This is a genomic window from Mesorhizobium sp. WSM3626, from assembly GCF_000513935.1.
Taxonomy (GTDB): domain Bacteria; phylum Pseudomonadota; class Alphaproteobacteria; order Rhizobiales; family Rhizobiaceae; genus Mesorhizobium; species Mesorhizobium salmacidum.
Genome location: NZ_AZUY01000018.1, coordinates 57,300 through 114,970 on the forward strand (window position 1 = coordinate 57,300; position 57,671 = coordinate 114,970).

The window sequence follows — 57,671 nt, forward strand, 5'->3', positions numbered from 1 at the left end:
CTCCGGCAGGCGTTCGTTCTCGCCGGGCAGCATCCCCGCGAGGCCACCGACGAGGCCAAGCCTGACGATCTCGCGCACCGTGAAGGGAAAGGACAAGGTCGTTGCCTGAGGCAGCACCGCTCGCACCGTCGCGGCCTCGACCGGTTTCATCGTCGACAGCTCGCGATCGTTGATGACGATCCGTCCGGTATGGGCGAGATCCCCCGACATCGCCTTGAGAAAGGTCGTCTTGCCCGAGCCGTTGGGACCGACGATGGCCGAGATTTCACCCGGTCTGACTTCGAAATCGACATCAGCGACAATACGCTTCTTGCCGATCGCCACAGAAACATCGCGCGCTTCGATCATGAAACACTCCAACAGGGTCCCAACTCACAGGTCGATCACGCCGCGCTTGCGCAACAGGATCCACAGGAAGAGCGGCGCGCCAGCGACGGCGGTGACGATACCGATCGGCAATTCGGCCGGCGCCACGATGGTGCGGGCGACGGCATCGGCGAGCAGCAACAGCGAGGCGCCGAGCAGCGCCGAGGCCGGCAGCAGGTAACGATTGTCCGGGCCGATCAGCAGGCGCAGCAGATGCGGCACCACGATGCCGACGAAACCGATGCCGCCGCTGACGGCGACGGACGCCCCGACCGCCGCCGAGACACCAATGATGGCTGTGTATTTCAGCCGCTGCACCGGTATGCCGAGATGGCCGGCGGTGGCCTCGCCGAGCGCCAGCGCATTGAGGCCGCGGGCCAGGAACGGCATCGCCGCCAGCGCCAAGATGATGATGGGCCCCACGGAAGCGATCTTGGCCCATGTCGCACCACCGAGCGATCCCAGTGACCAGAAGGTCAGGTCGCGCAACTGGCGATCGTCGGCCATGAATATGAGAATTCCGGTCAGCGCCATGGCAAGTGCCGCCAGGGCTATGCCGGCGAGCAGCATGGTGGCGACCGAGGTTTGCCCGCGTCGCGTGGCGACCTCATAAAGCACCAGTGTGGTGGCGAGGCCGCCGAAAAATGCCGCAAACGGCAGCGCGAGCGTTCCGAGCAATGCGGTCGCCGGTGCCAGCACGGTCCCGCCGAGCACGATGACGGCCACCGCGCCAAGGCTGGAGCCGGCTGAAACCCCGATCAGGCCGGGATCGGCGAGCGGATTGCGGAACAGCCCTTGCATGACGGCGCCGCAAACCGCGAGCGCCGCGCCCACCAACATGCCGAGGATGACGCGCGGCAGGCGGATTTCGTAGACGATCAGGCTGTCACGCGCGCTGAGGGCCGCATCGCCAGGGACGGTGCCAAAGAGCCAATCCCTGATGACGTTCACGGCGGATGCGTCCGACGCCCCGGATGTGAGCGAAAGCAAGACGGCGATCGCCAGGCTCAGGCACAGCAAGAGGATGACGGCACGGGCGCGACCGGAACGATCGCCTTCGGATGCACCCATCGCCTTCACTGGACCGGCGATCGACTGGTCGGCCATGATGCTCAGTCCGTGACCTGTGCGCCATAAAGCGACACGGCGAGGTCGTGGATGGCGTCGGCCGTGCGTGGCCCGAAGCCGAGCAGATAGGCGCCATCGATGCGGATCAGCTTGCGCGCGGTGCCGGCCGGCGTCGAGGCTATGGATGGATTGCCGAACACTTCGTCGTCCGACACCGGCGGCCCGGCATTGCTCATCATCAGGATCACGTCCGGCCTGGCGGTGACGATCGCTTCGTCGGACATCTGCTTGTAACCGGAAAAGCCTTCCACCGCATTGACCCCGCCCGCCAGCTTGACCATGCCGTTGGCCGCGGTGTCGCTGCCGGCCGCCATGATCTTGCCGCCCTGCATCGAGAGCACGAACAGGACGCGCTTGCGCTCCTTGATCGATTCTGTCTGCTTTTTAGCGGCCGTGAGTTTGGCATCGAGCGCCTTGGCCAGCACCTCCGCCTTGGTCTCGACCCCGAGCGCCTTGCCGACAATGCGGACCTTCTGGAGGATGCCTTCGCGGTTGTACTGCTCGGGCACTTCGATGAAGGGAATGCTCGTCTTCTTCAGCACGTCGACGGCTTCCTTGGGGCCGCTGCCGTGCAATGCCAGTATGGCTGTCGGATTGACCGACAAGACGCCTTCCGGCGACAGCTGGCGCATGTAGCCGACATCGGGCAATTCGAGTGCCGCTTTCGGATAGAGGCTGCTGGAATCGCGCGCTGCAAGACGCTTTTCCTCGCCAAGCGCATAGACGATTTCGGTGATGGAACCGCCAATGGCGGCGATCTTCGAAGGGTCGGCGAAGACCGAAACGCCTTCGGTGGCGCCGGCTGGTTGCATTGCGGCGAAAGCCAGGGAAAGGCCGATCGCGGAACCGATGATCGGTCCGCGCAGGGCGGACAGTCTCGAAACAGAACGCATTTCACTTTCCTCAGGCTGCCGTCGGGCTTGGAATGCGCGGCAGGTGCTCGGCCAGGAAACGCCAGTCGTCGCGTTCGCCCTCGCCTTCATGGCGCTTGCCGAAGAACTGGATGATCATGTCACCATTGGCGGCATAGACCTCGAGCGAGGTGACATGGCCGTCCTTGGTCGGCTTGCGCACCGCCCAGACCTCATGGATGTGGTCGGTTCGCAGGTGCAGATGAAAGGTCTCGTCCAGCACATTGATCCACGGTCCCATCGTCTTGACCGACTTGACCGGGCCGGAATGGATCTGGATGCAGCCGCGGTTGCCCACGAAGCACATGATCGGCATCTCGCCTTCGGCGGCGTGATGGAACATGGCCCGGACCGCGTCATTGTCGAGCAGCCAGGCATAGTCCTGGCCGACCATGCGCACCGCCTGGCGGCGGCTGAGCTTCAACGTCTTCAGCATGCCGAAGAACTGGTGCACGTCCGTCAGCCGGCTCCAGCGGTCACGCAGATCGTCCAGGCTTGCGGTCCCGGCCTCGCTTTCCTCGTCGAGAACGGGCCGTGAAATGTCGATTGTCGGCTCCTGGTTCGACGATTCCAGTGAGGCGACCAGCTTCTGGTAGGCATAGAGGCTGGAGGCCGGGCGCAGATGCACCTTGTGCACCGCCTCGCCGGCCGCATCGAAGAACTGCAGGCTGCGGCGGATGTCGTCGCCGTCCCGCTTCTCCACGGCGAAGCCATGCGCCCAGACTTTCGGAAAGATGCGCAGGTCGATGTTCTCGCCAAGCACCATGGCATTGTGGTTGCCGGTGACGACCTTGTCATAGACCCCGATCTTCTCGTGCACCGCACTTTCGTTGCGGGTCAGCGCCATGACCTCGCCAACGGCCTCGAGACCGGTCAGAAGGTCGTTGACGCGCGGTTCGATGCGAACGGCGCCGTCGCCGCAATGCGCGGCGACCATCTCGGCTTCCGAAATGCCGAGCTGGCCGGCCAGGTCACGCTCGCGCGCTTTTGGATTCTCGGTCCGTGCCCGCCGGATTTCATGCGGAGCGGGTTTTACGCGCTGGTCCATGTCTTTACCCCTGATGCCTTGCCTTACTTGTTGAGAATGAGCTTGCCCTGGCGGGTGATCTTCAGCCGGTAGAGCGCCCCATGATGTTCGATGCCGATCTCGTGCTCGCCCTGGAACAGCGTGTTGCTGGACAGCGTGCGCACCGCCAGCGGAATCCGATCGAAACGGGCGGAGGCATCGTCCGAACGGCGGACGCGATAGCGAAAATCGTTGGGATTGTGCGTGTTCATCTGGGTCGATCCCTTCCTGTGCCGGGCATCTGGCTAGGCGTTGCGAAATTGCCGATTCATTTCTTGACTCGAATAATCATGTTTACTAGTCAGTGCAATACAGGACTAAATGAGTCAACATTTAAGATGCCGGATACGATCAAAAATGCCAGCAAGCCCCGGGCCAGCCAGCATGGAACCTGGAATTTGGAGTTGGGGCATGGGGTTGATGAATTGGGAATGGCGCGGCCGGTCGAAGGCGAACCGTGCAATGGCTTTGCTTGCAAGCGTGGCAGCGATCGCCCTATCCGCGCCATCGGCGCACGCGCAACAGGCGACGCAGCCGGCGAGCGAGCAGACCGGTCAATCGAAAAAGACTGACCAGGAAAAAGCAGCTCCCTCGGGCGCGACGCTGCTCGACAAGATCCTGGTGCTCAGCCGCACCGGCGAAACGGCGATCGAATCGCTGGCCTCGGCCAGCCATGTCGGCCAGGAACAGCTCGACCGCCGTATGGCGACGACGCCAAACGAAATGCTGCTCGGCGTACCAGGTGTCGCCGCCCAGGCAGACGCCAGGCGCGTCAGCACCAGCATCAACATCCGAGGCCTGCAGGATTTCGGCCGCGTCGCTGTGATCGTCGATGGCGCGCGCCAGAATTTCCAGCGTTCCGACCACGGCACCCAGTCGACCTTCTACATCGATCCCGAACTGGTCAAATCCGTCGACGTGATCCGCGGTCCGGTCGCCAACACCTATGGTTCGGGCGCCATTGGCGGCGTCGTCTTCTTCGATACCAAGGATGCGCTGGATTTCCTCAAGCCTGACGAGACCTGGGCAGGCTCCGTTACTGGACGCTACGAAAGCAACGGCAAGGGCTGGACATCAAGCGCATCCGGCGCCTATCGGATCAATCAGAACTGGGACGTGCTGGGCAACATCGTCTACCGCGACTACGACAATTACAAGGACGGCGACGGCGACACCGTCAACGGCACTGGTTTCGACGTGCTGAGCGGCCTGCTCAAGACCACCATCCGGCCGACCGAGAACAGTGAACTGAAGCTTGGCTGGGTCGGCTCTAGCGATGGCTGGAACGAGACCAGCGGCGGCCTGTCTGTGAATGATGTCGACCTGAAGTCGAACACCTTCACGGCCCGCTACAACATCACGGACGAAGACAAGAGCTGGCTCGATCTCCACATCAACACCTCCTACAACAAGACCAATCTCGACCTGACCAGTCTTGTGCCGCAGAACCGCTTCGATCCGGTGACCGGTTTTCCCGTGGTGCTGCCGGCAGGATCGCAGTCGACATTCGATGTCGGCACGACCGGCATCGACATCTGGAACACGTCACGGTTCGAGACGAGCGGCATCGCGCATGAACTGACCTATGGCGGTGACTGGGTCGGCGACAACGTCAAGACGGGCGGCGCTGCCGGCGGCGACAGTTTCTACACCCCTTCTGGCAAGCGGAATGTGTCGGGCGCCTACGTCCAAGACAAGCTCAGCTGGGACTGGCTCGAAGTCATCGCCGGCCTACGCTACGACAGCTATAGCCTGAAGGATGACACGCACGATATTTCCGGCGACAGGCTATCGCCGCGCGTCACGGTCGGTGTCTCGCCGTTCGAGAGCGCCGGGCTTGCCGGCCTGCAATTCTACGGCACCTATGCGGAAGGCTATCGCTCGCCGTCGATCACGGAAACGCTGATCAGCGGCAACCATCCGGCTGGCGTCAGCTTCCCGTTCCTGCCCAATCCAAATCTGCGGCCTGAAACCGGCAAGACGACCGAGTTCGGCGTCAACTACAAGCAGAACGACATCTTCGAGGCTGGCGACGCACTCCGTATCAAGGCGGCCTATTTCAACAACGATGTCGACGACTATATCGACGGCGTAACGCTGTCGCCGTTCGCTCCAGGCAGCGGCTGCCCCTTCGGCCCCGGCATCCCGATCTGCTTCCAGTATCAGAATTTCGCCACGGCCAAGATCGACGGCTTCGAGCTGGAAGGTGTCTACGATGCGGCATGGGGCTATGCCGGCCTCTCGGCTTCGATCACGGATGGCCACACGGTTTCCTACAAGGGTGTGGAAGCCGACCTCGCCACCATTCCTTCCTCTCAGGTCACCGCTCAGCTCGGCTTGCGCTTCCTCGAGGACAAGCTGACCGTCGGCGGCGAGGTGCAGTATAACGGCAAGCCGAAGGGCAATGCGGTGGCCACGGACTACACACTGGTCAACGCCTTCGCCAGCTATCAGGCGACCGACAATCTGAAAGTCGATTTCCGTGCCGACAATCTGTTCGACGTCAAATACGCCAACCCGCTGAATGGCGGCACGACGGTCGCTGTCTATGAACCGGGCATCACGCTGAAGCTGGCCGCAACCATGCGATTTGGAGGTTGAGCATGACGAGCTTGACGACATCCCTTCGTCTGCTGACCTCGACGCGGCGATGTCGCTTGCGACGGTTCCGGCGCGGGCTGAACAGTCCGAGCCGGTCCTGACCCTCGAACTCAATGCCGCGCAGCCTTCTGACAAAGGCTGCCGGCTGACCTTCCTGGTCAACAACAATCTCGGCGCCGACCTCACCAAGGCGGCGTTCGAGATCGCCCTGTTCAACGAGGCCGGGGTGGTCGACCGGCTGACGGTGCTCGACTTCAAGGATTTGCCAACGGGCAAGACAAAGGTGACGCGCTTTGACCTGGCCGGTACCGACTGCACCAAGGTCAGCCGTGTGCTGATCAACAGCGCGACGGAGTGCGTCGGCACGGGCCTCGAGCCGGCCGCCTGCATGCGCAAGCTGAAGACGGACACCAGGACCGGCGTTGCTTTCGGCGTCTGATGTGGGACCAGAACCCACCTTGGCGCGACATATCCAGGCCCGGCCCCTGGCCGGCCTTCTGCTGTTTGAGCCAGTCTATCTTGATTTGACAATGGCGCCTGGGCCGCTGCATTTTCCGCCGCGCGACATGCAGGAAACCAGTTCCCTCCCCACTGCCGGCGACGAGTTGGCCATCGTGCCGGCCGAGCCGCTTGCCCAGACGCGGCCGCCTGCCGGCGAGGGCAAATGGCCGGCTGCGATCGTCGTCTCCTGTCTGCTCCATGCAGGCGTGGCGGCGGCCTTTTTTATATCGCCAACGGGAACGTTCGATCTCCAGGGCGGGGTGCAGTCGGAAGGCAGCGATCACTCAGGAGACAAGGTGGTCGGTAGCGCCCTGGACAAGGACCCGGCGGCGATGAATGTCACGCTGGTGCCGAATCCGCAGCTGGCCAAGCAGCAACCGGCAAAGGCAGCGGGGTCAATGCCCGCGCAGGAAGGGGCGAAGCCACCTCCCGAGCCTCTGCCGGAACCTGTCAAGCTGCCGGCGGTCACGCCGGACATACTGGTGGCGGGGACGCCACGTTCCGATGACCAGAGCGTGGCCCCTCCCAGAACTGAAATGCCGGCGCAACCGACCATGCAGGCCGAGGACACCGAAACGCCTGCCTCGGTTCCAGAGCAGCCGCAGGTTCCCGTCCCGAGGCCGAGCCCGGAAGGTGCTCCAGCAACCGCCGGCGAACCGTACGAGAAGCGCGGCTCGGCTGACGGCCATGAAATCAAGGCGGCCATTGCCAGCAAAGGGAGAAAGCAAAGCGAGGCCGGCAACGCGGCGGCTTCCCGCTATAGCGGCGAAGTGGCCAGCAAGTTGGCTCGCGCCAATCGCCGTGTATCGAAATCCGCGCAAACGACAGCCCGCAACAACGCGATGGTGGCATTTGTCGTGCTTGCCAATGGCAACATTGCCGACTTGCAACTTGCCAAGAGCTCCGGCTCGCCGGAGCTTGATCAATTCGCTTTGGAGCTGGTGCGAAAACAGGCGCCCTTCCCGCCAATCCCGCCCGGGACCGGGATGTCGAGCTGGCGCTTCAAGGCGCCAATCGGTCCGTTCTGAGCCGTGGCCATCCACTCAAGCCGTCAATCATCAACGTTCGAGACCCGCTGAAAGGAACCCCATGTATATCGCCATGAACCGCTTCAAGGTGCAGACCGGCTCCGAGGCCGACTTCGAAGCCGTGTGGAAGAACCGCGATTCCAGCCTTGCCGAGATGAAGGGCTTCCGCGAGTTCCATCTGCTGCGCGGCCCGGTCAACGAGGCCGAAGGCTACACGCTTTTTGCCTCGCATACGGTCTGGGCCAGCCATGACGATTTCGTCGCCTGGACCAAGTCGGAGAATTTTCGCGCCGCCCACCGCAATGTCGGCACGACAAAGGTCCACTATCTCGGCCACCCGCAATTCGAGGGCTTTTCCGTTGTCGAAGGCGCGTAAGTACCGACCAGTCTATGCAGCGGCCAACAGGCTGGCATTGCCGCCCGCTGCCGTCGTGTCAACGCAGACCGCCCGCTCATGCGCATAGGCCGCCGGATTGAGCACCTCGCTGACCAGCGGCACGATCGGCCCGCTGCGCTCGGCGATGACCTTGCGCACGATGCGCGCCGCCTCGGGCGTGCCTGAAAAAGCAACGACATCGACGCGCAGCGAGCGCGCCTCGACAGGATCGGGGCGGCCATCGATGGCCGCCAGCGGCAAGCCTTTCCCGGTCAATGCGGAGAGGGTAGCCGGGGCACCTGGCGCCACCGCCAGCACCGCATTGCCGGCGGCGAGCGCCTGGATGGCCTGGGCTAGCAGCGTGTCGGCGTCCGGCCCCAGACACAGCACCCGGCCGCGCGGCGACAGCGACAGCGTGTTGGCCTCGCCGGTCGGGCCAGGCAAATCGACCTGGCCGAAATCGATGCTGGCGGCGGCACCGATCGCCGCCGCGCCCTTGCCACGCAGATGCTTCCTCAGGATGGCGATCCGGTCCGGCCGCGTCGACCAGCCGCCAAGTGCCGGATCGGGCAGATTGTCGGCAAGCTCGGTCGCCGTAACCTTGTGGCCTTCGCCAACTTCCGTGCCTGCTTCCGGCCCCTTGCGGAAGCGCCTGACATAGTACGGGCCGCCTGCCTTCGGCCCGGTGCCGGAGAGGCCCTCGCCGCCAAATGGCTGCGAACCGACGACGGCGCCGATCTGGTTGCGGTTGACATAGATGTTGCCGGCATGGATGCCGTCGACGAAATGCTGCACACGCCCCTCGATACGGGTATGCAGACCGAAAGTCAGGCCATAACCCTTGCGGTTGATGGCGGCGATGACGCTGCCGATCTGGTCGGCGTCGAAACTGGCGACGTGCAGCACCGGCCCGAACACCTCGCGCTCCATCTCCTCGATGCCCCTGACCCGGAAGACATGCGGCGCGACGAAGCGGCCGTCCTTGGGGGCTTCCAACTTGGCGATCAGCCGCCCTTGCAGCCTCATCGCCGTGCAATAATCGCGGATCGAGGCCTGCGCCTCGTCGTCGATGACCGGTCCTACGTCGGTCGAGATCAGCCAGGGATCGCCGACATTGAGCGCCTCCATGGCGCCCTTCAGCATCTCCAGCATCTTCTTCTCGACGTCTTTCTGCACATAGAGCACGCGCAGCGCCGAGCAGCGCTGGCCGGCGCTCTGGAAGGCCGACGCCAGGATATCGCGCACCGCCTGTTCGGGCAGCGCGGTAGAATCGACGATCATGGCATTGAGACCACCGGTCTCGGCGATCAGCATGGCGTCCGGCGCCGCAGTCTCGGCCAGTTGTTTTTCGATCAGCTTGGCAACCTCGGTCGACCCGGTGAAGCAGACGCCGGCAATACGCGGATCGGCAGTCAGCGGGCCGCCGACCGATGGGCCGTCGCCGGGCAGGAGCTGGATGACGTCCTCCGGCACACCGGCCTCGCGCAGCATCTCGACGGCGCGGAAGGCGATCAGCGGCGTCTGCTCGGCCGGTTTGGCGATCACCGAATTGCCGGTGACGAGTGCTGCCGCGACTTGGCCGGTGAAAATGGCGAGCGGGAAATTCCATGGCGAAATGCAGACAATGGCGCCGCGCGCTTGCGTGCCCGCCTCGGCATTCGCCGCCTCGGTGGCGTAATAGCGCAGGAAGTCCACGGCCTCGCGGACCTCGGCGACGCCGTCGGCCAACGATTTGCCGGCTTCGCGCGTAGCGAGCGCAAAGAACTCGACGGCATTGGCCTCGTAAAGGTCAGCCGCGCGGTTGAGGATGCCGGCACGCTCGGCGACCGGCCGTTTTGCCCAGGCCGGCTGCGCCTCCACCGCGATGCGCACGGCGGTCGCGACTTGCTTGGCGGCGGCCTCGTGAACCGTGCCGACGACCTCGGAAGGTTTTGCCGGATTGACAATCGGGCGCTGCTTGCCGTAGCCGGCGGCGCGCGTGATCGGCTTGGCGTGCCAGCGATCGGGACCCCCGAATGCCGCTTTGGCCTGGTCGATAGCAGCCAGCGTCACCGCATCGGTAATGTCGAACCCTTTCGAGTTGCGACGGCCCGCGCCAAATATCTGGGAAGGCCGGGCAATCGCCGGATTGGCGGCGGGACCCTGGCGTTCGACCGTTTCCAATGGATCACGCGCGATGTCCTCCGGCTCGACGTCCTCATCGGTCAGTTGATGCACGAAGGAGGAATTGGCGCCGTTCTCCAGCAGTCGACGGACCAGATAGGCAAGCAGGTCCGAATGCGCGCCGACCGGCGCGTAAATGCGGCAACGCGTGCCCTCCGACCGGCGCACGGTTTCGTGCAAAGCCTTGCCCATACCGTGCAGGCGCTGGAATTCGAAGGTGTCGCGGTTGTCCGCCATCGACAGAATGGCGGCGACGGTGTGGGCATTGTGGGTGGCGAATTGCGGATAGATTCGGTCGGTCATGCCAAGCAGTTTTTTCGCGCACGCGATGTAGGAAACGTCGGTGTTGGCCTTGCGCGTGAACACGGGATAGCCTGACAGTCCGAGCGTCTGCGCCCGCTTGATCTCGGTGTCCCAATAGGCACCCTTGACCAGCCGAACCATGATGTTGCGGTTGTACTTCTTGGCCAGTGCGTAGAGCCAGTCGATGGTGAAAGCCGCGCGCGGGCCATAGGCCTGCACGACGACGCCAAAACCGTTCCAGTCGGCGAGTTCCGGCTCTGCCAGCACCCGCTCGACCACATCGAGCGAAATGTCGAGACGATCCGCCTCCTCGGCATCGATGTTGAGGCCCATCCGCGAATGCCGTGCGGCCAGAGCCAGCGACAACAGCCGCTCGGCCATCACAGGCAGCATCTTTTCCTTCTGCGCCACCTCGTAGCGAGGATGCAGCGCGGAGAGCTTGACCGAAATGCCGTGGTTGTACCGGATATCTGGCCCGTTCGAGCCGGCATCGAGCGAGGAAATGGCGTCGGCATAGGCCTTGTGGTAGCGCAAGGCGTCGGCCTCGGTGCGAGCCGCTTCGCCCAGCATGTCGAAGGAATAGAGATAACCCCTCTGGGTCATCGGCCGGCCGCGCTTGACGGCTTCCGCGATCGTGCGGCCAAGCACGAATTGTTCGCCCATCTCGCGCATGGCGGCAGCCACCGCCTTGCGGATGACGGGTTCGCCCAGCCTTCGCACCATCGAGCGCAGCGTGCCTTCGATGCCGCCCTCGCCTTCGTCGAGCACGCGCCCGGTCAGCATCAATGCCCAGGTCGAGGCATTGACGAAAATGGAACTCGAACCACCGGAATGCGCCGACCAGTCGTGCGGCGCGATCTTGTCGGCGATGAGATCGTCCATCGTCTCGGTGTCGGGCACGCGCAACAGCGCCTCGGCCAGGCACATCAGCGCCACGCCTTCCTTGGTGGAGAGACCGTAGGCGGAGAGGAAGACCTCCATCAGCCGGGGATCGGCGGAGCCCCGTACCGCCCGCACCAGGTCGGCCGCGCGGGCCGAGATCGCCTTGCGGTGTCCGGCAGAAAGCCCGGTCGCCTCGGCCAATCGCTTAACCGCTGCGTCTTCGTCGGGCAAATAATTGGCACGGATCTGCTGGCGGATGGCGTCGAGCGGCATGGCGGTCCTATGAGCTAGCATAAGGGAGCGGCCGGCGGTCACCGGACCGAATGGCGCAAGCTAGCACAAGTGCCAGATTTCAGGCGATCTGAAAAAATCGACAGGGCAGATCAATCGACTTATCATGCTGCTGAAAATTGCTGATTCAGGCTGCGGTTTCGATGACAGAAGACCAATTGGACCGCATCGACAGGAACATCCTGTCGGCATTGGCCGGCAACGGCCGGCTTTCCATGTCGGAACTGGCCGCCAAGGTCGGCTTGTCGAAGACACCGGTGCAGGCGCGGGTGAAGCGGCTGGAGAAGGACGGCTATATCAGGGGATACCAGGCGATCATCGACCGCGAACGCATGGGCGAAGGCCATGTCGCCTTCGTCCAGGTGAAATTGTCGGACACCCGATCCGCCGCGCTCGATGCCTTCAACCGGTCCGTACAGGCCGTGCCGGAGATCGAGCAGTGCCACATGATGGCGTCGAGCTTCGACTATCTCCTGAAGGTCCGCACCCGCGACATCGCCGCCTACCGCCGCGTGCTCGGCGAGCGCATCTCGGCCCTGCCCCACGTCGCCCAGACCTCGACCTTCGTGGCGATGGAAACGGTGAAGGATAGGTAACCTATTCCGACAACGTCTTCAGGAACGCCACCAGTGCGGCGCGCTCGCGGTCGGACAGCTCAAGCGGGTGAATTTCAGAGGTGCCCTCAACACTTCCTGCCGCTTTGGCGTAGTGCGCCACAACCTCGTCCAGCGATGAAAACTGCCCGGCATGCATGTAAGGCGGACGCGTCGCCGCACCGCGTAGCGACGGCGTCTTGTAGGCGCGCACAAGTTCCGCCGCATCCTTGACCATGAAGCGCAGTTCGCCGCAGGCACTGGCGTCGCCATCGCGATAGGCGCCGAAGCAGTTGAACGGGTCGGCCTCGACCTGGGCCACCGCATCGACGCGCCCACGATCCGCCGGCAGGCCGGCGACGGGCGGCACGCCCGTGTTGTGAAAACCGTTGTCGCTGAAGCGCGGGCCGTTGTGGCAGGTCACGCAATTGGCCTTGCCGATGAACAGTTTCAGCCCAAGGATTTCTTCTTGCGAAAAGGTGGCATCGCCTTTCGGTTCGGCGCCTGTGGCAAGGTCCAGTGCAAAGCGGTCGAAGCGCGTCGGCGACGGCTCGATCGAGCGTTCGAAAGCGGCGATCGCCTTGCCTATATTGGCGTAGACGCGGTTCACCGCATCACGCTGCGCGCCGCTCATCGCGTTCCAGGCTGTCCTTTCGGCATCGCTTCCGAGCGGGCTGGCATTCGGCGGAATGCCGGACAAATCAGGCAATGGCCCGAAGATCCGCTCATAGCGTTCGCCGAAGCGTATCCTCATGTAATGCGCATAGGCGGTGCGGTTTCCAGCCTGTTCCAACGGGTTTTCGAGGGGGGTCAGCGCCTGCGCCCACAAGCTGTCGCGACGTCCGTCCCAGAAGAACCAGGGGTCGCGCGCCACACCGGCCAGTGGCATGGTGCGCCGGTTGGTGCGCCCGACGCCGACCGCCTGCGGCAGGTCGTCCTGGAACTGGCGGTCTATCTTGTGGCAGGTCGAGCAGGACACAGTGCCATCGCGACTCATCCCGACGTCGAAGAACAGCGTCGAGCCAAGTGCGGCAGCGGCTGGCACATCCGCAAAGCGATTGGTGGTGTCCGGCTTCAGCGCCGGCAGTGTGTTCAATGCCAGCGAAGCAATCATTTTCTTCTCGGCATCGGAAAAATCCGGCTTCCCGCAACCGGCAAGGATGGCCGCCACCGTCAGCGCAAAAAAGCAGAAAAAGCGCCTCATCGACCGCTCACAGCACCACGTTGAACAGCACAGTGTCGGAGCCCGCGCCGGACGATATGGCGAAACGCAGTTGCCACCAGCCGCTCATGGTGAATTTCACCCCTTCGATCCGGTAGCGTCCCTCGCCCAGATAATCGGTCGCCTGCGGGCTGGTCGGCAGACCGTGATTGTGTTGCGGCATGCCGCCGGAGATGGTGATCGCGGCTCGCTCCACCGAAGCCCCTGTCTTTGTCTTCAGCGTCAGCAGCCAGGATTCCAGCTCGCCCTGTCGCACCACGCCGTGTTCCGGCACGAAACTCGCTACGTACAATCCGTTGTCGGTTTTCTTGGTCCGCGAGACATCCGGGCCGACGGGCTGTGCCGAATGCGGCGCCGTCAGATAGACGGCCGCGAGAACGCCGACCAGCAAAGCAGCCAGACCAAGACCTGCCAGGAAATAACGCCATAACGATGCCAAACCGGTTCCTCTTCTGCGGATAACGTTCTGCCGGGCGGATCGCATCCCGCCAGCCTGTGGGAAAACGCTGTGGCGGAAAAAAGCCTGCTTGCCAAGCATGGCGCTGCATCCGGCAAAAAGCTACAGCACCGAAATCACTGGAGGATTGCAGATGGTAGGAAACGGCGTCGCCTCGATCGGCGAATGCATGCTCGAACTGTCGGGACAGACCGGCCCGAACTGGCGGATGGGCTTTGCCGGCGACACGTTCAACACGCTGTGGGCGCTGCATGCGCTCAGCCCTGACCGGCCGGCAACCTATGTCTCGGCCTTCGGCGACGACCCCTTCTCACAGGGCCAGATCGCCTTCTTCGCCGAAAACGGCATCGGCATCGGCTCCAGCCCGGTCGTACCGGGCGCGCGCCCCGGCCTCTATGCGATCACGCTGACCGGCGCCGAGCGCTCCTTCACTTACTGGCGCGGCGACGCCGCCGCCAGGCAGCTCGCGTCGGATCCAGCGGCATTGTCGAAAAACCTGGAAAATCAGGCGCTTGTGTATTTTTCCGGAATCACTTTGGCAATTCTCGACGAGGCCCCGCGCAAGGCACTGCTGGCGGCTGTGGCTAAGGCACGCTCGGCGGGCTCGCTGATCGCCTTTGATCCGAATTATCGGCCACGGCTCTGGCGCCGCCGCGAGGACGCGCAGGCAGCGATCGTCGAAGCGCTTGCCGTCACCGACATCGCATTGCCGACTTTCCCGGACGAACAGACGCTGTTCGGCGACGACACACCGCAGGCGACCGCTGATCGCCTCGGTCAATTGGTCAAGGAGGTCGTGGTCAAGAACGGCGAAGCGCCGGCGTTGATTGCCGAGGGTGGAGCGCTGCGGGAGGTCGCCGCAATCCATGTCGCGGTGCCCGTGGACACGACAGGTGCCGGGGATTCCTTCAATGGCGGCTATCTCGCCGCTCGTCTTGCCGGCCACAGCCCACAGGAAGCCGCCCGGCGAGCCCATCGCGTTGCCGCTGCCGTGGTGCAGGTCCGTGGCGCACTGGCGCCGTTCGAGACGCTGCGGACGGCGTTCGGCAAGTCCTGAAAAGCTATCCCTGCCGGAAGCGGTATTCCGTCACGTGGTGGTAGATCGCGCCCGGCCATAGCGTCGCCTGCGGAAAATAGGGCCGGTTCGGCGCGTCGGGCCATATCTGCGGCTCCAGGCAGAAGCCGCTGAAGGCCTTATAGTTCCGTCCTTCCAGACCGATGCGTGGCGTCACATATTGCCCGGTGTAGAGCTGGACACCGGGTTCCGTGGTCCAGACTTCCATCTCGACGCCGGAATTCGCCCCTTGCACCCACGCTGCCTGTTTGAGCGGCCCGCGCGCCGCGGCCAGGCAGAAATTCTGGTCGTAGGGCAGCTGTTCGCCCTCGGTCTCCATGCGCAGCGGCCGCGCCTGACGAAAATCGAAGGGCGTGCCGTCGACCGGCTTGACCACGCCGGTCGGGATCATGTCGCCGTCGACAGGCAGATAGGCGCCGGCGTTCAGCATCATTCTGTGGTCGAGAATGTCGCCCGTGCCGCCATCATCTAGGTTGAAGTAGGAATGCTGGGTGAGATTGCACGGCGTCGGCTCTTCGCAGGTCGCCGTCAGTTCGACGCTGAGCGTGCCGGGAATTTTCAGCCGGTAGGTGCAGGTAACGTCGAGCGCCCCGGGAAAGCCCATCGCGCCATCGGGATCGTGCAATGTCAGCGTGACGAAGTCCCTGCCATGCAGTGAAACCGCCCATGGACGGTGCGAGTAGCCTTGCGAGCCGCCATGCAGCGTATGCTTGTCCAGGAAGTTGCGCTCGGTCTGGTAGCGGTTGCCGCCAATTGTGAAGCGGCCGTCGCCGATGCGGTTGGCGTAGCGCCCAACCACGGCCCCGAAGAAGCCAGTGTCGGTCTCGTAGGCCTCCAGATTGTTGTAGCCGAGGACCAGCGGCGCGTCGTGCCCGATCAGGCGCAGGTCCTGGACGATGGCGCCAAGCCCGATGACGTTGGCGGTGAGGCCGCCGCCCCTGATTGTAAAGCGGCGGATCGGTTCGCCTGCCTGCGTCGTGCCGAAAACCTCGCCGTCCTTCATCATCATGCCCGCAAATGCCAGTGGATCCAAAGGACTTCGGCTGGTTGTTCAGCCTGGGCAGGTTTACCAGCCTGCCCCAGCACCAGCCTATCAGAGGCCGAGGCCGCCGATGCACACATATTTGGTATCAAGATAATCCTCGATGCCCTGATGTCCGCCTTCCTTGCCAAGTCCGGATTCCTTGACGCCGCCGAACGGCGCTTCCGGAGTGGTGATCAGCCCTTCATTGACGCCGACCATACCGTATTTCAGGCCTTCCATGACCCGGAAGGCGCGGCCGAGATCGCCGGTGTAGAAATAGCAGGCAAGGCCGAACTCGGTGTCGTTGGCGAGCGCGACGGCCTCTTCCTCGGTTTCGAACTTGAACACGGGTGCGACCGGGCCAAAGATCTCTTCCTTCATGAAGCGCATTTTCGGCGTCGCGTTGGCGATGACCGTCGGCTGGAAGAACGAGCCGCCCAGCGCATGGCGATGACCGCCGGCGACGACCTTGCCGCCCTTTGAGCTGGCATCGGCGATCAGCTCCTCGACCTTCTCGACCGCCTTCTCGTCGATCAGCGGCCCCTGCTGGACGCCCTCTTCGAGGCCGGAACCGACCTTCAGTCCGTTGCTGGCCGCGGCGAGCTTCTCGACGAACCTGTCGTAAACACCGGCCTGGACGAGGAAGCGATTGGTGCAGACGCAAGTCTGGCCGGAATTGCGATATTTGGCGGTGATCGCGCCGGCCACGGCACGCTCGACATCGGCGTCGTCGAAGACGATGAACGGCGCGTTGCCGCCGAGCTCCATCGACACCTTCTTGACGGTGACCGACGATTTCTGGATCAGGATCTTGCCGACCTCGGTCGAGCCGGTGAAGGTGATCTTCTTGACCAGCGGATTGGCGCAGATTTCGTCGCCGATCTCGCCGGCGGCGCCGGTCAGGATGTTGACGACGCCCTTGGGAAAGCCGACTTCCTCGGCCAGCGCTCCCCAGGCGAGACCCGAATACGGCGTCTGCGAGGCCGGCTTGACCACGGCGGTGCAGCCTGCGGCAAGTGCGGGACCGAGTTTGCGGGCCAGCATCGAGGACGGGAAATTCCACGGTGTGATGGCGGCAATGACGCCGACCGGTTCCTTGGTCACCAGGATGCGACGGTCCGCCCATGGCGAGGGCACGACGTCGCCATAAGTACGGCGGCCTTCTTCGGCGAACCACAGGATGTAGGCGGCGGCCGAACCGATCTCGCCCTTGGACTCGAACAGCGACTTGCCCTGCTCGATGGTGAGCAGTTCAGCCAGTACGTCCTGATTGTCCATCATCGCATCATGCAGCTTGCGCAGCAGCTTGGAGCGTTCGAGCGCGGTCGTCTTGCGCCAGGTCTTGAAAGCTTCGTCGGCCGCCTCGATGGCGCGGCGTGTCTCTGCCTTGCCCGACTTCGGCACCGTGCCGATCTTGAGGCCGGTGGCTGGATTGTTCACATCGACCGTCTGGCCGCTGTCGGCCTGCACCCATTCACCGTTGATGAGATTGGCCTGGCGCATGAAATGGCTGGTTTTCTGAAGCATGGTCTAGCCTCCGTTCGGCGCTCACGGGCCGCTATCTGGATGTCTTCGGTAAAGCGCAGGCAGGGCCGCACGCTGGAGCCATTGCTCTTAACCTAGGGAAAGCCTCGCAAGCAATCGCAAGATGGCATATAGGGGTTGGACCAGCGCAAGACGAGAGCGGGTTGGCATGCGCCGTCGTCAATCTCACCCGAAGACATGCAGGACCACCGTCAGCCAGAAGGCGGTGGTGAGGACCGCGCAAGCCGTGGCGATGGTCATCTGGTTCGATGCCAGCGCCTGGCCGGTGTTGAACTGCACGGCGATGAGATAGGAATTGATGCCGGACGGCAGCGCCGCCACCACGACCGCCACCTTGGCAGTCAACGGCGGCAGGCCGAGCAGCCAGACGAAGGCAAGAACCAGCGCCGGCATCAGGAACAGCTTGAGCACCGAAAGCGCCAAGGCCGGGCGGACATTGCCTGATATGCCGAAGCGGCGCAGGCTGAGCCCCATGGCAAACAGCGCCACCGGCCCGGCCGTATTCGCCAGCGCATCGACCAGCCGCATGATGAGACCGGGCAGCGGGACGCCGCTGAGCCGCCATGCCAGACCCAGGAGAATGCCGATGATCAGCGGGTTGATGAACAGCCGCCTCAGGAAGCTGCGGATGACGCGCAACGGATGCACATGGTCGCCGCTGCCCCGGCCGAACATCTCGAACAGCACGATCGAAGCCATCATCATGATCGGCAGATGCACCGAGACCAGCAGCGACAGCACTTCGAAGCCGCTCGGACCAAATATGCCAAGGATGAAGGGGGCACCGAGCAGCACCACATTGGAATAGGCCGATGACACCCCGCCGACGACCCCGGCTCGCGCATCGCGACCAAAGATTCGCGTGGTGACGACATGCCCCGCCGCCCAGGTGATCGCCACGGCGGTGAAATAGGCACCCCATAGCGGCCATGGCGCCACGCCATGGAAATCGGCCTTGACCATGGTCTGGAACAGAAGCAGCGGCATTGCCACCGAGACCGCGAAGTCGGATATCCCCTCGCCGCTCGCCGGTCTCAGATAGCCTGTGTACCCGGCGAGATAGCCGAGCGCGACAAGGCTGAAGACGAACACGACGGTTTCCGTGAGCGGAGACATTATTCAGGGATAGGCGAGCCACGGTCGCGGCGCAATCGCGCCCGAATTTGATCATCGTCGGCTGCCAGGGTTATAGAGGGCTTGGATCATCAGGGCGGAACGACAAATGACCTTTGTCGAAACCTCGAAACTGCGTCTTTTCCGGCGTGCGTGGCTGACGTTGTTTGTCGCCATGCTTGTCTCCGTTGCCGCGTCGATGCTTCGGCCTGCCGAGGCAAAAGACCTCAAGGGCGTGGCGCTGATCGTCGGCCAGTCCAGATACGAACACATCGCTGCCCTGCCCAACCCGGCCAATGATGCCCGCGACATGGCCAAGATGTTGACCGATCTCGGTTTCGACGCCCGCAACGTCACCGACCGCGATGCGAGCAAGCTGAGGCGCGACCTCGAACGCTTCGTCGAGGATGCCGAGGGCGCCGACGTCGCCCTCATCTACTACTCGGGTCACGGCATCGAGGCTGGTGGCGAGAATTATCTGGTTCCGATCGACGCCGATGTCTCGTCGCTCAAGGATGCCGATCAGGCATTGGTGCCGATTTCCGCCGTCATGGACGAATTGAAGAAGACCGTGCCGGTGACGATCATCCTGCTCGATGCCTGCCGCACCAATCCGTTTCCATCAGGCGCCGTGGTGCGGCGTGCGCCGACCGCCTCGGCCGAGCCGATCGGCGCCGGGGGACTGGAACCGGTGCGCGGCGCCAAGGCCCTCGGCAACGCGCCGGCGGCCGATGCGAGCCTCGGCACGGTGATCGGCTTCGCCGCGGAACCCGGCCGTCCGGCGCTCGATGGCGCCGCTGGCGAAAACAGCCCCTATGCGGCCGCCCTGCTGCGCCACCTCGCGGCGATGAAAGGCACCGAGTTCGGCTCGGTCATGCGCATGGTCACGGAAGAGGTCTATCTCGACACCAAGGCGAAGCAGCGCCCCTGGGTCAACGAAAGCCTGCGCCGCCTGCTCTATTTCGGCGTGGCTCCGCCGGAGCCGACCGGCGATGACGGGCTGATCACCGGTGAGCGGCGACAGTTGCTGCTGACCATTTCCGATCTGCCGGACCCCAAGCGGGCACAGGTGGAACTGGCATCGCTGCAGGAGGGCGTGCCGCTCGACGCACTCTTTGGCGTGCTGCGGGCACTCGGCACCGAGAAGATCCCCGAAGATCCGACCGACCTGCGGAAAGTGCTCGACGGGCAGGCCGAGCGCCTGAAGAAGATGATGTCCGAGCGCGCCGCGTTGCGCACCGACGACCCGGAAATCAAACGTCTGGTCGCCTCCGCCGACAAGGCCATCGGCCAGGGCGCGATCGCCACGGCGCGAAAATTCCTCGATGATGCCGTGGGGCGGGTCGAGGAGACCAACGACACGGTCGACCAGGCTGAGGAATTGATCAAGCAGAAGCGCATCGCCGATGCCGCGATCTACGCCAAGCGGGCCGACGCCTCGGCGCTGGTCTTCGACTACAAATCGGCCGCCAACGACTACGCCAAGGCGTTCTCGCTGGCCGAGAAATGGGATGACAAACTGCGCTGGAACTACAAGAACCAGGAGGCGGAGGCACTTAATTCCTATGGCTACGCCACCGGCGACCTGGATGCTCTGCAGCACGCGATCGAAGCTTATCGCGCCATCCTGAACTTCATTCCCAATGGCGAACAGAACCGCGACTGGGCCATCACCCGCAACAACATGGCCGTGGTGCTGCAGAACATCGGCGAGCGCGAGACCGAGACCGCGCATCTCGAAGAGGCCGCGCAGATCTTTCGCGATTCGCTTGCCGTGTTCGAACGTGTGAAAGACGATCTCAACTGGGCCGCCGCCCAGAACAATCTCGGCAACGTGCTGTTGAAGATAGGCGAACGCGAGAGCGACCCGAAGCGCTTGAACGAGGCGGTGGCGGCGATGCGTGCCACGCTGGAAAAGCGCCCGCGCGACAAGGTTCCCCTCGACTGGGCTTCCTCGCAAAACAATCTTGGCCTCGCGCTCTATGCGCTCTCCGAACGTGAACCCGGCGGCGAGCATCTGGCCCAGGCGGAAGCGGCCTACCGGCTGGCGCTCGAGGAATACACACGCCAGAAGACGCCGGTCGAATGGGCGATGGTCGAGAACAATCTCGGCAACACACTTGTGACCCTCGGCATCCAGCTCAACGACAAGGCCAGGATCAACGAGGCCGTCGACGCCTTTCGCGCCGCGCTCGAAGTGCGAACCCGCGACACATTCCCCGTCTCCTGGGCCACCAGCCGGCTCAACCTCGGCAATGCGCTGAGTGGCGTCGCCCGTTTCGACACGGGCACCGGCACGCTTGAAGAGGCGGCGGCAGCCTATGACGATGCGTTGACGGTGTTCACCAAGAAGCGCTTCCCGATGGATTGGGCTTCGGCGCAGAACAATCTCGGCTCGATCTACCAGACGCTTGGCCAGCGTACCCGCGACGCATCCAGGCTGGAGCAGTCGGCCGCCGCATTCCAGGCGGCCCGCCAGGTCTATGCCAGGCGGAAATTTCCGCTCGATTGGGCGATGAGCTACTACAATCTCGGCAACACGCTGCAGCTTCTTGGCGGCGTGACGGACAAGCCCGAGCACTATAGCGAGGCGATTGCCGCCTACCGCGATGCCTTGCGCGAGTACAAACGCGAGACCAACCCGCGGCAATGGGCGCTGACCCAGGCTGGCCTCGGCTCGACGCTGCACTGGTTGAGCATGAGCAATGCCGACCCCAGGACCTTGCAGGATTCGATCGCCGCGCGGCGTGCGGCGCTCGAAGTGCTGACCATCGAGACGGCACCCGTCGACTGGGCCAACGCCCAGAACGGTATCGGTATGAGCCTCCTCAACCTCGGCAACATCGAACGGACCGGCAAATATCTCGATAAGGCCGAGGCGGCTTTCACGGCGACGCTGAAAGTGTTCACCAGGGAAAGTCAGCCCATGCAGTGGGCCTTCGAACAGAACAACCTTGGCGACATCCACTGGAACCGCGCCAGCTATGGCGGCGGCAAGCCGGAATACCTCAAGGCGATCGCGTTCTTCGAGAACGCCAAACGGGGCTTTACCGAAGCCGGCTACACAATCCCCATCCCGCTCACCGACCAGAAGATCGATCTGGTGAAGCAGCAGCTCGCCAAAAAGTGAGGCTTGAGACGCGGCCTACGCCCGGCTTGTCTTTGTGCCCGCGTTCCAATCTCTATATGCGAATGGTTGGAGCCCGATACGGACTCATGGAAGGGTGGCGATGATCCGGTTAGCCTTGGCGTTGTTCCTGCTTGTCGTCCCCGCCGCCGCGCACGCGACGGACGCCGGCTGGGCGCTGCTGCGCGACGGCGGCCATGTCGTGCTGCTGCGCCACGCCATGGTCACCGGCACCACCGACCCGGCCAATTTCGACATCGGCAATTGCGCCACCCAGGTCAATCTGTCGGCGCGCGGCAAGCAGCAGGCAAGCAAGATCGGCGCCCTGTTTGCCGCCCGCGCGGCTCCCATCGAGCGCATTTTGTCCAGCCGTTATTGCCGCTGCCTCGACACGGCGCGCACCGCCTTCGAGGCCGAGCCGGAGCTTTTTGCCCCCCTCGACCTTTTGAAGAGCGATGCGGCGGACAAGGCGGCGCAGATCGCGGCGGTTATGAAGGAAATCCGCGCCTATACCGGTTCCGACAATATGGTCATGGTCACCCATCTCGAAAACATCGTGGCGCTGACCGGCGTGTCGCCGCGCGAAGGCGAAGCAGTGGTGGTCGAGCCGCAAGGCGACGGCTTGCGCGTACTCGGCCGCGTCACCTTCTGAGACCGCAACTCCCGATCGCAGGCGCGGCAACCAGTGTTGCCGAAATGCCACCGCCGCAAGAAGCCGCGATTTGGCCGCGACAATGCCGCTTGCGACAACCCGTCGCAGGGGCTATAGGCGCGCTCCCGGTCACGAAAACCGAAGCGAGCACAACGGTTGGAGCTTTCGTCTCCGCCCGTGCAGGCGGCTTTGCCGCCCTGTATACGGCGCCGCTTTGGGGATTGGGATCGCGGATGTAGCTCAATTGGGAGAGCGCCGGACTTAATCCGGAGGTTGTGGGTTCGAGTCCCGTCGTCTGCACCACGGATAGCTCAGTTTGGTTAGAGCATCAGACTCATAATCTGATTGTCGAAGGTTCGATTCCTTCTCCATTGGCCTGATAAGCCAGCACCCTGCCAGGTGTTATCTGAAAACGGTCCGGGGACTGGAATGCTGAAGACCTGACGGACGGCCGAAGCCTTCGGGCCAAAGCCGTATCGAAAGGTCCGATGCCATCGGCTCGCGGCCAGGCTCGCGGTGATGGTCAAGGCGCAGTGTCGCCGGCAAGGGAGGTTTTGGCCTCCGGCGCCCGCTTCGCTGCCCCGCGATCCGCTCCCGGGGGCCCGCCACGGATTGATGCCACCAGTCCCCGGATCATTCGTGCCGGAATTCGAAGTGAAACGAGAAACGAAGGGAAGATCGACGCATGACGTGACGCCTCGCATGGGGCCATGCCCGACAGGAGTAAGACAATGACGACTATTCTCGACAAGGTTCTTGGGCGCGAGCGCGTCCTCGTAAGGGAAAACGAACGTGCCCTCACCCTCCACAAGGGGGAGATCAAGGCTGTCCTGCTGCCGGGTGAGCACTGGCTCGCCAACCGGAACCAGAGCCTTGAGGTGTCCCGGCACGATCTGAAGAACCCGGAATTCGTTTCGGCGTATGAGAAGGCGTTGTTCGACAAGCTCCCGGACGTGGCCGCGCGTCATTTTACCGTCATCCGCACCGGACGCACGGAAGTCGCCGTCATCGAGCGTGACGGCAACCTCCATTCCGTGCTGGCGCCGGACCGCAAGCTGGTGCTGTGGACCGATGCCGGACCCTGGAAGGTGACGGTGATCGACACCTCGGCCGATCTTGCCATCGATCCGGCGGTCATGCGCCGGCTCGGCCAGGCTCGGAAGGCGGAATTGATGTCGGTTCACCCGGTTGTCGACGGCCAGGCCGGGCTGCTGTTCATCGACGGTGTCCTTGTGCGGACGCTTGCCGCTGGCGTGCACGGCTTCTGGAACGTCGGACGGATGGTGCAGATCAAGGTTGTCGACCTCAAGCGCCAGTCGCTCGACGTCGCCGGGCAGGAAGTGCTGACCAGGGATCGCGTCACGATCCGCGTCAACATCGCCGCCGAATACCGGGTCGTCGATCCGGTCAAGGCGGTGAGCGCGGTGAAGGACTTCTCCGAGGCCCTCTACCGCGCCCTGCAGTACGCCTTCCGCAAGACGTTGGGCGCGCTCACCCTCGACCAGATCCTTGAAAAGAAGGTGACGGTCGACGAAGAGGCGGCGGCCAAGGTCCGGGCCGACATGGCCGAGATCGGGGTCGAGGTCAGCGATATCGCGCTCAAGGATGTCATCCTGCCGGGCGAGATGCGCGAGATCCTCAACCAGGTGGTTTCGGCCGAAAAGCAGGCCGAGGCCAACGTCATCCGCCGGCGCGAGGAGACGAACGCCACGCGTTCCCTGCTCAACATTGCCAGGGTGATGGCGGAAAACCCGGTGATGCTGCGGTTGAAGGAGCTCGAGGCTCTGGAAACCATCGCCGGCAAGGTCGAGCGGCTGACTGTCCACAACGGAACGGGCGGGCTGCTGAACGACCTGGTCAAGCTCCGCGACAGCTGAGCTTACGCTACGTCAATGGAAGGGCCGCCGGGTCAACCGGCGGCCCTTCTTGCGTTTCCTGGGCGCCCTGCCCATCTGCGCCCGGCTTATCAGGCCTTTTCCTGCCGGAAAAAACCGATTAGACAGCGCCCAAACGAATGCGGACAGATTCCGCCCGCAAAGAAGGAAGAGCCCTTGTCCACCACGAACTCCACCACGTTCGACAAAGTCGCCAAGATCATTGCCGATACCAGCGAGATCGATATCGACACCATCACGCCCGAGAGCCACACCATTGACGACCTCGGTATCGACAGCCTCGACTTCCTCGACATCGTCTTCGCCATCGACAAGGAATTCGGCATCAAGGTGCCGCTGGAAAAGTGGACCCAGGAAGTCAATGACGGCAAGGCTTCGACCGACGATTACTTCGTCATGAAGAACCTGTGCGCCAAGATCGACGCGCTGGTTGCCGCCAAGACCGCCTGAGGTCATCAGGGCGCGTGACTTGACGCGCTCCGCCGCCTGACCCACAAAGCCGCCCATGAGCAGCCCACACGACGTCGTCATCACAGGTATCGGCCTTGTTTCCTCGCTGGGGGAAGGTCCTGACGCCCATTGGCAGAAGCTGGCGCAACCCGGCCGGGAGCCGGTGCTCGAAGCCGCGCGCTTTGCACCCTACACCGTCCATCCGCTGCCCGAGATCGACTGGAACCTTCAGATCGCCAAGCGCGGCGACCAGCGGCAGATGGAGACATGGCAGAGGCTCGGCACCTATGCCGCGGGCCTCGCCCTGGACGATGCCGGCATCAAGGGCCATGACGAGCTGTGCACCACCATGGACATGGTCGTGGCAGCCGGCGGCGGCGAGCGCGACGAAGCGGTCGACGCAGACATTCTCGCCGCTTCGGAAAACCGCAACGACCGCGACGTGCTGCTCAACGAGAAGCTGACCACCGAGCTGCGCCCAACTCTGTTCCTGGCGCAGCTCTCCAATCTGCTCGCAGGCAACATCTCCATCGTCCACAAGGTGACGGGCTCGTCGCGCACCTTCATGGGCGAGGAAGGCGCCGGCGTCGCCGCCGTCGAGACCGCGGCCGCGCGCATCCGCTCCGGCCAGTCGACGCACATCCTGGTCGGCGGCGCCTTCCAGACCGAACATTCCGACATGCTGCTCGGCTATGAGCTGGCCGGTTATCTGCATCGCGGCCCGTGGAAGCCTGTCTGGCAAAGGCAGGGCGCCGAGGGCGGCGGCGTGGTGTCAGGTTCCGGCGGGGCCTTCCTGGTGCTTGAGCAGCGCGAACACGCGGCAAGCCGCGGGCGCAAGATTTACGCTGAACTCGGACAAATCGTGTCCGGCCGTGCCAGGCGGTCGCGCGGAGAACTCGACGCCGAGATCGCTCTCCTGCTTAAACAGGCGGCGCCGCCGAACGGCAAGCTGCTCGCCATGTCTGGCGCGTCCGGCGCACATGGGGCAACCATTGCCGAGAAATCAGCGCTCGATGCCGATCCGGCAATCGCCACGCGCGGTTTTTCGACGCTGACCGGGCATATGAAGGAAGCACAGTTCCCCTTCGCCGTGGCGCTGGCGGCATTGGCTGTCGACCGCAAGGCCGCCTACCCTGTTTTTGACGCTACGGCCGAAAAGCCATTCGAAGGCATTCCCGCGCGCGTCCTTGCAACGGCGATCGGCTATCACCAATTCGAGGGCATGGCGCTGGTCAACACCGCCTGAGGCGGCGTTTCGCGATCATGCCGCAGAGATAAGAGGGGCTCCCGGATGGCCAAGTTCAGAGATCACATGGGCAGGCCCGTTGTCGCCGTCACCGGCATCGGGGTGGTGACCTCGCTCGGCGTCGGCAAATCAGATAATTGGGCAGCGCTGACTTCGGGCAAGTCGGGCATTCACCCGATCACCCGTTTCCCGGTCGATCACCTCAACACGCGCATCTCCGGCATGGTCGATTTTCTGCCGTCGAGCTCCAAGGGAGCAAGCCTCCTCACCTACGAGCTGGCGGAAACCGCGGCGCAGGAGGCCGTTGGCGAAGCCGGCCTGAATTCCGGTGATTTCGGCGGCCCTCTGTTCCTCGCCTCGCCACCGGTAGAACTCGACTGGCACGACCGCTTTTCGCTCTACAATTCCGACAAGCAGGATTCCGGCGCCGAAAGGCTGCTGCGTGTCGCGCGCGGCCTGAAGGAGCTTGATGTTTTCGAAACCACCCAGTTCGGTTCGATCGCCGACCGGCTCGCCGACCGGTTCGGCACGCGCGGCCTGCCGATCACGCTCTCGACGGCTTGCGCTTCCGGCGCGACCGCCATCCAGCTCGGCGTCGAGGCGATCCGCCGTGGCGAATGCGACCGGGCCCTGTCGATCGGCGCCGACGGTTCGGCAACCGCCGAGGCGCTGATCCGCTTCTCGCTGCTGTCGGCTCTTTCCACTCACAACGACAATCCGGAAAAGGCTTCCAAGCCGTTTTCCAAGGACCGTGACGGCTTTGTATTGGCGGAGGGGTCCGGCGCTCTGGTGCTGGAATCGCTGGAGGCGGCGCTCGCCCGTGGGGCCGCCGTTCTTGGCATCCTCAGCGGCTGTGGCGAAAAGGCCGACGATTTCCACCGCACCCGCTCCAAGCCGGACGGTTCGCCGGCGATTGCCGCTGTCCGGGCCGCACTTGCCGATGCGGGCCTCGGCGAAGACGAGATCGACTATGTCAACGCCCACGGCACCTCGACGCCGGAAAACGACAAGATGGAGCACCTGTCGCTGTCGACGGTGTTTGGCGAGCGCATCGGCTCTATGCCGATCTCGTCCAACAAGTCGATGATCGGCCACACACTGTCGGCGGCGGGCGCGGTCGAAGCGGCGTTTTCGCTGATGACGATGCGCGAAAGCGTCATTCCCCCGACCATCAATTATGACAATCCCGACCCTGCGATCGTGCTCGACGTCGTGCCGAACAAGAAGCGCGATGCGCAGGTTCGCACTGTACTGTCGAACTCCTTCGGCTTCGGCGGCCAGAACACTTGCCTTGTCATGGCGCGGGAACCGGTCTAAGCGAGCCCTTTCCGCTTAACAGAACCGACAGGCTCCATGCGCGCACTGCAACTTATCGAGGACCGCCGCCTTGAAACGGTGGACCTGCCACCCCCGCCACCCCCCGCGCTTGGCGAAGTCACGCTGCGCATCAAGGCAGTGGCGCTGAACCATATCGACGTCTGGGGCTGGCGTGGCATGGCCTTCGCCAAGCGCAAGCTGCCGCTGGTCGTCGGCGCCGAGGCTTCCGGCGAGGTTGAGACGGTCGGTCCCGGCGTTTCCAGCCTGCTTCCCGGACAATTGGTGTCGATCTACGGCGCGCGCACCTGCGGCCTCTGCCGCGCCTGCCGCGAAGGCCGCGACAATCTGTGCGAACATGTTTCGGGCGTTCACGGCTTCCATCTCGACGGCTTCGCGCAGGAGAAGATCAACCTGCCGGCGCGCCTTCTGGTTCTCGCCCCGCCCGGCGTGACCGACATCGGGGCCGCGGTAGCACCCGTTACTTTCGGCACCGTCGAGCACATGCTGTTCGACAATGCCAGGCTGCAGCCCGGCGAGACGATCCTTGTCCATGCCGGCGGATCGGGCATCGGTTCGGCGGCTATCCAGTTGGCCAAGCGGATGGGCTGCACGATCATCACCACGGTCGGCTCGAACGACAAGATCGACAAGGCCAAGGCGCTCGGCGCCGACCACGTCATCAACTACCGCGACGACCGCTTCGAAGGCGTCGTGCGCAAGCTGACAAAGAAGAAGGGCGTCGACGTCGTGTTCGAGCATGTCGGCACCGACACCTTTGCCGGCTCGATGCTTTGCCTGAAGCGCGGTGGCCGTCTGGTGACCTGCGGCTCGACCTCGGGCGTGTCGACGCAGATCAACCTGATGCAGCTCTTCCAGCAGCAATTGAAACTGCTCGGATCCTTCGGTTGCCGCATGGAGAACATGGCCAACGCCATGCAGAAGATGGCCGCTGGGCAGGTCGCGCCGATCATCGACACCGAGGTCGGCTTCGACGACATCGATGCCGCGCTGAAGCGCATGGAAGGCCGCGACGTCTTCGGCAAGATCATCCTGCGCGTCGCCTAGAGCCTCGATTTCCGTGCTCAAGAAGCTTCGCCGCGATCTGACATTTCGCTATGGCAGACAACTGCGCCAGATGAATTACTGGCTTGTCGCGCGCGCGGCGATGATCATCATGTCGCTGCTGCGCCTGCTGCCGGTCGACAGCGCGCTGAATTTTGCCGACCGCACGGCTCGCCTCATCGGCCCAAGGGTCGGACGCCACCAGGTCGCCATCGACAATCTGCGCAAGGCCTATCCGGAAAAGAGTGATGGCGAAATCCAGGCCATCGCCTCCGACATGTGGGGCAACATGGCCCGCCTTGCCGCCGAATACATCTTTTTGGACGCCCTGTTCGACTATGACCCCGCCGCCGGCAAGCCGGGTCGGGTCGAGGTCAAGGGAACAGAGCATTTCGTCGAGATCGCGGCCGAGAAGCAGCCGCACATCGTCTTCACCGGCCATCTCGGCAATTTCGAGCTGCTGCCGGTGGCGGCGGCGACCTTCGGCATGAACATCACGGCGCTGTTTCGGCCGCCCAACAACCCCTACCTAGCCGACTACATCCTTTCGACAAGGCGATCGACCATGGGAGGCTTGCTGCCTTCGATGGCTGGCGCCTCGTTCGCGCTGGCGGGAGTCTTGGAGAATGGCGGCAATATCGGCGTTCTCGTCGACCAGAAATTCTCCAACGGCCTGGACACGACCTTCTTCGGCCGTCCCTGCCAGAGCAACCGCGTGCTCGGCACCCTTGCCCGTCACTATGACTGCGATGTCTATCCGGCGCGTTGCGTCAGGTTGCCAGGCAACCGCTTCCGGCTCGAGATCGAGGACAAGCTGGTCTTGCCGCGCACCGCCGACGGCAGCGTCGACGTCCACGCCACCACTCAGATGCTGAACGACGTCGTCGAGCGCTGGGTGCGCGAGGATCCCGGCCAGTGGATGTGGTTCCACAAAAGGTGGGAGATCAGCAACTGGCGGCGAAAAACGCGCACCAAGCCGGCTTCCGCCTCAAACACCTGAGCAAGCCGCTGGCGGGAACGTGAGTTCCTCCGCCAGCAGACAAAGCCAATATCAGTGAACCGCCAATTGCCTAATTGGTGACGACAATGCGCGTATTGCCGAATCCGACCTCGCGCACCATCGAATAGAAGGTTGCGGCATTTGCCGTATGCAGCCTCACGCAGCCATGCGAAGCCGGGCGGCCGAGCTGCCTGACGGCGCCTGTTCCATGGATGGCATAGCCGCCGTGGAAGAATACGGAATAAGGCATCGGCGACATTTCGTATTTGCGCGAATACCACATCCGCGCCGTGCGTTGCGGCCGGTAGGTGCCGCGTGGCGTGAAATAGCCTGGCCGAGCGGTCGACACGGCCCACCGATAGACCGAAGCGCCATAGCGGACCGTCATTGTCTGCGACGACACGTCGATATTCGCCACCAATGTGGCCGCCTCACTTGCGACCGATGCGCCAAACAGCGCAACAACCAATACTGCTGCCTTGAGAAATGACATTTTCATGCGATCAAACCCCTTTGATTGCCCCTTGCCTGCCCGCCATCACGTTCTTTTTCACCTTTTTAATGGCGGTGAACGGATAACACACAGTCCTTGATCAATTCGCCAATCCAAAGCAGCTAATTTGAACGATTTCCCGCGATAGTTGCCGCAGGGACACGCTGCACGGTCTGATCGACAGGCTTGCAAAACCACGGCGATCGCTGCTCAAATCGCGGCATGAACGAGCGACTCCTCAAGGCAATCGATATCAGGCGCGACGAGCTGGTGGCGTTGACCGTCGACCTGATCCGTTTTCCAACCGTCAATCCACCCGGCGAAGCCTACAGGCCATGCGCCGACTATATCGGTGCGCGGCTAAGGAAGCGCGGCTTTGAGACCGAGTTCATCCGCGCCGAAGGCACGCCCGGCGACACCGATCGCTATCCGCGCGTCAATGTCGTTGCCCGTTTCGACGGCCGGTCACCCGGCGCCTGCGTCCACTTCAATTCGCATATAGACGTGGTTGAGGCCGGCGAGGGCTGGACCGTGGATCCCTTTGCCGGCGTCATCAGGGACGGCAAGGTCTATGGCCGCGGCGCCTGCGACATGAAGGGCGGCCTCGCCGCCTCCATCATCGCTGTCGAAGCCTTCATGGAAGTCTTCCCCGACTTTCCCGGCGCCATCGAGATCTCGGGCACGGTCGACGAGGAGTCCGGCGGCTTCGGCGGCGTCGCCCATCTGGCCAGGCTCGGCTATTTCTCGAAACCCAAGGTCGACCACGTCATCATCCCCGAACCGTTGAACAAGGACCGCATCTGCCTTGGCCATCGCGGCGTCTGGTGGGCAGAGATCGAGACCAAGGGGGAGATCGCGCACGGTTCGATGCCGTTTCTCGGCGACAATGCGGTGCGCCACATGGGCGCCGTCCTGCGGGCCTTCGAGGACGAGTTGTTTCCGGCGCTCGACCGCAAGACCACGCGCATGCCGGTGGTGCCGGAAGGCGCCAGGCGCTCGACCATGAACATCAATTCCATCCATGGCGGCCAGACCGAGGATTTCCGGCCCGGCCTGCCCTCGCCCAACGTGCCCGATTCCTGCCGGCTGACCATCGACCGCCGCTTCCTGCTGGAGGAGGATCTCGCCACGGTCAAAGCCGAAGTGACCGGCATCCTCGACCGACTGAAGCGCGAGCGCGAAAAGTTCGATTATGAAATCCGCGACCTGATGGAAGTACTGCCGCTGATGACCGAGCGCGACGCGCCCGTGGTCAAGGCGGTGGCGCAAGGCATTCATGCGATCTTCGACCGCGAGCCCGACTACGTCATTTCGCCCGGCACCTATGACCAGAAGCACATTGCCCGCATCGGCCACATCTATGACTGCATCGCCTACGGACCCGGCATTCTCGATCTTGCCCACCGGCCGGACGAGTGGGTCGGCGTATCGGACATGGTGGAATCAGCCAAGGTGATGGCGATCGGGCTCAACGTGCTGCTGCGTGGCGCTGCCACGGAATAACCCAGCATCGCGACAAGCTTCAACTTGCCGACAGGGCTGGCACGGCAAAAACATTCCCGGCCATCCTGCCCGGCAGCACGAAACGTAATTTACTCCCGCGCGAAATCACGCTTCTATCGCCCGGTTTGAGCACGTGTCCTGAACGCATGGGGAGTTGCACGATGAGACTGTGGAAAACCATTCTGGCCGCGGCGGTCCTTGCGCTGGCCGCTGGAAGTCAGGCCTTTGCGGCCCGGACCGACCTGGTCATCGGCATTCCGCTCGAACCGCCGCATCTCGATCCGACCGCGGGTGCCGCGGCGGCGATCAAGGAGGTGCTCTACGCCAATGTCTTCGAGGGTCTGACCCGGATCGGCCCCAATGGCGAGGTTCTGCCGGATCTGGCCGAGAGCTGGACAATTTCCGATGACGGCAAGATCTATACGTTCAAGCTGCACACCGGCGTCAAATTCCACGACGGTGCTGACTTCGGCGCCGACGACGTGAAATTCTCGCTCGACCGGGCCCGCGCCGACAATTCGGTCAATGCGCAGAAGGGCCTGTTCGCAGCCATCGATAAGGTCGAGATCATCGATCCGGCAACGGTCAAGGTCACGCTGAAAAACCCGCAAGGGTCTTTCCTCTACAATATGGGATGGGGCGACGCGGTGATGGTGTCCCCCAAATCCGCCGATACCAACAAGGAAAAACCTGTTGGCACCGGCCCGTTCAAGTTCCAGAACTGGGCCAAGGGATCGTCGATCACGCTGGTGAAAGCCGACCATTACTGGGGCGCTCCGGTGTTCCTCGACAAAGTCGAGTTCCGTGTCGTGCCGGATGCTGCGGCCTATGTGCCGGCGCTGCTGTCCGGCGACATCCAGGCCTTCCCCTTCTTCGATCCCGACAGCCTGGCACAGGTCAAGGACGACCCGCGTTTCAAGGTGGTGATCGGCTCGACCGAGGGCGAGACCATCCTGGCGATCAACAACAAGAAGCCGCCTTTCAACAAGCTGCAGGTCAGGCAGGCGATCTCCTACGCGCTCGACCGCAAGGCGATCATCGACGGCGCCTCGGCCGGCCTTGGCCTGCCGATCGGCTCGCACATGTCGCCAGCCAACAAGAACTATGTCGACCTCACCGGCCTCTATCCGCACAACATCGACAAGGCCAAGGAGTTGCTGAAGGAAGCCGGGCTGGAGAACGGCTTCAAGGCGACGCTGAAACTGCCGCCGCCCAGCTATGCACGGCTGGGCGGCGAGATCATCGCCTCGGAACTTCGCGATGTCGGCATCAACCTCGAGATCATCCCGGTCGAATGGGCGCAGTGGCTGGACCAGGTGTTCACCAAGAAGGACTACGACCTGACCATCGTCTCCCACACCGAACCCAACGACATCGATATCTATTCGCGCAAGGACTACTACTTCAACTACGACAATCCGACCTTCGACAAGATAATCGCCGACCTCAACCTCACCTCCGACGAAGCCAAGCGCAAGGAACTGCTTGGCGAGGCACAGAAGATCCTGGCCGACGACGCCGTGGTCGGCTTCCTCTACGAACTGCCCAAGATCGGCGTCTGGGACGCCAAATTGCAGGGATTATGGGAAAACGCGCCTATCCAGGCCAATGATCTCACCAAGGTGAAGTGGAGCGAGTGAGGCTTGTGGTGCGGCAGCGGTTGCGCGGGACTTCCCTTCTCCCCTTGTGGGAGAAGGTGGATTGGCGCAAAGCGCCAAGACCGATGAGGGGTGCTGGAACAAACTCAACCTGCAATTCGTCCAGCACCCCTCATCCGACCTCGCTTCGCGAGGCCACCTTCTCCTACAAGGGGAGAAGGAAGAACGCCACGCTCCCACGCCTTCCATGACAGCCTACCTCCTCAAGCGCCTCGCCATCGCCTTCGCAACGCTGGTCCTCGCCTCGATGGTGGTGTTCGCCGTGCTGGAGGTCCTCCCCGGCGACCCTGCGCGGCTGATGCTGGGTATGAATGCCAGCGCTGATCAGGTCGAACTCTTGCGCAACCAGATGGGTCTCAACGCGCCACTTGTCCTGCGCTACCTGCATTGGGCCGGTGGCCTGCTCAGCCTCGATTTCGGCCGCTCCTATACCTATTCGGTGCCGGTCATCGATCTCGTGCGTGAACGGCTCGCCGTCTCGCTGCCGCTGGCGCTGATCGCGCTGGCGCTCTCTACCATCATCGCCATTCCGGTCGGGCTTTATTCCGCCAGCCGGCGCGGACGGGCCGGCGACACGATTTCAATGGGCGTGGCGCAGCTTGGCGTCGCCGTCCCCAATTTCTGGTTCGCGCTGATGCTGATCTATATCTTTGCCGTCTGGCTGCGCCTGGTCCCAGCCGGTGGTTTTCCCGGTTGGGCAGCCGGCGCCTGGCCCGCGCTGAAATCGCTGCTGTTGCCGGCGGTAGCGCTTGCCCTGCCACAAGCGGCGATCCTGGCGCGCGTCACCCGCTCGGCGCTGATCGAGGTGCTGAACGAGGACTATATCCGCACCGCCCGCGCCAAGGGCCTGCCCTATCGCGCCGTGCTGTGGCGGCACGCGCTGCGCAACGCCATGATCCCGGTGCTGACCATTCTTGGCCTGCAATTCGCCTTCCTGCTCGCCGGTACCATCATCATCGAGAATGTCTTCTATTTGCCCGGTCTCGGCCGGCTGGTGTTCCAGGCGATCACCCAGCGCGACCTGATCGTCGTCGAAAGCGTGGTCATGCTGCTGGTCGCTGCCGTCATTGCCGTCAACCTCGTCGTCGACCTTTCCTATGCGGTGGTCGATCCTCGCCTGAGGACCCGGCAATGACGCTGCGCATCGACATCCCCGAAGAGACGTTCCGCAGCATTCTGGCCAAGGCATTTGGAAACGCGGCATTCGTCGCCGGCTTAGTCATCACGGTGCTGATCCTTGCGATGGCCATCGTCTCCTATGTCTGGACACCTTACGATGTGACGAAGCTGGTCATAGCCGACAAGACGCAAGGCCCCTCGCTGGCGCATTGGTTCGGCACCGACCATTTCGGCCGCGACATCCTGTCGATGATCATGGTCGGCGCGCGCAATTCGATTGCCGTGGCGCTGGTTGCCGTCGGGATTGGCATGGGGGCCGGCGTGCCGCTCGGCGCCTTCGCCGCGGCGCGCGGCGGCCTCGCCGACGAGGCGCTGATGCGTGTAAACGACCTCGTCTTCGCCTTCCCCGCGCTGCTGTCGGCCATAATGATTACAGCCATTTTCGGGCCGGGCGCCATCAACGCCATCATCGCCATCGGCATCTTCAACATTCCGGTCTTTGCCCGCGTCGCCCGTGCCGGCGCGCTTGCCGTCTGGCCGCGCGAATTCATCCTTGCCGCGCGCGCCGCCGGCAAGAGCAGCACGCAGATATCGATCGAACATGTACTGCCCAATATCGCCACGCTGCTCCTGGTGCAGGGCACGATCCAGTTCGCGCTGGGTATCCTGGCCGAAGCCGGGCTTTCCTATCTCGGCCTCGGGGCGCAGCCGCCAATGCCGAGTTGGGGCCGCATGCTGTTCGACGCCCAGACGCGCATGGTGGTGGCGCCGTGGATGGCGATCTTCCCCGGCATGGCGATCGTCGTCACCGTGCTCGGCCTGAACCTCCTGGGCGACGGCATCGCCGACATTCTCGACCCGAAATCGCGGCGGCAGCGATGAGCCTGCTCGAAATCGACAATCTGTCGCTGACCATCGGCGACACGCAGATCCTGAAAGAAATGGAACTCTCCGTCGCGCCCGGCGAGGTCATGGGGCTGGTCGGCGAATCCGGCTCCGGCAAATCGATGACCGCGCTGACGGTGATGCGGCTCCTGCCCCATGCCGCACGCCCCACCGGGCGCGTCACATTCGACGGCATCGATATTCTGACGGCAACCGAGGACCAGATGTGCGCCCTGCGCGGCGATGACATCGGCATGGTGTTCCAGGAACCGATGACAGCGCTCAATCCGGTCAAGACGATTGGCGAACAGGTCGCGGAAGGCATACGCTGGCACACCAGGGCAAGCCGTGCCGATGCCGAGGAGCGCGCGCGAAAAATACTCGACCGCGTCGGTCTGCCCTCGGCAAAGTTCCCGCTGTCGCGCTATCCCCACGAACTGTCAGGCGGCCAGCGCCAGCGGGTCGTCGTCGCCATCGCCTGCGCGCTGAAGCCAAAGCTGCTGATCGCCGACGAGCCGACGACGGCGCTCGACGTGGTGCTGCAGGCGCAGATCCTCGACCTCCTGCGCGACCTTGTGGTGGAGAACCGCATGGGCCTGCTGCTGATCTCGCATGATCTCGCTGTCGTGACCGAGATGGCCGACCGCATCACCATCCTGCGCCATGGCGAGGTGATGGAAGCAGGCGACACGGCGCGCACGCTCTCCGGTCAGCTTCATCCCTATACGCGCCAACTGGCGCAGGCTTCGATGCATGTTCCGGCACGCGCCAAGCCTCACCGTGTCGGGACGGACCAACCCTTGCTCCAGGTCGAAGGCGTCACCCGCGATTACCCCGGCCGCCGCATCTCGCTGTTCAGCCGTGCGCCGGCGATTCGCGCCGTCGACGACGTCTCCCTCTCGATGGCGCCGGGCCAGTCGGTGGCGCTGGTCGGCCGCTCCGGTTGCGGCAAGTCGACCCTTGCCCGCATGATCCTGGCACTGGACCGGCCGGGTTCGGGCGCGATCCGGTTTCGCGGCGAAGCCATCACCGGCAAGAGCGAAGCCGAGCTGAAGCCGGCCAGGCGCGATATGCAGGTCGTGTTCCAGGATCCCTACGGGTCCTTCGATCCACGCCAGAAGGTCGAAAAACTGGTTGCCGAGCCGCTTCATGTCCTGGAGAAAAAACCGACGCGGGCCGAACGCCGCGAGATGGTGGCGCACGCGCTCCACGAGGTCGGCCTCGACCAACGCGACATGGACAAATACCCGCACGAATTTTCCGGTGGCCAGCGTCAGCGCCTGTCGATCGCCCGCGCCATTATCACCCGCCCGAAACTGGTGGTCGCCGACGAGCCGGTCTCGGCACTCGATGTCTCGATCCGCGCCCAGATCCTGGACCTGTTCGCCGGGCTCAACCAGAAACTCGGCATCGCCTATCTCTTCATCACCCATGACCTGACCGTCGCCCGCGCCATCACGGACGAAGTGCTGGTCATGCATGACGGCAAGATCGTCGAGCGCGGCAGAACGAGTGAAGTGCTCGATCATCCGCAATCCGAAGCCGCAAGGGCGCTGGTCACAGCCGCCCCGGATTTGCATCGCGCGATCGCTCGACGGATGCAGGAACAGGGCTGATGCATGTCGCCCAAAGTGGCGTGCGTGGGACCCGCTCAGATCATCTGGAATTTTCCGGTGGTCTTGAACCGGAGATAGGCCTCGACGCTGCGCGCCATGTTTGGCAGCATCTCAGGCAGGCTGTCGACCGAGAACCATTCGACGGCGCTACTCTCGTCGTCGGTGACGGCCGGCTCGCCTTCAAAGCGGCGCGTGTAAAACATCAGTGCGAAGAACTGCGCGCGATCGCCATTCGGGAACTGGAAGGTTTCATAATTCGGGTCGCAGCCGAACCCGAACGGCTCGACATCGCTGACGACCAAGCCGATTTCCTCAAGTACTTCTCGGACCACCAGGGTTTCCAGGCCCTCGCCTTCCTCGGCATTACCGCCGGGCAAGCCCCACAAGCCAAAATCGGTTCGTTTCTGCAGGAGAATGCTGCCGTCTGCGCGTTCGATGACGATACGAGCACCCGGCATCAGCACCAGACGGTCGCCGATCAGCGCCCGCAATTATCCCAGATAGCTATCGGCGAAGCTCACACAAACAGCCCCTCGGCGCTGGCGATTGGGTGTCTCACGCAGTGTCAATCCTCCGGCTTCACCACATCGACCGGGCTGATGTCGAGCAAATCGAGCGTGCGGCGGAGCAGCCGCACCTCGGTTTCGGCCAGCTGCGAATCCGCCTTGGCGATCTCCGCCATGTGCTGGGCCAATTGCTTGCGCCGCTCGACGTCGAGATCGCGGAACAGCGCGATCGCCTGCGAGCCGTTGGTCTCGTAGCCGAATTCGTTGAGATATTCGATGACGGCATCGATGCTGGTCTCCGGAATACCGAAGGCATCCTTGCAGATGCGCCGGAAGGCAACCATCTCGCTCTCGCTCACTGTGCCATCTGCCAGGATCATCCGGAACAGCATCAGCAGTTCCGCCGACAGGACGGGATCGTCCGCGACCTTGCGCACGCCCGGGTCGCCGTCGAAGATCGAGCGTATCTGGTCCAGCAACGCGAATGGCATGAACGGCCCCTTTCCGATTCCTCTTCAATAGAATTAGCGCGGAATCGGCCTTGCGCAAACGGGGTGGTCGTGGTCGAACGCGCGCTATCTCAGCCGACCGGACATCTCGACAGATCAGATGATCGACCTCAGCATCCAGTCCATCGCCATGCTTGCCCTCGCGGCTTTTGCCGCGGGCTTTGTCGATTCGATTGCCGGCGGCGGCGGACTGATCACCATTCCGGCGTTGCTGCTTGCCGGTTTCTCGCCGGTCGAAGCGCTTGGAACCAACAAGCTGCAAGGCATGTTCGGCTCCGGGTCGGCGACGATCCACTATGCCTCGAAAGGCCATGTCGACCTGCGCCGGCAATTGCCATCGGCGCTGCTGGCACTTGCCGGCGGTGCCGTCGGCGCGTTGCTGGCCACGATCGTGCCCGGCGACCTGTTGCGCGCGGCCCTGCCGCTGGTGCTGATCGCCATCGCGCTATATTTCGCGCTCAAGCCCAACATGAACGATGTCGACCGGGCCGAGCGCCTGTCGCCCTTCCTGTTCGGCGTGACCGTGGTGCCGGCCATCGGCTTCTATGACGGCGTGTTCGGGCCGGGCGCCGGTTCCTTCTACATGCTGGCCTTCGTGACGCTCGCCGGCTGCGGCGTGCTCAAGGCGACGGCGCACACCAAACTGCTCAATTTCGCTTCCAATATTGGTGGCTTCATCGTCTTTGCCGCTGTCGGCGTCATCTCCTGGAAGGTCGGCCTGATGATGGGCGTTGCCCAGTTCCTCGGCGCCCGGCTTGGTGCCAGTCTCGCTATGCGCATCGGCGCCAAGCTGATCAAGCCGCTGCTGGTCATCGTCTGCGTGGCTCTGGCGGTGAAGCTGCTGGCGGATCCGGCCAACCCGCTGCGTGTCATGATTGGTGTGTGATCACGCGCCTGTTACAATATCGCTGTTCGAATCATGTTGGAGGAGCCAGACATGAATCTCAGCGCGCCTACTCAGATTGTTTTCATCATTTCCCTGGTCATCGCCATCATCGGCATTCTTGCCGCGCTTGGCGTTTTTGCGTTCATTCCGCTCGCATCGGTGTGGATCGTGCTCGTCGCCTACATCGTCCTAGCCGCCGGCTGCCTGATGCGCGGCGCCTGACAAGTTTCCCTCGACAAGTGGGGACCGAGAGCGCCCGGCCAAAAGCCGGGCGTTTTTGATTCTGATGCAGGCTCTGCTAGATTTGGCTTGGCGGAAGGATGGCCAATGCCAATCGAGATGCAGCGCCGAAAAGAACAGGATCGCTCCATATCGGGGCTATTCGAAATGCGCCGGCGCCTGATGACAATGACCGCTTCGCCAGTTTCGCCGCCGGCCTTTTTGCCGGTCCGGTAATGATCGAATCCTTCGGCGGCGCCTGCTGCATCCAAGTCAATTTCACCCCTCTTGGCGCACGCCGCTTCTTCCGCCTGCCGATGAGCGACTTGACCGACAGCATGGTCGTGCTCGATGACGTGCTCGGCGCGGAAGGCATGGCGCTGCGCGAACAGCTCGGCAACGCGCCTGACTGGACGGCGCGTTTCGATCTTGCCGAGGCCTTCGTCGCCGCTCGTCTTGAGAGCGCCGCTGAGACGCCGCTGGAAATCGCCTGGGCTTATGACCGTATCGTCACATCAGGCGGCCGGACCCGGATTGCATCGCTTGCCGAACGGTTGGGCTGGAGCCGCAAACAGCTCGCCGACAAATTCTCCGACGCGACCGGCATTGGCCCCAAGACGCTGTCGCGAATCGTCCGCTTCAACCGGGCGCTCGGCCTGTCGAGGCAGTCGACCGCCGACTGGGCCGACATCGCCGCCGATTGCGGCTATGCCGACCAGGCGCATCTTGTGCGCGAATTCCGCGAGTTTGCAGGCGAGACGCCAACGGCACTTTCGGTCAGGTAACATTTCTTCAAGACGCTGGAACGGCCTTCGAACAGAGTGATGCATGTTGCCCAAAAATGCGCTGCAGTTTGGGACAACACATGCACAAACAGGGATTTATCGATCACCCCACGAAGGAGGTTCCCATGCCCGCCACCACTGAAGCACCCCGGCTCTACCCTGCTTTGCGCTACAAGAATGCGGCAAGGATGATCGACTGGCTGGGCGAAGCCTTCGGCTTCAGCGTCCGTGCCCGCTACGGCGAAGGCGATGTCGTGCATCATGCCGAACTGGTCTTCGGCTCTTCGATGATCATGCTGGGCACGGTGCGCGACGACGACTACGGCAAGATGGTCGGCGAACCCGGTTCAGGCGGCGGTAAGTCGATCTATATCGCCGTCGACGATGCCGACGCCGCTTACGCCAAGGCCAGGAAGGCCGGCGCGACGATCATCCAGGAACTGACGAACCGCGATTATGGCAGCCGCGAATTCATCTGCCGCGATCCCGAAGGCAATGTCTGGTCGCTCGGCACCTACTGGCCGAAAGCAGATGAAAAGGCCTGATTTGGACCTTCAACGTGCCAGCGCGAAAATCGCATCGCAGTCGAGATGGTTTTCCAGCTCGGCCGCGACCTCGTCCAGCGCCCGCTCGACCTCGGCGCGGTAGTCGATGCCGCCGCCCCTGATGCCAAGACTTTCGAGGAATTTTCCCCGAAAGGCATCAGCGCCGAACAGGCCATGCATGTAAGTGCCGATCACCTTGCCGTCGGCGGAGATCGCACCATCCTCGATGCCGTTGATGATCGCCGACGGCCGCACGGTGTCCGGGCCGGTGGTGCGGCCGAGATGGATCTCGTAGCCCTCGAGTGGCAAGTCGAACGGCACAGAGCGGGCACTGACATTGCGCACCGTCTTTTCCGGCTCCATCACCGTTTCGATATCAAGCAAGCACAGCCCTTCGGCATCGGTGATGCTGCCTTCGATGCCGTTGGGGTCGCGCACCATTCGGCCTAGCATCTGGAAACCGCCGCAAATGCCGACGACATGGCCGCCGCGCTTGCGGTGCGCCGCCAAATCCCGATCCCAGCCATTCTCGCGAAACTTCAGGAGATCGCCGATCGTCGACTTGGAGCCGGGAATGACCACCAGCCCGGCATCGGCCGGCAGCTTCTTCCCCGGCGGCACGAACACCACCTCGACCTGCGGTTCGGCCTTGAGCGGGTCGAGATCGTCGAAATTGGCGATGCGGCCAAGCATCGGCACCGCCACTTTCAACGCGCGCGCCTCACCGGACGCCAGCCGCTCCAGCACCACCGAATCCTCGGATGGCAGCCGCGCCGCCGCCTTCAGCCACGGCACGACGCCAAAACAGCGCCACCCGGTGAATTTCTCGATCGCCCTCAGGCCATCATCGAACAGCGAAACATCGCCCCGGAACTTGTTGATGAGGTAGCCGACGATCATGCGCCTGTCCTCTTCCGGCAGGATCAGATGCGTACCGGCGACCGAGGCGATAACGCCGCCGCGATCGATGTCGCCGACCAGCACCACCGGCACGTCGACGCGCGTGGCAAAGCCCATATTGGCGATGTCGCGGCTCCTGAGGTTGATTTCGGCCGGCGAACCGGCGCCCTCGACGATGACGAGGTCGGCGCCCTCGTCGACCTTGGCCCAGGAATCCAGCACGGCGTCCATCAGCCGGCCCTTCAGCGCCTGATAGTCGCGCGCCCTCGCTTCGCCGAACACCTTGCCCTGGACGATGACCTGGGCGCCGACATCGGTCTGCGGCTTGAGCAGCACCGGGTTCATATGGACCGACGGTGCAACCCCGCAAGCGATCGCCTGCAGCCATTGCGCACGGCCGATCTCGCCGCCGCCATGGTTGTTGTCACCGGGAATATCGGCAACGGCAGCGTTGTTCGACATGTTCTGCGGCTTGAACGGCCGCACCTTCAGGCCGCGATTCCTGGCGACGCGGCACAGCCCGGCGACCAGCACCGTCTTGCCGACATCCGAGCCCGTGCCTTGCAGCATGATCGCTTTGGCCATCAGCTCTGGCCCTGAGTTACGGTTCCGGTGACCCTGGACTTCTGCGCCAGGGGCCCGCCGCGCCAGATATAGAGCGCCAGCAGCGGTTCCTTGCCAGTCCGCATGGCGTGATTGACATTGGAGGCATGGTGGACGACCTCGCCGGCTTCACGCGTGCGAAAACCGCCCTCGCCCATGCGCCATTCCGTACCGCCGGTCAACGGAATGTAGATCTCCTCGGCAACGTGGTGGTGGTCGGGATAGACGATCCCGGGCCCAAGGATCAGCAGCCCGGCCGCGACAACGTCATTGGCGAAATGGCCGCGCGTGCCGAACATTTCCAGCCAGCCATAATTGTCGATGAAACCTTTCCCGAAATCCGCTTCGCCGTAAGTCTGCCCCCAATGGAGGTCGTTGCGCTGCCGTGCCAGCAATTGCACCAGGGGTTTCGCGGCCATCGGCGCCAGCTCAGCCGAGCGATCGAGATGGCGTAGGCAACCAAGCGCATACGGCTCCAGATCGCGGGCCGGCATGTCCCAGCCTGTGCGCGCCACGGCCTCGCGCACCAGGGCGTCGTCGACGGAAGCAAGGTAGGCGTGGAACCGTTCCAGCAGTTCGTCGAATTTTGTCGTCACATCTTGCTCCGGCCATGCATTGGTGCACAGCCGCTCCGCGGCGGGTCGGGTTGCGTGGCGGCATCATTGGTCTAGATTGGTGCGCGCGCAAAGCCAAAAACGACAGGCCAGCGGGCTAGCTGGCCAACATATAGGGAGCACGCCATGGACGCCGCGGTCGATGCGAGCACCAGCCAGTTTGAACTCAACGAGGAACAGCGCGCCATCCAGGAGATGGCGCAGGCCTTCGCCGCCGATCGCGTTGCGCCGAATGCACTCGACTGGGACCGCAGGAAACACTTCCCCGCCGACGTGATCCGGGAAACCGGACCGCTCGGCCTCGGCGGCATCTATATCAAGGACGACGTCGGCGGTTCCGCGCTCGGCCGACTCGACGCTGTGCTGATCTTCGAGGCGCTGTCACATGCCGATCCGGCCTTTTCGTCCTTCATCTCGATCCACAACATGGTGGCCTCGATGATCGACCGTTTCGGCAATGAAGAACAGCGCCGGCGTTTCCTGCCGAAGCTCACCTCCATGGAATGGCTGGCGAGCTATTGCCTGACCGAGCCGGGTTCCGGCTCCGATGCCGCTGCATTGAAGACCCGCGCGGTGAAGAGCGGCGGCGACTATGTTCTCAACGGCGCCAAGCAGTTCATCTCCGGCGCCGGCGACAGCGATGTATACGCCGTCATGGTACGCACCGGCGCCGACGGCCCGAAAGGCATCTCCACCATTGTCGTGCCCAGGGATGCGCCCGGCCTCTCCTTCGGCGCCAACGAGCACAAGATGGGCTGGCATATGCAGTCGACCCGCCAGGTCATCTTCGAGGACTGCAAGGTGCCGGCGGAGAATCTCCTGTCGGGCGAAGGCGCCGGTTTCGGCATCGCCATGGCCGGGCTCGACGGCGGCCGGCTGAACATCGCCGCCTGTTCGCTGGGCGGCGCCCAGTCGGCGCTCGACAAGGCGCTGGCCTACACGGCCGAACGCAAGGCCTTCGGCTCGAAGATCAACCAGTTCCAGGCGCTGCAGTTCAGGCTTGCCGACATGGAGACAGAGTTGCAGGCCGCGCGCATCTTCCTCTATGCGGCGGCCTCGAAGCTCGACCGCAAGGCGCCGGACGCCGGCAAATGGTCGGCGATGGCCAAGCGCTTCGTCACCGACACCGGCTTCGACGTCGCCAACGATGCGCTGCAATTGCTCGGCGGCTACGGCTATCTGCATGATTATGGCATCGAGAAGCTGGTGCGCGATCTGCGCGTGCACCAGATTCTGGAAGGCACCAACGAGATCATGCGCGTGATCATCGCGCGCGCGCTGATCGGCCGGTAAAGGCAGTAGGCAGTAGGCAGTAGGCAGATGACCGGCACGATCAATTCGTACAAGGATCTTATCGTATGGCAGCAGGCGATGGATCTGGCCGTCGCGACATACGCCTTGACTAAAGCGTGGCCTAAAGAGGAATTGTATGGCCTGACCAGCCAAATCCGCCGCTCTGCAACCTCTATTCCTGCGAACATTGCAGAAGGCTATGGCCGGGACAATCGAGGCTCATATCAGCAATTTCTCAGGATCGCCCAAGGCTCGCTGAAGGAGTTGGAGACCCACCTCCAGATCGCTGAGCGCATCGGTCTTGCCACGCATGATCAAGCTGACCGCATGCTGTTAGCAACCGAGGGCATCGGAAAAATGCTTCGCCAACTCATCAGCAGACTTGCGCCGCAATAGTTTGCCTACTGCCTACTGCCTACTGCCTACTGCCTACGCCTACCGCCTACTGCCGCTTACCCAATCACGGAGCGCCACTATGACCACCATCGCCTTCATCGGCCTCGGCAATATGGGCAATCCGATGGCCGCAAACCTGGTCAAGGCGGGCCATACAGTGCATGGCTTCGATCTGATGCCGGAAAACCTCACCGTCGCGCGTGAACATGGCGTCGTTGTCATGGCCAATGCGCTCGCGGCGGTGAAGGATGCCGACGTGGTGATCACCATGCTGCCCGCCGGCAAGCATGTTTTGTCGGTCTATGAGGACATCGCTTCCAAGGCGAAGAAAAATGCCTTGTTCATCGATTCCTCGACCATCGACGTGGACTCGGCACGCAAGGCGCATGCGATTGCCGCGAAGCATGGCCTGCTGTCGATCGATGCGCCGGTTTCGGGGGGCACCGGTGGTGCCACGGCCGGCACATTGACCTTCATGGCCGGGGGTTCCGATGGTGCTTTCGCCGCCGCCGAGCCGATCTTGAACCCGATGGCCGGGCGCATCGTCCATTGCGGCAGCGACGGCGCCGGCCAGGCCGCCAAGATCTGCAACAACATGATCCTCGGCATTTCGATGATCGGCGTCGCCGAGGCCTTCGTGCTGGCGGAGAAACTCGGCCTGTCGCATCAGGCGCTGTTCGACGTCGCCTCGACGTCGTCAGGCCAGTGCTGGTCGCTGACCACCTATTGCCCGGTGCCCGGCCCGGTTCCCACTTCGCCCGCCAACAAGGATTACAAGCCGGGATTTGCTGCGGCTCTTATGCTGAAGGACCTGAAATTGTCCCAGGAAGCAGCGCTTGGCGCCGGCGCGGTGACGCCGCTCGGCGCCGAAGCGGCGCAGCTCTATGCCCTGTTCAACGCCCAGGGACATGGCGGCGCGGATTTCTCCGGCATAATTAATTTTCTGCGCGGCAATTCAGCGTAAGTGACGGATTCGATAGAGCTTTTTCGGATATTCCCAGGGAAAGAGCGGCAAATTTAGATTTGCTTAAGCTCTCGATAACTCCGCGGTAACGATGTCCCTATAAAACGGATTGCGAGGCGGATATATCGCATCCGCCCGGCGCTCCGGATCAGGTCTCGCGTACCGGAGCCCGTAAGTTTCGCAAGTGTCTTCGTAGCGAAACGCCATGCGTATCTGGCAAAGCCGCGTTCCCGATGGAGCGCGGTTTTTGCGTTTCCGACCCCTTTATTATCGACGATCCGTCTATATTCCGATCGCCGCGCCCGGGATCGGCACGTGATCTTCATTGGTCAGCACAATCGGTGCATCGAGCCCGTCCACGCGGACCACGAGCAGGCGAGTGGTCCAAGTCCCCGCATTGCGAACCAGATGGGAAAACACGGTGCCCTTGCCCGTGACGCCGTGGACGGGAATGCTGAACTGGGCATCGCCCGCCCCATTCGCATTAACGCTGAGGTGGCCTCCGACCCAGAAATTGTCGGTCACATCGTCGCCAATGGCGGCCTTCACCCGGGTGTCGGCGCGGACGGCGTCCATGGTCATCCGGAAGGCGTCGCTACCTTTGAGCACGAAGGGGATGCTGCCGACCATGGTCGCACAGCCGCCGATGCTGACCACCCAGACGGCAAGGCCGGCAATCGCCCAATTGCGCTGCGTCTTGCGGAACTGCTCGGCGTCGCGCCAGGCACGGTTCCGCCAGGCCCAGCGGCTGCCGCGCGCGCCGAGCACGAAGATCATGATGAGGTTGACGACGGGGATTAGCGCCAGCAGCGCGATGAAAGTGCTGTTGCCGATGCCCCAAATCCAGTTGAGGAAGAAGGCGCCCCAGTTCCAGCGATCGAGTTCGGCTGGAATTTCAGCCGGCTGGTTGAGCGGTTGTCCGGCCATGTTGTCCCCCATCGGTGCGTATGCCGATTGGTTCTAGCGCATGACTTCGACGATGCGCAAAGAAGTTCCGCGACGCCCCCTTCAACCCTTTGTCGAAAGCCGGCGAAAATTTGCCTTCACGGCGCGGCCGGCCGGCTTCAGCGCGGCACTGATCGACCGTTCGGCCGCGACGAAATTCGTTCCCGGCCATGACGCATATTTCCGGGGGATTGGGCGTTTCTTCGTGGAAACGCCCAATCGAGGCTTGCTCCTATCGGCTGCGCAGGTCGGCCTGCGCCAGGTCGAGCGCCTTGCCGATGCGCTCGCAGGCCATGTCGATGGTGTCGCGGGTCCAGATCAGCGGCGGCGACAGGATCATCGTGTCGCCGGTGGCGCGCAGCATCATGCCATTGGCGATTGCATGATCGCGCACCGTCACCGCGGCACTTCCCGACGGCAGGAAGCGTTCCTTCGTCGCCTTGTCCTTGACGATCTCGATCGCACCCATCAGGCCGATCGAACGCACCTCCCCGACCAGATCCTGCCCGGCGATACGCTCCTGCAAAGCCCTGGCGAAATACGGTCCGGTGTCGTTCCTGACGCGATCGACCAGGCCTTCCTGTTCGATAATCTCGAGGTTCTTCAGCGCCACGGCGCAGGCCACTGGGTGCCCCGAATAGGTGTAGCCGTGGTTGAACTCGCCGCCCTTCTCGACCAGCGTCGAGGCAATGCGATCGCCAACCAGCAGCGCCGAGAGCGGCTGATAGCCCGATGTCAGCGCCTTGGCCGTGGTGATGGTATCCGGTTCGATGCCGAAGGTCTGGGCCGCGAACCACTCACCTGTCCGGCCATAGCCGGTGATGACCTCGTCCAGCATCAAAAGCACGTCGTATTTGCGGCAGATGCGCTGCACTTCGGGCCAGTAGCTCGCCGGCGGGATCTTGACGCCACCCGCCCCCATCACCGGCTCGCCGATGAAAGCCGCGACCTTGTCGGCGCCAGCCTCGATGATGGCATCCTCGACGGACTTTGCCGCGCGCAGGCCGAAATCGTGATCGCTTTCGCCAGGCAGAGCCAGCTCATACGCGTAGGGCATCATCACATGGACGATATTGGGCACCGCGCCGTTGAGCTGCTTGTGCATGGCATCCATGCCGCCGAGCGAAGTGCCGGCGATGGTCGAACCGTGATAGGCCATCTTGCGCGAGATGACGCGGTTCTTCTCCGGCTTGCCTTCCAGCACCCAATAGTGGCGCACGAGGCGCAACGCGGTGTCGTTGGCCTCCGAACCGGACGAGCCGTAAAACACCTGGTTGACGTTGCGTGGCGCGATCTCGGCCAGCTTTTTCGACAACAGCACCGGCGTCGGCGTCGAACATTTGAAGAAGGAATTGTAGTAAGGCAATTCCTTCATCTGGGCATAGGCGGCCTCGGCCAGTTCGTCACGGCCGTAGCCGATATTGACGCACCACAGGCCGGCCATGCCGTCCAGCAGTTCCGTCCCTTCGGAATCGTAGATGAACGGGCCCTTGGCGTGGGTGATGACGCGCGCGCCGGCCTCACGCAGCTCCTTATGGTCGGTGAAAGGATGCAAGTGATGCGCGGCATCGATCTGCTGAAGCTGCTTCAGCGAATAATTCTGATAGGTCATTGATTTGATCTTTCCTCTGAAATCATTCCGGCGGTGCCGGGGCGAATTCGTCAGAGGACGGCAGGTGGCGAATAGCCGATACGGGCGCACAGCCGCAAAAGCTCGGCGCGCAGCGTGCGTGACGATGGCGTCACCGCGACCCGGAATGCGCGAGCTGATAATCTAGCGAGAGCCATGAAGGCACCTTAGAGCAAAGGGCGGTCGAGGTGAACCACCCTTTGCTCAAGTGGGGCCATGGCATGATGTCAGGCTTCGCCGCTCAGCGCCCGCTGCAGGAATACATACTTCATCGCCGTCTGCGCCGCCTGCGGCCGTCGGTCGCCGCGCCCGCCATGACCGCCTTCGGTCTCCTCGAAGAACAGCGTCTTGCCGTGTCCGGCTTCCTGCAGGCGGGCCGCCATCTTGCGCGCATGGCCCGGATGGACCCGGTCGTCCGCGGTCGAGGTGGTCAGCAGCACCGGGGGATAGGCGGCATCCGCCTTGACATGCTGGTAGGGTGAATAGGCGGAAAGCCATTTGGCGTCTTCCGGCTTTGACGGATCGCCATATTCGGCCATCCACGAAGCGCCCGGCGGCAGTTCGGTGTAGCGCAGCATGTCGAGCAGCGGCACCTCAATGATGACGGCGCCGAAAAGCTCGGGATGCTGCGTCAGGGAGGCGCCCGTCAGCAAGCCGCCATTGGAGCCGCCCTGGATGCCAAGCGAGGCAGGCGTTGCGATGCCACGCCTAACGACATCCTCAGCCACCGCGGCAAAGTCGTCGAAGCCGGTCTGGCGCTTGCCTTTCAGCGCCGCCTGGTGCCAAGCCGGGCCGAATTCGCCACCGCCCCGAATACACGCCTGCACATAGGCATTGCCCTTCTCCAGCCACAGCCTGCCGCGCACGCCGGCATAGCCGGGCAACAGCGGCACTTCGAAACCGCCATAACCGTAGAGCAGCGTCGGCACCGGCCCATTCTGGTCGCGCCGCCTGACCACGAAGTAAGGGATCATCGTGCCATCCTTCGAGCGCGCCTCGAACTGTTCCGAGACAAGCGGCGAGGCATCGAAGCGCGCCGGCTGCGACTTCACGGTGGCGAGCGTCTCGCCATCGTCATCGGACCAGATGATCGAACTAGGCGTCAGGAAATCGGTGAAGGAGAAGGAGACGGTGGAGCCGAAATGCTCGGCATGGCTGATGCCGACAGTGCCGTTTTCGGGCAGCGCGACAGGTTTCAGCGACCAGGCGTCGTCCCTACGCTCGCAAACGAGAACCTTGCCACGCACATTGTCCATCAGGTTGATGAACAGTCGGTCCTGCGTGCGGCTGATACCGGCGATCGAGACGCGATATGCCGGCGCCAGCAACGTCTCGATCGGGCCAAAACTGCCGGTTTCGATCCAATACGCGAAATCGATCGAATAAATCCCGTCCGGCTGGCATGCGGTGCCGTCCGGCGCCGTCCATGGCGTCCGCACTCCAAACACCAGTTGATCCCTGAAAAGCGCGGTGTCGGTGACGTCGTCGGGCAGCGGGATGCGGCGGTTCTCTCCCGAAGGCAGGCGCAGGAAACTGTGCGACGCGAAGAAGTTGAGTGTCCGCGCCAGAAACAGGTCACGCTTTTTGCCATCGAACTCGACCCCAGCGCCAACGGCAAGATCCTCGGTCTTTCCCTCGAAGATCGGCGTCGCCTCTTCCAACCTCGTGCCGCGCTTCCAGAGCTTGACCACACGCGGATATCCGGACTCGGTCTTGTCGGCCTCCTCGAATGCGGCCGAGACGATCACCGTATCCTCGTCCAGCCAGCCGAAGCCCGATTTCGAGGCCGGCGCCTGAAACCCGCCTTCGACGAAGGACTTCGCCGCGATGTCGAACTCGCGCATCGCGCTGGCGTCACCGCCATCGGGCGACATCGAGACCAGGCAGCGATTGAAATCTGGATAGAGCCTGACAGCGCCGCCGAACACCCACTTTATCCCCTCCTTCGCCGCCAGTTGATCGAAGTCGATGATCGTCTCCCAGTCGGGCTTGTCGGTTTTGTAGGAAGCGACCGTCGTGCGCCGCCACAGGCCGAGCGCATTGTTCTTGTCCTGCCAGAAATTGTAGACATGGCCCGCGATTGCCGCGCCAACCGCGATATTGTCCTCGGCCGTCATCAGGTCGAGTGCCGTCTGGAACGAAACCTGGTAGGATGGATCGCCCTGCAATTCCGCCACCGTGACCTCGTTCTGGCTGTGCACCCAGTCGAGCGACTGTTTGCTGGTCCTGTCTTCCAGCCAGAGGAAGGGATCGCCGGCCTTCTGAGAGAGCTGGGCTTTGATCGTCGAAGAGTTCATGCAGGTCTCCGGGGGATTCTGGGCGGCCTTGCCTACATCGCGTTGGCGGCGCCGACATTCAAGATGCGATATGGTCTTTTGCGGTCCACGTCACGTTGCTTCACAGCACCCGCCGGCGGATGATCGTCGCCAAGGCCAGCGTAGCGCAGATCGCACCAAGCGTGACCGGCAGGCCGACCGCACCAAACACATCCATCACGCCGCCGGTAAGCGGCGGGACCAGAATGCCGCCGACGCCCCACATCAAGGAGAATGCCGCATTGCCGGCAACCAGCGCCGAGCCGGTAAAACGCTCGCCAAGCTCGATGATCGACATCGTGTAGATGCCGTAGGACACCGCGCCCCAGACGAAGACGCAGGGCCAGATCAGCGGGGTATCGATCAGCACCGGCAGCAGCGCACAACCGAACAGCGTCAGCGAGACGCAGATGAAGCGCACCAGGCGGGCCGTCAGCCGCTCGGCCAGCAGGCCAAGCGGCACCTGCATGGCAATGTTGCCGGCAATCATGACCGACAGCAGCGCGGACATGCGAGCCTCCGCGATGCCATGATACGTGCCATAGACAGGCAGCAGCGCCAGCACCGCCTGCTCGAACCCGGCGGCCACGACCACAGCCGACAGAAGCAGCCAGGCGAGAGGCATGAAACCCATCACCGAAACCTGATGCCCGGCCTCGTCCACCCTGGGCAGCCGCGGCAGAACCGATGCCAGGCGGAAGCCGCAGAGCACGAAGGCGCCAATGCCGACAAGGAACGGCGGCCAGCCTTCCGTGCCGACGGCAAGCAGGCAAAGCGGGCCGGTCGCGAAGCCAGCGGAAATGATCGTCGAATAGAGACCCATGATGCGGCCGCGCCGGGCCGGCGGTGCGAGCGCGATCACCCAGATCTCACTGAGCACATAGAGTGGGTTGGTCACTACGCCGATCAGGAAGCGCAGCGGAAACCAGAGATAGACGTTCTGCGTCCAGCCGATCAGCGCCAGCACGACAGCCGAGAGTGCGGCACAGGTGAGCGCCGTGCGCCCTGCCCCGAACCGCCTTGCCAGGCCAGGTATCAGCGGCGATGACAGGATGAAGCCGACAGGCGTCATTGCCGCCGACAGGCCGATCATCGCCGGCGAGACACCCTGGCGCTGCAGGATGAAGCTCAACAGCGGATAGGACAGGCCCTGCGCGATGGCGAACACGGACACGGTTGCGATCACACCGGTGATCGCCGCCCACTGCATCGTCTCGTCGCTTCTCGTGTCCACCAAGTCCATGATCCATAATGCTGTCGTGGTTGCAGACTTAGCGGTTCGGTCCGATGGGAGTAAGTCCCGCGGCCCGAACCGACGCTCGGCTCCAGCCAGACCCTGTCAGGAGCTTCTGCGGCTGGCCGATCTATAGAGCGCGAAGGCGACCAGCAAAGCGTCGAGGGCGACGATCACGGTCGGCAATCCCAGTGGTCCGATCGCTGTTCCCGCTTCGCCTTCGCTCGAGCCGGTTGCGACCATGCTGTCATTCCATGTGTGAGGTGCCGGCTGACCTCCCTGCCGACAGGCTCCACTAGCTGCGGGTTCGATCGGCGGAAAGAAAGGGCCGGCAAGCAAGATCCGCTTGCGCCAACGGATGGATGATCAAGGCGGATGTCGCGTCCACGCAACTGCCGTTCCGGCATGTCGCTTCCCTCGCCCTAGTGGTCGCCGCCTCCGCAATGGCCGGGCGGGCGCCGGTCCATTATGCCGCCCGTTATCGCATTCTACGAGGACCATCATGACCGCCGCCCTACAACCCTCAGAGCCGGCTTTGGCGCCCGACCGTGCCCGCCGGGGCGGTCGCGCCGGAAAGCGCGCCGGTGGCTCGGCCGCGTTCGAGCAGCCGGCTTTCCGCCAGCTGAAAAATCCGCTGACGCCGACCAAGCTGGTTTCCGAGGACGAGCTGGAATCGATCCACCTCGCTTCCTTGCGGGTGTTGCGCGAAATCGGTGTCGACGTTCTGCACGACGAAGCCCGCAGCATCATGAAGGCGCATGGCGCCGATGTGCGCGAGGGCTCGGAGCGCGTGCGCTTTGACAGCGACATGATCCTGGAGCTGGTGTCGAACTGCCCGTCCGAATTCACCATCCACGCCCGCAACCCTGCCCACAATGTGCGCTTTGGCGGCGACAATCTGATCATCTCGATGATGGCGTCGGCGCCCAATTGCTCCGACATCGATCGTGGCCGCCGGCCGGGCAACCAGCAGGATTATCGCAATTTCCTGCGGCTGGCCCAGATGCACAACATCCTGAATTGCACGGGCGGCTATCCGGTCGAGCCGACCGACATCCACCCGTCGGTGCGCCACCTCGAATGCATCCGCGACCTCGCCACGCTGACCGACAAGGTGTTCCACATCTATTCGCTCGGCAAGGAGCGCAATGTCGACGGCATCGAGATCACCCGCATCGCGCGCGGCATCAGCCATGAGCAGTTGCTCACGGAGCCGTCCGTCTTCACCATCATCAACACCAATTCGCCGCTCAAGCTCGACGTGCCGATGATGGAAGGCATCATCCAGATGTCGAGCAAGGGCCAGGTCGTCATCGTCACGCCCTTCACCCTGTCGGGGGCGATGGCTCCCGTCACCATCGCCGGTGCGCTGGTGCAGCAGAATGCCGAAGCACTGTCCGGCATTGCCTTCGCCCAGATGGTCAGGAAGGGCGCGCCGGTCGGCTATGGCGGCTTCACCTCCAATGTCGACATGAAGTCCGGTTCGCCGGCCTTCGGCACGCCCGAATACATGAAGGCGCAGCTGGTCGGTGGCCAGCTTGCCCGCCGCTACAACATTCCCTACCGCACCTCCAACACCTGCGCCGCCAACACGGTCGACGCGCAGGCCGCCTATGAAAGCGTGTTCTCGCTGTGGGGCGCGGTCCAGAGCGGCGGCAATCTGATGATGCATGCCGCCGGCTGGCTCGAGGGCGGCCTGCGCTGCTCCTACGAGAAGACCATTCTGGATATCGACCTCTTGCAGATGGTGGCCGAATTCCTGACCCCGCTAGACCTCTCCGAAGAGGCGCTCGGCTTCGATGCCATCCAGTCGGTCGGCCCCGGCGGGCACTTCTTCGGCACCCAGCACACTCAGGACCGCTACAAGACCGCCTTCTATTCGCCGATCCTCTCGGACTGGCGCAATTTCGAGACCTGGGCGGAAGCCGGCTCGCCGACGGCGCTGGAAAAGGCCAACAAGGTCTGGAAGGAGCGGCTGGCGTCCTATGACGAGCCTTACATGGATCCCGCCATCCGCGAGGAGCTCAACGCCTTCGTCCAGAAGCGCACGGCCGAAGGCGGCGCGCCGACCGACTTTTGATCGTATGCCGCAGTGACCTTTGGCTTCTACGATCGAGGCCAGTCGCGGCGGACTGACCTAGCTGATTCAATCTCTTCAAAAACGGACCTATCTTCATGAAATCCCATGTAAAAGCGGTTGTCATTGGCGGCGGCGTCGTCGGCTGCTCGGTGCTCTATCATCTGGCCAAGGCCGGCTGGACCGACATCATGCTGATCGAGCGCTCGGAGCTCACCTCGGGCTCATCCTGGCACGCCGCCGGCGGCTTCCATACGCTGAACGGCGACCCGAACGTCGCCAAGCTGCAGGCCTATACGGTCCAGCTCTACAAGGAGATCGAGGAGATCTCGGGCCAATCCTGCTCGCTGCACCTGACAGGCGGCGTGATGTTGGCCGATACGCCCGAGCGCATGGACTTCCTGCGCCTTGCCCACGCCAAGGGCCGCTATCTCGGCATGGACACCGAACTGATCACGCCGTCCGAAGCCAAGGCGATGTTCCCGCTGATGGACGAGACCAATTTCGTCGGCGCCATGTGGGATCCGGTTGAAGGCCATCTCGACCCCTCCGGCACCACCATCGCCTATTCCAAGGCGGCGAAAAAACTCGGCGCCGAAATCGTGCTGCGCAACCGTGTGGTCGACCTGACGCAGCAGCCGGACGGCACCTGGAATGTCGTCACCGAACAGGGCATGGTTCACGCCGAGCATGTCGTCAACTGCGGTGGCCTGTGGGCGCGCGAGATCGGCCGCATGGTCGGCGTCGAGCTGCCGGTGCTGGCCATGGAGCACATGTATCTGCTTACCGAACCGATGCCGGAGGTTGAGGAGTTCAACAAGTCGACCGGCCGCGAAATGATCGGCGTGCTCGACTTCAAGGGTGAGATCTACACCCGCCAGGAGCGCAACGGCATCCTGCTCGGTACCTATGAAAAGGCCTGCAAGCCGTGGTCGCCGGTCAACACGCCGTGGGATTTCGGCCATGAACTGCTGCCGCCCGACCTCGACCGCATCGCACCGTCGCTGGAAATCGGCTTCAAGCATTTCCCCGGCATCGAGAAGGCCGGCATCAAGCAGATCATCAACGGCCCCTTCACCTTCGCGCTCGATGGCAACCCGCTGGTCGGCCCGGTTCAGGGACTGACCAATTTCTGGTGTGCCTGCGCCGTGATGGCCGGTTTCAGCCAGGGCGGCGGCGTTGGTCTCGCTCTGTCCAACTGGATGGTCCACGGCGACCCGGGCTTCGACGTCTGGGGCATGGATGTCGCCCGCTTCGGCGAATGGGCCGGCCTGCGCTATACCAACGCCAAGGTGCGCGAAAACTATTCGCGCCGCTTCTCGATCCGCTTCCCCAACGAAGAACTGCCGGCCGCCCGCCCGGCGCAGACGACGCCGCTCTACGACACCATGCTCGCCAACAACGCCGTCATGGGTGATTCGTGGGGCCTCGAAACCCCGTTGTGGTTCGCGCCCAAGGGCAAGGAGCCGAAGGACGTCGTCTCCTTCCACCGCTCCAACGATTTTGGGCCGATCGGCGAGGAAGTGCGCGCCACGCGCGAGCGCGTCGGCGTCACCGAGATCGCCAACTTCGCCAAATACGAAGTGTCGGGACCGGGTGCGGAAGAGTTCCTCAACCGGCTGATGACCAACCGCATGCCGAAGACCGGCCGCATCGTGCTGACGCCGATGATCAACGAGTTCGGCAAGCTGATCGGCGACTTCACCATCGCCAAGGCCGGCGAGGACCGCTTCATGATCTGGGGTTCGTCGGCGGCGCAGAAGTACCACATGCGCTGGTTCGAAAAGCACCTGCCCAAAGACGGATCGGTGCGCATCCACCGTTTCGACCAGACACTGGTCGGCCTCTCCATCGCCGGTCCGAAATCCCGCGACCTCTTGCAGAAACTGGTCGATGTCGACATTTCGACCAAGGCCTTCCGCTTCATGGATTTCCGTGAGATGGCGGTCGGCGGCGCGCCCTGCCTGGTCAACCGCATCACCTACACCGGCGACCTCGGCTACGAGATCTGGATGGCGCCGGCCTATGAGCGCCTCGTCTATAAAGCAATCAAGGATGCCGGCGAAGAATTCGGCGTCGTTGATTTCGGCATGCGCGCCTTGCTGTCGATGCGTCTGGAAAAGAATTTTCCGACCTGGTTCCGCGAGTTGCGGCCGATCTACGGGCCGTTCGAAGGCTCCATGGACCGCTTCATCAAGCTTGAGAAGAACGATTTCATCGGCCGTGAAGCCGCCGCCAAGGAACAGGCGCGAGGGCCAAAACTGCGCCGCGTCTCCTTCATCGTCGATGCAGCGGACGCCGACGTAATGGGCGACGAGCCGATCTGGGCCAAGGTCAGCAAGGATTATGGCACGGTGGAAAAGCCACATGGCTACGGTGCGCCGCGCTTCGACACATCAGGCCAGGAAATACGCGGTTCAAAGGCCGCCGAAGGCGCGTCCGCCGTGCGCGGCATCGTCGATGGCGACTGGCGTGTGGTCGGCTGGGTAACGTCGGGCGGCTATGCGCATTACGTGCAGAAGTCGATGGCACAAGGCTATGTGCCGGCAGCCCTCGCCGAGGATGAAAGTGCCGGACTGTTCGAGATCGAGATTCTTGGATCCCGCCGCCCGGCCCGCATCAATGTCGAAGCGGCTTTCGACCCCAGCGGCGAGAAGATGCGAACCTGAGGTTTCGTCATGGATAGCGGGGCGCCAAAGGGAAGCTTCGGCCACCACCGCAAGATCATGCCGTTTGTATCAGGCTCGATCGAAGCGTTGCGCGAAGCCTCCCGCGAGAAGGCGGCTTCGCTCAACCAGCATGTGCTGGGCTATGGTGCACAAGCTGAAGCGGAATGGGCGGCGGCAGGTATTGCCGCGCCCGACCTGTCGGCGATGCGAAAATACCGGCTCGAGCGCATCCGTGCCGAGCTGAGGCGCCGCGGCTACGCCGGCGCCTTGCTCTACGATCCCGTCAACATCCGCTACGCGACCGACTCTACCAATATGCAGCTCTGGGTCGCGCACAACCCGACGCGGCATTGCTTCGTCGCCACCGACGGGCCGGTGGTGCTGTTCGACTACTTTTCCTGCGAGCACCTGTCAGACCATTCCGGCATCGTCGACGAAGTGCGGCCGGCGGTGTCGTGGATGTATCTCTACAGCGGCGAACTGACCGAGCAAAAAGTCCGCCGCTGGGCCACCGGTATCGCCGATCTGGTCAGGGAGCACGGCGGCGGCAACAGCCGCATCGCCGTCGACCACATCAACCCGGAAGGCGTTGAAGAACTCCACCGCCTTGGTATCTCCATTGGTAACGGCGAAGCGGTGATGGAAAATGCACGGCTGATCAAATCACCGGACGAAATCCTCGCCATGCGCCGCGCCATCGACGCTTGCGAGGCGGCCATGGGCGAGATGGAACAGGCGCTCAAGCCCGGTATCTCCGAAAACGAATTGTGGGCCGAACTCCATCGCGGCAACATCGCGCGCGGCGGCGAATGGATCGAAACGCGGCTGCTGACGTCGGGACCGCGCACCAATCCGTGGTTCCAGGAATGCTCGTCGCGGAACATCGAGGCGGGCGACCTCGTCGCCTTCGACACCGACCTGATCGGCCCCTACGGCTTCTGCGCCGATCTCTCGCGCACCTGGCTGTGCGGCGATACAAAGCCGACCAACGAACAGCGCGACCTGTTCCGCATCGCAGCCGATCAGATCGAACACAACATCGCGTTGATGCAGCCCGGCGTCTCGTTCCGCGACCTTGTCGAACGCTCAGCCATCCCGCCGGGAGACTGCTTCCCGACCCGCTACGGCGTGCTCTACCACGGCGTTGGACTGGCCGACGAATATCCAACTTTGCCGCATGCCAGTGACTGGACGCCAGACACGCCCGATGGCGTGCTTGAACCAGGCATGGTGCTGTGCGTGGAAAGCTATATCGGCCGGCTGGGCGGACGCGAAGGTGTCAAGATCGAGGAGCAGATCCTGATCACCGAGGCCGGCAACGAACAGCTTTCAACCTACCCGTTGGATGCGAGGCTGCTCGGCTAGTCCGGCAAGCGCTTCGCGCATCGAGCGCATGGTCTTTTCCGGCGTCGTCCTGGCGGTGATGTAAGGCAGGCCTTTGCGTCGTGCCGTCCAGCCGACGATCACGACCTTGCGCGCCGCCGGCTCGAAACGCTGCGCCAGCGCCCAGCTTTCGCAGTCGATCGCCGCGATATCCGCTCTGCCTTCGGCGACCGCCACGATCGAGTCGCGATGGCCGCCGCTTTCGCCGCTCGATGAAAATATGTCCAGGTTTTCGCCGGCCGCTTCCAGGTCGCGCGTCAGCGCGATGATGCCCGACATGGAATCGAGGCTGTTGAAGGTAAAGCGCCTCTCTCGGATGAGATCGAGCGGCAGCAAGGCCTTGCCGTCGGCGGGCGACCGAACCTCCGGTCCCTCGCCTGCCCGCATAACCAGCGCGCTCGAATAGAGTTCGCCCTGTCCGCCCTCATAGGCGTCATAGCTTGGCTGGCCAACCACCTGCACATGCCGGGACAGGCCGAGTTCCATCGGCCCCCAGCAGGCCTGCGCGAACAACAGTGCCGGATGCAGCC

Annotated in this window: 49 protein-coding genes, 1 tRNA gene and 2 pseudogenes (2 of these 52 cut by a window edge); 30 read left to right on the forward strand and 22 right to left on the reverse strand. The window is 63.3% G+C overall.

What is annotated here, in order from left to right:
- The 5 genes in view from M653_RS0114800 to hemP are tightly spaced (at most 24 nt apart) and all read right to left on the reverse strand, a layout consistent with a single transcriptional unit that may run on beyond the window.
- A protein-coding gene (locus M653_RS0114800) for a heme ABC transporter ATP-binding protein (RefSeq protein ID WP_027144054.1) crosses the window boundary here: on the reverse strand, window positions 1–348 show its 5' portion. The gene continues 444 nt to the left of window position 1, outside the view; 348 of the gene's 792 nt are visible here — the first part of the coding sequence; it begins with the start codon at window positions 346–348; its stop codon lies off the left edge, out of view.
- A gap of 24 nt (window positions 349–372) precedes the next feature.
- Window positions 373–1,473 carry an iron ABC transporter permease gene (locus tag M653_RS0114805; protein ID WP_027144055.1) on the reverse strand — a complete coding sequence of 367 codons (1,101 nt, stop codon included), beginning with the start codon at window positions 1,471–1,473 and terminating at the stop codon, window positions 373–375.
- Window positions 1,474–1,478: 5 nt separating this feature from the next.
- Complete coding sequence (locus M653_RS0114810; protein ID WP_027144056.1) at window positions 1,479–2,387, reverse strand: hemin ABC transporter substrate-binding protein; 909 nt, start codon at window positions 2,385–2,387, stop codon at window positions 1,479–1,481.
- 10 nt (window positions 2,388–2,397) lie between these two features.
- Complete coding sequence (locus M653_RS0114815) at window positions 2,398–3,453, reverse strand: hemin-degrading factor (protein WP_027144057.1); 1,056 nt, start codon at window positions 3,451–3,453, stop codon at window positions 2,398–2,400.
- 23 nt (window positions 3,454–3,476) lie between these two features.
- On the reverse strand, window positions 3,477–3,683 hold the full coding sequence (gene hemP / locus M653_RS0114820) for a hemin uptake protein HemP (RefSeq protein ID WP_027051401.1): 207 nt from the start codon (window positions 3,681–3,683) through the stop codon (window positions 3,477–3,479).
- Window positions 3,684–3,882: 199 nt separating this feature from the next.
- On the opposite strand from hemP, the gene M653_RS0114825 reads away from it, so the two are divergent.
- From M653_RS0114825 to M653_RS0114840, 4 genes and pseudogenes are all read left to right on the forward strand, one after another.
- Entirely contained in the window at window positions 3,883–6,072 is a 2,190-nt protein-coding gene (locus M653_RS0114825) for a TonB-dependent hemoglobin/transferrin/lactoferrin family receptor (protein WP_027144058.1), read from the forward strand.
- 2 nt (window positions 6,073–6,074) lie between these two features.
- Window positions 6,075–6,511 (forward strand): annotated as a pseudogene (locus M653_RS1000000134430) (hypothetical protein).
- 268 nt (window positions 6,512–6,779) lie between these two features.
- Entirely contained in the window at window positions 6,780–7,601 is an 822-nt protein-coding gene (locus M653_RS0114835) for an energy transducer TonB (RefSeq protein ID WP_245262141.1), read from the forward strand.
- A 61-nt stretch (window positions 7,602–7,662) separates the two neighbouring features.
- On the forward strand, window positions 7,663–7,977 hold the full coding sequence (locus M653_RS0114840) for an antibiotic biosynthesis monooxygenase (RefSeq protein ID WP_027144060.1): 315 nt from the start codon (window positions 7,663–7,665) through the stop codon (window positions 7,975–7,977).
- Between the two features lie 12 nt (window positions 7,978–7,989).
- Here M653_RS0114840 and putA read toward each other — a convergent pair whose 3' ends face one another.
- Window positions 7,990–11,598 carry a bifunctional proline dehydrogenase/L-glutamate gamma-semialdehyde dehydrogenase PutA gene (gene putA / locus M653_RS0114845; protein WP_027144061.1) on the reverse strand — a complete coding sequence of 1,203 codons (3,609 nt, stop codon included), beginning with the start codon at window positions 11,596–11,598 and terminating at the stop codon, window positions 7,990–7,992.
- Between the two features lie 161 nt (window positions 11,599–11,759).
- Here putA and M653_RS0114850 point away from each other — a divergent pair, with 161 nt between their 5' ends.
- Window positions 11,760–12,212, forward strand: a complete 453-nt coding sequence (locus M653_RS0114850; protein WP_027046935.1) for an Lrp/AsnC ligand binding domain-containing protein — start codon at window positions 11,760–11,762, stop codon at window positions 12,210–12,212.
- A 1-nt stretch (window position 12,213) separates the two neighbouring features.
- Here the strand turns inward: M653_RS0114850 and M653_RS0114855 are convergent, their stop codons facing one another.
- A complete protein-coding gene (locus M653_RS0114855) occupies window positions 12,214–13,413 on the reverse strand; it encodes a cytochrome c peroxidase (protein WP_027144062.1) in 1,200 nt (399 codons plus the stop codon).
- A 7-nt stretch (window positions 13,414–13,420) separates the two neighbouring features.
- A complete protein-coding gene (locus M653_RS0114860; RefSeq protein ID WP_027144063.1) occupies window positions 13,421–13,870 on the reverse strand; it encodes a FixH family protein in 450 nt (149 codons plus the stop codon).
- A 151-nt stretch (window positions 13,871–14,021) separates the two neighbouring features.
- Here M653_RS0114860 and M653_RS0114865 point away from each other — a divergent pair, with 151 nt between their 5' ends.
- On the forward strand, window positions 14,022–14,945 hold the full coding sequence (locus M653_RS0114865; protein ID WP_027144064.1) for a sugar kinase: 924 nt from the start codon (window positions 14,022–14,024) through the stop codon (window positions 14,943–14,945).
- A 4-nt stretch (window positions 14,946–14,949) separates the two neighbouring features.
- On the opposite strand, the gene M653_RS0114870 is transcribed toward M653_RS0114865, so the two are convergent.
- The 3 genes from M653_RS0114870 to M653_RS0114880 all read right to left on the reverse strand — a co-directional run bounded on the left by M653_RS0114870 (window position 14,950) and on the right by M653_RS0114880 (window position 18,648).
- Window positions 14,950–15,972, reverse strand: a complete 1,023-nt coding sequence (locus M653_RS0114870) for an aldose epimerase family protein (protein ID WP_027144065.1) — start codon at window positions 15,970–15,972, stop codon at window positions 14,950–14,952.
- Between the two features lie 84 nt (window positions 15,973–16,056).
- Entirely contained in the window at window positions 16,057–17,514 is a 1,458-nt protein-coding gene (locus M653_RS0114875; RefSeq protein WP_027144066.1) for an NAD-dependent succinate-semialdehyde dehydrogenase, read from the reverse strand.
- A gap of 183 nt (window positions 17,515–17,697) precedes the next feature.
- Window positions 17,698–18,648, reverse strand: coding sequence for an AEC family transporter (locus tag M653_RS0114880; RefSeq protein WP_027144067.1), 951 nt, complete (start codon window positions 18,646–18,648; stop codon window positions 17,698–17,700).
- A 106-nt stretch (window positions 18,649–18,754) separates the two neighbouring features.
- Between M653_RS0114880 and M653_RS0114885 the strand changes: the two genes are divergently transcribed.
- The 9 genes from M653_RS0114885 to M653_RS0114930 all read left to right on the forward strand — a co-directional run bounded on the left by M653_RS0114885 (window position 18,755) and on the right by M653_RS0114930 (window position 29,394).
- A complete protein-coding gene (locus M653_RS0114885) occupies window positions 18,755–21,775 on the forward strand; it encodes a caspase family protein (RefSeq protein WP_027144068.1) in 3,021 nt (1,006 codons plus the stop codon).
- A 100-nt stretch (window positions 21,776–21,875) separates the two neighbouring features.
- Complete coding sequence (locus M653_RS0114890; protein WP_027144069.1) at window positions 21,876–22,424, forward strand: histidine phosphatase family protein; 549 nt, start codon at window positions 21,876–21,878, stop codon at window positions 22,422–22,424.
- A 305-nt stretch (window positions 22,425–22,729) separates the two neighbouring features.
- A tRNA-Met gene (locus tag M653_RS0114900) sits at window positions 22,730–22,799 on the forward strand.
- 356 nt (window positions 22,800–23,155) lie between these two features.
- Window positions 23,156–24,301 carry a slipin family protein gene (locus tag M653_RS0114905; RefSeq protein WP_027144070.1) on the forward strand — a complete coding sequence of 382 codons (1,146 nt, stop codon included), beginning with the start codon at window positions 23,156–23,158 and terminating at the stop codon, window positions 24,299–24,301.
- Window positions 24,302–24,475: 174 nt separating this feature from the next.
- Window positions 24,476–24,769 carry an acyl carrier protein gene (locus M653_RS0114910; RefSeq protein WP_027029416.1) on the forward strand — a complete coding sequence of 98 codons (294 nt, stop codon included), beginning with the start codon at window positions 24,476–24,478 and terminating at the stop codon, window positions 24,767–24,769.
- A 55-nt stretch (window positions 24,770–24,824) separates the two neighbouring features.
- Complete coding sequence (locus M653_RS0114915; protein ID WP_027144071.1) at window positions 24,825–26,015, forward strand: beta-ketoacyl-ACP synthase; 1,191 nt, start codon at window positions 24,825–24,827, stop codon at window positions 26,013–26,015.
- Window positions 26,016–26,060: 45 nt separating this feature from the next.
- Complete coding sequence (locus tag M653_RS0114920; RefSeq protein ID WP_027144072.1) at window positions 26,061–27,332, forward strand: beta-ketoacyl-ACP synthase; 1,272 nt, start codon at window positions 26,061–26,063, stop codon at window positions 27,330–27,332.
- Window positions 27,333–27,368: 36 nt separating this feature from the next.
- Window positions 27,369–28,397, forward strand: a complete 1,029-nt coding sequence (locus M653_RS0114925; protein ID WP_027144073.1) for a zinc-binding dehydrogenase — start codon at window positions 27,369–27,371, stop codon at window positions 28,395–28,397.
- 13 nt (window positions 28,398–28,410) lie between these two features.
- The gene (locus M653_RS0114930; protein ID WP_027144074.1) at window positions 28,411–29,394 is read left to right on the forward strand and encodes a lipid A biosynthesis lauroyl acyltransferase; all 984 of its coding nucleotides are present in this window, start codon (window positions 28,411–28,413) and stop codon (window positions 29,392–29,394) included.
- A 70-nt stretch (window positions 29,395–29,464) separates the two neighbouring features.
- On the opposite strand, the gene M653_RS0114935 is transcribed toward M653_RS0114930, so the two are convergent.
- On the reverse strand, window positions 29,465–29,893 hold the full coding sequence (locus tag M653_RS0114935) for a L,D-transpeptidase (RefSeq protein WP_027144075.1): 429 nt from the start codon (window positions 29,891–29,893) through the stop codon (window positions 29,465–29,467).
- A 216-nt stretch (window positions 29,894–30,109) separates the two neighbouring features.
- On the opposite strand from M653_RS0114935, the gene M653_RS0114940 reads away from it, so the two are divergent.
- From M653_RS0114940 to M653_RS0114960, 5 genes are all read left to right on the forward strand, one after another.
- Entirely contained in the window at window positions 30,110–31,390 is a 1,281-nt protein-coding gene (locus M653_RS0114940; protein ID WP_027144076.1) for an acetylornithine deacetylase/succinyl-diaminopimelate desuccinylase family protein, read from the forward strand.
- Window positions 31,391–31,551: 161 nt separating this feature from the next.
- The gene (locus M653_RS0114945; RefSeq protein WP_027144077.1) at window positions 31,552–33,030 is read left to right on the forward strand and encodes an ABC transporter substrate-binding protein; all 1,479 of its coding nucleotides are present in this window, start codon (window positions 31,552–31,554) and stop codon (window positions 33,028–33,030) included.
- A 205-nt stretch (window positions 33,031–33,235) separates the two neighbouring features.
- Window positions 33,236–34,183 (forward strand): ABC transporter permease, encoded by a 948-nt coding sequence (locus tag M653_RS0114950; protein ID WP_027144078.1) that lies wholly within the window; start codon window positions 33,236–33,238, stop codon window positions 34,181–34,183.
- The gene (locus M653_RS0114955; protein ID WP_027144079.1) at window positions 34,180–35,049 is read left to right on the forward strand and encodes an ABC transporter permease; all 870 of its coding nucleotides are present in this window, start codon (window positions 34,180–34,182) and stop codon (window positions 35,047–35,049) included. Before M653_RS0114950 ends, M653_RS0114955 begins: the two co-directional genes overlap by 4 nt.
- Window positions 35,046–36,668 carry a dipeptide ABC transporter ATP-binding protein gene (locus tag M653_RS0114960; protein WP_027144080.1) on the forward strand — a complete coding sequence of 541 codons (1,623 nt, stop codon included), beginning with the start codon at window positions 35,046–35,048 and terminating at the stop codon, window positions 36,666–36,668. The genes M653_RS0114955 and M653_RS0114960 overlap by 4 nt, the downstream gene beginning before the upstream one ends.
- Window positions 36,669–36,703: 35 nt before the next feature.
- Here M653_RS0114960 and M653_RS1000000134435 read toward each other — a convergent pair whose 3' ends face one another.
- Both M653_RS1000000134435 and M653_RS0114970 read right to left on the reverse strand, forming a co-directional pair.
- On the reverse strand, window positions 36,704–37,159 hold the full coding sequence (locus M653_RS1000000134435; RefSeq protein WP_051442683.1) for an NUDIX domain-containing protein: 456 nt from the start codon (window positions 37,157–37,159) through the stop codon (window positions 36,704–36,706).
- A 74-nt stretch (window positions 37,160–37,233) separates the two neighbouring features.
- Window positions 37,234–37,665 (reverse strand): TerB family tellurite resistance protein, encoded by a 432-nt coding sequence (locus tag M653_RS0114970; protein WP_027144081.1) that lies wholly within the window; start codon window positions 37,663–37,665, stop codon window positions 37,234–37,236.
- 118 nt (window positions 37,666–37,783) lie between these two features.
- Between M653_RS0114970 and M653_RS0114975 the strand changes: the two genes are divergently transcribed.
- From M653_RS0114975 to M653_RS0114990, 4 genes and pseudogenes are all read left to right on the forward strand, one after another.
- The gene (locus M653_RS0114975) at window positions 37,784–38,569 is read left to right on the forward strand and encodes a TSUP family transporter (protein ID WP_027144082.1); all 786 of its coding nucleotides are present in this window, start codon (window positions 37,784–37,786) and stop codon (window positions 38,567–38,569) included.
- 51 nt (window positions 38,570–38,620) lie between these two features.
- Window positions 38,621–38,791, forward strand: a complete 171-nt coding sequence (locus tag M653_RS1000000135580) for a hypothetical protein (protein ID WP_084636692.1) — start codon at window positions 38,621–38,623, stop codon at window positions 38,789–38,791.
- A 105-nt stretch (window positions 38,792–38,896) separates the two neighbouring features.
- Window positions 38,897–39,573, forward strand: a pseudogene (locus M653_RS1000000134440) (AraC family transcriptional regulator).
- 125 nt (window positions 39,574–39,698) lie between these two features.
- Window positions 39,699–40,118, forward strand: a complete 420-nt coding sequence (locus M653_RS0114990; RefSeq protein ID WP_027144083.1) for a VOC family protein — start codon at window positions 39,699–39,701, stop codon at window positions 40,116–40,118.
- A gap of 9 nt (window positions 40,119–40,127) precedes the next feature.
- Here the strand turns inward: M653_RS0114990 and M653_RS0114995 are convergent, their stop codons facing one another.
- Both M653_RS0114995 and M653_RS0115000 read right to left on the reverse strand, forming a co-directional pair.
- Window positions 40,128–41,603, reverse strand: coding sequence for a cobyric acid synthase (locus M653_RS0114995; protein ID WP_027144084.1), 1,476 nt, complete (start codon window positions 41,601–41,603; stop codon window positions 40,128–40,130).
- Window positions 41,603–42,217 carry a dimethylsulfonioproprionate lyase family protein gene (locus tag M653_RS0115000; protein ID WP_027144085.1) on the reverse strand — a complete coding sequence of 205 codons (615 nt, stop codon included), beginning with the start codon at window positions 42,215–42,217 and terminating at the stop codon, window positions 41,603–41,605. Before M653_RS0115000 ends, M653_RS0114995 begins: the two co-directional genes overlap by 1 nt.
- A gap of 144 nt (window positions 42,218–42,361) precedes the next feature.
- On the opposite strand from M653_RS0115000, the gene M653_RS0115005 reads away from it, so the two are divergent.
- The 3 genes from M653_RS0115005 to mmsB all read left to right on the forward strand — a co-directional run bounded on the left by M653_RS0115005 (window position 42,362) and on the right by mmsB (window position 44,888).
- Window positions 42,362–43,528, forward strand: coding sequence for an isobutyryl-CoA dehydrogenase (locus M653_RS0115005; protein ID WP_027144086.1), 1,167 nt, complete (start codon window positions 42,362–42,364; stop codon window positions 43,526–43,528).
- A gap of 27 nt (window positions 43,529–43,555) precedes the next feature.
- A complete protein-coding gene (locus M653_RS0115010; RefSeq protein ID WP_027144087.1) occupies window positions 43,556–43,924 on the forward strand; it encodes a four helix bundle protein in 369 nt (122 codons plus the stop codon).
- 79 nt (window positions 43,925–44,003) lie between these two features.
- Entirely contained in the window at window positions 44,004–44,888 is an 885-nt protein-coding gene (gene mmsB / locus M653_RS0115015) for a 3-hydroxyisobutyrate dehydrogenase (protein WP_027144088.1), read from the forward strand.
- A gap of 282 nt (window positions 44,889–45,170) precedes the next feature.
- On the opposite strand, the gene M653_RS0115020 is transcribed toward mmsB, so the two are convergent.
- From M653_RS0115020 to M653_RS1000000136710, 5 genes are all read right to left on the reverse strand, one after another.
- Window positions 45,171–45,815 carry a cytochrome c oxidase assembly factor Coa1 family protein gene (locus M653_RS0115020; RefSeq protein ID WP_027144089.1) on the reverse strand — a complete coding sequence of 215 codons (645 nt, stop codon included), beginning with the start codon at window positions 45,813–45,815 and terminating at the stop codon, window positions 45,171–45,173.
- A 250-nt stretch (window positions 45,816–46,065) separates the two neighbouring features.
- Window positions 46,066–47,445 carry an aspartate aminotransferase family protein gene (locus M653_RS0115025; protein WP_027144090.1) on the reverse strand — a complete coding sequence of 460 codons (1,380 nt, stop codon included), beginning with the start codon at window positions 47,443–47,445 and terminating at the stop codon, window positions 46,066–46,068.
- Window positions 47,446–47,690: 245 nt separating this feature from the next.
- The gene (locus M653_RS0115030; RefSeq protein ID WP_027144091.1) at window positions 47,691–49,760 is read right to left on the reverse strand and encodes a prolyl oligopeptidase family protein; all 2,070 of its coding nucleotides are present in this window, start codon (window positions 49,758–49,760) and stop codon (window positions 47,691–47,693) included.
- 100 nt (window positions 49,761–49,860) lie between these two features.
- Entirely contained in the window at window positions 49,861–51,021 is a 1,161-nt protein-coding gene (locus M653_RS0115035; RefSeq protein ID WP_027144092.1) for an MFS transporter, read from the reverse strand.
- A gap of 96 nt (window positions 51,022–51,117) precedes the next feature.
- Window positions 51,118–51,255 (reverse strand): hypothetical protein, encoded by a 138-nt coding sequence (locus tag M653_RS1000000136710; RefSeq protein WP_156938200.1) that lies wholly within the window; start codon window positions 51,253–51,255, stop codon window positions 51,118–51,120.
- 259 nt (window positions 51,256–51,514) lie between these two features.
- Here M653_RS1000000136710 and M653_RS0115045 point away from each other — a divergent pair, with 259 nt between their 5' ends.
- From M653_RS0115045 to M653_RS0115055, 3 genes are all read left to right on the forward strand, one after another.
- Window positions 51,515–53,092 (forward strand): trimethylamine methyltransferase family protein, encoded by a 1,578-nt coding sequence (locus M653_RS0115045; protein ID WP_027144093.1) that lies wholly within the window; start codon window positions 51,515–51,517, stop codon window positions 53,090–53,092.
- Between the two features lie 95 nt (window positions 53,093–53,187).
- Window positions 53,188–55,758: an FAD-dependent oxidoreductase gene (locus M653_RS0115050; RefSeq protein WP_027144094.1), complete on the forward strand. Its 2,571-nt coding sequence runs from the start codon at window positions 53,188–53,190 to the stop codon at window positions 55,756–55,758.
- Window positions 55,759–55,767: 9 nt separating this feature from the next.
- Window positions 55,768–57,123, forward strand: coding sequence for a Xaa-Pro peptidase family protein (locus tag M653_RS0115055; protein WP_027144095.1), 1,356 nt, complete (start codon window positions 55,768–55,770; stop codon window positions 57,121–57,123).
- Here M653_RS0115055 and M653_RS0115060 read toward each other — a convergent pair.
- Window positions 57,088–57,671: the 3' portion of a PhnD/SsuA/transferrin family substrate-binding protein gene (locus tag M653_RS0115060; RefSeq protein ID WP_027144096.1), read on the reverse strand. 244 nt of this gene lie beyond the right edge of the window; 584 of the gene's 828 nt are visible here — the last part of the coding sequence; its start codon lies beyond the right edge, outside the window; its stop codon occupies window positions 57,088–57,090. The genes M653_RS0115055 and M653_RS0115060 overlap by 36 nt on opposite strands.

Bases quoted from the DNA above. Each gene is read 5' to 3' on its own strand.
- M653_RS0114805 (WP_027144055.1), bottom strand. From the start codon at position 1,473: ATGGCCGACCAGTCGATCGCCGGTCCAGTGAAGGCGATGGGTGCATCC.
- M653_RS0114810 (WP_027144056.1), bottom strand. From the start codon at position 2,387: ATGCGTTCTGTTTCGAGACTGTCCGCCCTGCGCGGACCGATCATCGGT.
- M653_RS0114815 (WP_027144057.1), bottom strand. From the start codon at position 3,453: ATGGACCAGCGCGTAAAACCCGCTCCGCATGAAATCCGGCGGGCACGG.
- hemP (WP_027051401.1), bottom strand. From the start codon at position 3,683: ATGAACACGCACAATCCCAACGATTTTCGCTATCGCGTCCGCCGTTCG.
- M653_RS0114825 (WP_027144058.1), top strand. From the start codon at position 3,883: ATGGGGTTGATGAATTGGGAATGGCGCGGCCGGTCGAAGGCGAACCGT.
- M653_RS0114840 (WP_027144060.1), top strand. From the start codon at position 7,663: ATGTATATCGCCATGAACCGCTTCAAGGTGCAGACCGGCTCCGAGGCC.
- putA (WP_027144061.1), bottom strand. From the start codon at position 11,598: ATGCCGCTCGACGCCATCCGCCAGCAGATCCGTGCCAATTATTTGCCC.
- M653_RS0114850 (WP_027046935.1), top strand. From the start codon at position 11,760: ATGACAGAAGACCAATTGGACCGCATCGACAGGAACATCCTGTCGGCA.
- M653_RS0114855 (WP_027144062.1), bottom strand. From the start codon at position 13,413: ATGAGGCGCTTTTTCTGCTTTTTTGCGCTGACGGTGGCGGCCATCCTT.
- M653_RS0114865 (WP_027144064.1), top strand. From the start codon at position 14,022: ATGGTAGGAAACGGCGTCGCCTCGATCGGCGAATGCATGCTCGAACTG.
- M653_RS0114870 (WP_027144065.1), bottom strand. From the start codon at position 15,972: ATGATGATGAAGGACGGCGAGGTTTTCGGCACGACGCAGGCAGGCGAA.
- M653_RS0114875 (WP_027144066.1), bottom strand. From the start codon at position 17,514: ATGCTTCAGAAAACCAGCCATTTCATGCGCCAGGCCAATCTCATCAAC.
- M653_RS0114880 (WP_027144067.1), bottom strand. From the start codon at position 18,648: ATGTCTCCGCTCACGGAAACCGTCGTGTTCGTCTTCAGCCTTGTCGCG.
- M653_RS0114885 (WP_027144068.1), top strand. From the start codon at position 18,755: ATGACCTTTGTCGAAACCTCGAAACTGCGTCTTTTCCGGCGTGCGTGG.
- M653_RS0114890 (WP_027144069.1), top strand. From the start codon at position 21,876: ATGATCCGGTTAGCCTTGGCGTTGTTCCTGCTTGTCGTCCCCGCCGCC.
- M653_RS0114905 (WP_027144070.1), top strand. From the start codon at position 23,156: ATGACGACTATTCTCGACAAGGTTCTTGGGCGCGAGCGCGTCCTCGTA.
- M653_RS0114915 (WP_027144071.1), top strand. From the start codon at position 24,825: ATGAGCAGCCCACACGACGTCGTCATCACAGGTATCGGCCTTGTTTCC.
- M653_RS0114920 (WP_027144072.1), top strand. From the start codon at position 26,061: ATGGCCAAGTTCAGAGATCACATGGGCAGGCCCGTTGTCGCCGTCACC.
- M653_RS0114925 (WP_027144073.1), top strand. From the start codon at position 27,369: ATGCGCGCACTGCAACTTATCGAGGACCGCCGCCTTGAAACGGTGGAC.
- M653_RS0114935 (WP_027144075.1), bottom strand. From the start codon at position 29,893: ATGAAAATGTCATTTCTCAAGGCAGCAGTATTGGTTGTTGCGCTGTTT.
- M653_RS0114940 (WP_027144076.1), top strand. From the start codon at position 30,110: ATGAACGAGCGACTCCTCAAGGCAATCGATATCAGGCGCGACGAGCTG.
- M653_RS0114945 (WP_027144077.1), top strand. From the start codon at position 31,552: ATGAGACTGTGGAAAACCATTCTGGCCGCGGCGGTCCTTGCGCTGGCC.
- M653_RS0114950 (WP_027144078.1), top strand. From the start codon at position 33,236: ATGACAGCCTACCTCCTCAAGCGCCTCGCCATCGCCTTCGCAACGCTG.
- M653_RS0114955 (WP_027144079.1), top strand. From the start codon at position 34,180: ATGACGCTGCGCATCGACATCCCCGAAGAGACGTTCCGCAGCATTCTG.
- M653_RS0114960 (WP_027144080.1), top strand. From the start codon at position 35,046: ATGAGCCTGCTCGAAATCGACAATCTGTCGCTGACCATCGGCGACACG.
- M653_RS0114970 (WP_027144081.1), bottom strand. From the start codon at position 37,665: ATGCCATTCGCGTTGCTGGACCAGATACGCTCGATCTTCGACGGCGAC.
- M653_RS0114975 (WP_027144082.1), top strand. From the start codon at position 37,784: ATGATCGACCTCAGCATCCAGTCCATCGCCATGCTTGCCCTCGCGGCT.
- M653_RS1000000135580 (WP_084636692.1), top strand. From the start codon at position 38,621: ATGAATCTCAGCGCGCCTACTCAGATTGTTTTCATCATTTCCCTGGTC.
- M653_RS0114990 (WP_027144083.1), top strand. From the start codon at position 39,699: ATGCCCGCCACCACTGAAGCACCCCGGCTCTACCCTGCTTTGCGCTAC.
- M653_RS0114995 (WP_027144084.1), bottom strand. From the start codon at position 41,603: ATGGCCAAAGCGATCATGCTGCAAGGCACGGGCTCGGATGTCGGCAAG.
- M653_RS0115005 (WP_027144086.1), top strand. From the start codon at position 42,362: ATGGACGCCGCGGTCGATGCGAGCACCAGCCAGTTTGAACTCAACGAG.
- M653_RS0115010 (WP_027144087.1), top strand. From the start codon at position 43,556: ATGACCGGCACGATCAATTCGTACAAGGATCTTATCGTATGGCAGCAG.
- mmsB (WP_027144088.1), top strand. From the start codon at position 44,004: ATGACCACCATCGCCTTCATCGGCCTCGGCAATATGGGCAATCCGATG.
- M653_RS0115020 (WP_027144089.1), bottom strand. From the start codon at position 45,815: ATGGCCGGACAACCGCTCAACCAGCCGGCTGAAATTCCAGCCGAACTC.
- M653_RS0115025 (WP_027144090.1), bottom strand. From the start codon at position 47,445: ATGACCTATCAGAATTATTCGCTGAAGCAGCTTCAGCAGATCGATGCC.
- M653_RS0115030 (WP_027144091.1), bottom strand. From the start codon at position 49,760: ATGAACTCTTCGACGATCAAAGCCCAGCTCTCTCAGAAGGCCGGCGAT.
- M653_RS0115035 (WP_027144092.1), bottom strand. From the start codon at position 51,021: ATGGACTTGGTGGACACGAGAAGCGACGAGACGATGCAGTGGGCGGCG.
- M653_RS1000000136710 (WP_156938200.1), bottom strand. From the start codon at position 51,255: ATGGTCGCAACCGGCTCGAGCGAAGGCGAAGCGGGAACAGCGATCGGA.
- M653_RS0115045 (WP_027144093.1), top strand. From the start codon at position 51,515: ATGACCGCCGCCCTACAACCCTCAGAGCCGGCTTTGGCGCCCGACCGT.
- M653_RS0115050 (WP_027144094.1), top strand. From the start codon at position 53,188: ATGAAATCCCATGTAAAAGCGGTTGTCATTGGCGGCGGCGTCGTCGGC.
- M653_RS0115055 (WP_027144095.1), top strand. From the start codon at position 55,768: ATGGATAGCGGGGCGCCAAAGGGAAGCTTCGGCCACCACCGCAAGATC.